Origin of the sequence: Pantoea phytobeneficialis, assembly GCF_009728735.1 — a bacterium.
Classification (GTDB): domain Bacteria; phylum Pseudomonadota; class Gammaproteobacteria; order Enterobacterales; family Enterobacteriaceae; genus Pantoea; species Pantoea phytobeneficialis.
The window spans coordinates 2,290,636-2,348,306 of the sequence record NZ_CP024636.1 but is presented as its reverse complement, the minus strand read 5'-3'; the positions used below and the strand labels follow the sequence as shown (position 1 = coordinate 2,348,306).

At 53.8% G+C, this 57,671-nt stretch carries 52 protein-coding genes, 1 pseudogene and 1 other annotated feature (2 of these 54 only partly in view); of the genes and pseudogenes, 23 read left to right on the top strand and 30 right to left on the bottom strand.

The window, feature by feature from the left end:
* The 3 genes in view from CTZ24_RS10915 to CTZ24_RS10905 are tightly spaced (at most 51 nt apart) and all read right to left on the bottom strand, a layout consistent with a single transcriptional unit that may run on beyond the window.
* A protein-coding gene (locus CTZ24_RS10915) for a septation protein A (RefSeq protein WP_208723526.1) crosses the window boundary here: on the bottom strand, positions 1-249 show its start. Its footprint begins 291 nt before the window's first position; only the first 249 of its 540 coding nucleotides appear in the window; its start codon is at positions 247-249; its stop codon lies off the left edge, out of view.
* 51 nt (positions 250-300) lie between these two features.
* On the bottom strand, positions 301-1,035 hold the full coding sequence (locus CTZ24_RS10910) for a YciC family protein (RefSeq protein ID WP_021183074.1): 735 nt from the start codon (positions 1,033-1,035) through the stop codon (positions 301-303).
* 27 nt (positions 1,036-1,062) lie between these two features.
* On the bottom strand, positions 1,063-1,479 hold the full coding sequence (locus tag CTZ24_RS10905; RefSeq protein ID WP_208723525.1) for a YkgJ family cysteine cluster protein: 417 nt from the start codon (positions 1,477-1,479) through the stop codon (positions 1,063-1,065).
* A gap of 248 nt (positions 1,480-1,727) precedes the next feature.
* Here CTZ24_RS10905 and ompW point away from each other — a divergent pair, with 248 nt between their 5' ends.
* A complete protein-coding gene (ompW, locus tag CTZ24_RS10900) occupies positions 1,728-2,360 on the top strand; it encodes an outer membrane protein OmpW (RefSeq protein WP_208723524.1) in 633 nt (210 codons plus the stop codon).
* Between the two features lie 54 nt (positions 2,361-2,414).
* Here ompW and CTZ24_RS10895 read toward each other — a convergent pair whose 3' ends face one another.
* From CTZ24_RS10895 to CTZ24_RS10885, 3 genes are all read right to left on the bottom strand, one after another.
* Positions 2,415-2,765 (bottom strand): hypothetical protein, encoded by a 351-nt coding sequence (locus CTZ24_RS10895; RefSeq protein ID WP_152521865.1) that lies wholly within the window; start codon positions 2,763-2,765, stop codon positions 2,415-2,417.
* Positions 2,766-2,856: 91 nt separating this feature from the next.
* Positions 2,857-4,527: a lytic polysaccharide monooxygenase gene (locus CTZ24_RS10890; protein ID WP_208723523.1), complete on the bottom strand. Its 1,671-nt coding sequence runs from the start codon at positions 4,525-4,527 to the stop codon at positions 2,857-2,859.
* 205 nt (positions 4,528-4,732) lie between these two features.
* Positions 4,733-5,047, bottom strand: coding sequence for a BON domain-containing protein (locus CTZ24_RS10885; protein WP_208723522.1), 315 nt, complete (start codon positions 5,045-5,047; stop codon positions 4,733-4,735).
* A 201-nt stretch (positions 5,048-5,248) separates the two neighbouring features.
* Here CTZ24_RS10885 and CTZ24_RS10880 point away from each other — a divergent pair, with 201 nt between their 5' ends.
* Positions 5,249-5,689 carry a hypothetical protein gene (locus tag CTZ24_RS10880; protein WP_208723521.1) on the top strand — a complete coding sequence of 147 codons (441 nt, stop codon included), beginning with the start codon at positions 5,249-5,251 and terminating at the stop codon, positions 5,687-5,689.
* Positions 5,690-5,731: 42 nt separating this feature from the next.
* On the opposite strand, the gene trpA is transcribed toward CTZ24_RS10880, so the two are convergent.
* The 5 genes and pseudogenes from trpA to CTZ24_RS10850 form a co-directional block, all read right to left on the bottom strand.
* Positions 5,732-6,535, bottom strand: coding sequence for a tryptophan synthase subunit alpha (trpA, locus tag CTZ24_RS10875; RefSeq protein ID WP_021183081.1), 804 nt, complete (start codon positions 6,533-6,535; stop codon positions 5,732-5,734).
* Positions 6,535-7,725 carry a tryptophan synthase subunit beta gene (gene trpB / locus CTZ24_RS10870; protein WP_208723520.1) on the bottom strand — a complete coding sequence of 397 codons (1,191 nt, stop codon included), beginning with the start codon at positions 7,723-7,725 and terminating at the stop codon, positions 6,535-6,537. The genes trpA and trpB overlap by 1 nt, the downstream gene beginning before the upstream one ends.
* Before the next feature lie 45 nt (positions 7,726-7,770).
* Positions 7,771-9,138 carry a bifunctional indole-3-glycerol-phosphate synthase TrpC/phosphoribosylanthranilate isomerase TrpF gene (gene trpCF / locus CTZ24_RS10865; RefSeq protein WP_208723519.1) on the bottom strand — a complete coding sequence of 456 codons (1,368 nt, stop codon included), beginning with the start codon at positions 9,136-9,138 and terminating at the stop codon, positions 7,771-7,773.
* Between the two features lies 1 nt (position 9,139).
* Positions 9,140-10,733, bottom strand: a pseudogene (gene trpD, locus CTZ24_RS26705) (bifunctional anthranilate synthase glutamate amidotransferase component TrpG/anthranilate phosphoribosyltransferase TrpD).
* On the bottom strand, positions 10,733-12,295 hold the full coding sequence (locus tag CTZ24_RS10850) for an anthranilate synthase component 1 (protein WP_208723518.1): 1,563 nt from the start codon (positions 12,293-12,295) through the stop codon (positions 10,733-10,735). The pseudogene trpD and the gene CTZ24_RS10850 overlap by 1 nt, the downstream one beginning before the upstream one ends.
* 23 nt (positions 12,296-12,318) lie before the next feature.
* Positions 12,319-12,423: a sequence feature (Trp leader region), on the bottom strand.
* A gap of 155 nt (positions 12,424-12,578) precedes the next feature.
* Here CTZ24_RS10850 and rnm point away from each other — a divergent pair.
* Both rnm and CTZ24_RS10840 read left to right on the top strand, forming a co-directional pair.
* On the top strand, positions 12,579-13,463 hold the full coding sequence (gene rnm, locus CTZ24_RS10845) for an RNase RNM (RefSeq protein WP_302474890.1): 885 nt from the start codon (positions 12,579-12,581) through the stop codon (positions 13,461-13,463).
* A gap of 12 nt (positions 13,464-13,475) precedes the next feature.
* Positions 13,476-14,096, top strand: a complete 621-nt coding sequence (locus CTZ24_RS10840; RefSeq protein WP_021183086.1) for an L-threonylcarbamoyladenylate synthase — start codon at positions 13,476-13,478, stop codon at positions 14,094-14,096.
* On the opposite strand, the gene CTZ24_RS10835 is transcribed toward CTZ24_RS10840, so the two are convergent.
* The gene (locus CTZ24_RS10835; RefSeq protein WP_208723516.1) at positions 14,097-14,753 is read right to left on the bottom strand and encodes a serine protease; all 657 of its coding nucleotides are present in this window, start codon (positions 14,751-14,753) and stop codon (positions 14,097-14,099) included. It lies immediately after the preceding gene.
* Positions 14,754-15,562: 809 nt separating this feature from the next.
* Between CTZ24_RS10835 and rluB the strand changes: the two genes are divergently transcribed.
* Complete coding sequence (gene rluB, locus CTZ24_RS10830; RefSeq protein ID WP_021183089.1) at positions 15,563-16,435, top strand: 23S rRNA pseudouridine(2605) synthase RluB; 873 nt, start codon at positions 15,563-15,565, stop codon at positions 16,433-16,435.
* A gap of 31 nt (positions 16,436-16,466) precedes the next feature.
* On the opposite strand, the gene cobO is transcribed toward rluB, so the two are convergent.
* Positions 16,467-17,057, bottom strand: a complete 591-nt coding sequence (gene cobO / locus CTZ24_RS10825) for a cob(I)yrinic acid a,c-diamide adenosyltransferase (protein WP_208723515.1) — start codon at positions 17,055-17,057, stop codon at positions 16,467-16,469.
* The gene (locus CTZ24_RS10820; RefSeq protein WP_208723514.1) at positions 17,054-17,818 is read right to left on the bottom strand and encodes a YciK family oxidoreductase; all 765 of its coding nucleotides are present in this window, start codon (positions 17,816-17,818) and stop codon (positions 17,054-17,056) included. The genes cobO and CTZ24_RS10820 overlap by 4 nt, the downstream gene beginning before the upstream one ends.
* A gap of 176 nt (positions 17,819-17,994) precedes the next feature.
* Between CTZ24_RS10820 and sohB the strand changes: the two genes are divergently transcribed.
* Positions 17,995-19,041: a protease SohB gene (gene sohB, locus CTZ24_RS10815; RefSeq protein WP_208723513.1), complete on the top strand. Its 1,047-nt coding sequence runs from the start codon at positions 17,995-17,997 to the stop codon at positions 19,039-19,041.
* Between the two features lie 59 nt (positions 19,042-19,100).
* On the opposite strand, the gene CTZ24_RS10810 is transcribed toward sohB, so the two are convergent.
* On the bottom strand, positions 19,101-19,349 hold the full coding sequence (locus CTZ24_RS10810; RefSeq protein ID WP_021183093.1) for a DUF2498 family protein: 249 nt from the start codon (positions 19,347-19,349) through the stop codon (positions 19,101-19,103).
* Positions 19,350-19,719: 370 nt separating this feature from the next.
* Between CTZ24_RS10810 and topA the strand changes: the two genes are divergently transcribed.
* The 5 genes from topA (at position 19,720) to acnA (ending at position 27,447) form a co-directional block, all read left to right on the top strand.
* Entirely contained in the window at positions 19,720-22,320 is a 2,601-nt protein-coding gene (topA, locus tag CTZ24_RS10805; protein WP_021183094.1) for a type I DNA topoisomerase, read from the top strand.
* Between the two features lie 189 nt (positions 22,321-22,509).
* Entirely contained in the window at positions 22,510-23,484 is a 975-nt protein-coding gene (gene cysB, locus CTZ24_RS10800) for an HTH-type transcriptional regulator CysB (RefSeq protein ID WP_021183095.1), read from the top strand.
* A 495-nt stretch (positions 23,485-23,979) separates the two neighbouring features.
* Entirely contained in the window at positions 23,980-24,138 is a 159-nt protein-coding gene (locus CTZ24_RS10795; protein WP_013509244.1) for a YmiA family putative membrane protein, read from the top strand.
* Positions 24,139-24,141: 3 nt separating this feature from the next.
* Positions 24,142-24,321 carry a YciX family protein gene (locus CTZ24_RS26980; protein WP_021183096.1) on the top strand — a complete coding sequence of 60 codons (180 nt, stop codon included), beginning with the start codon at positions 24,142-24,144 and terminating at the stop codon, positions 24,319-24,321.
* Positions 24,322-24,765: 444 nt separating this feature from the next.
* Complete coding sequence (gene acnA, locus CTZ24_RS10790; protein ID WP_208723512.1) at positions 24,766-27,447, top strand: aconitate hydratase AcnA; 2,682 nt, start codon at positions 24,766-24,768, stop codon at positions 27,445-27,447.
* A 32-nt stretch (positions 27,448-27,479) separates the two neighbouring features.
* Here acnA and ribA read toward each other — a convergent pair whose 3' ends face one another.
* On the bottom strand, positions 27,480-28,073 hold the full coding sequence (gene ribA, locus CTZ24_RS10785; RefSeq protein ID WP_021183098.1) for a GTP cyclohydrolase II: 594 nt from the start codon (positions 28,071-28,073) through the stop codon (positions 27,480-27,482).
* Between the two features lie 226 nt (positions 28,074-28,299).
* Between ribA and pgpB the strand changes: the two genes are divergently transcribed.
* The 5 genes from pgpB (at position 28,300) to yciH (ending at position 31,904) form a co-directional block, all read left to right on the top strand.
* Positions 28,300-29,064, top strand: a complete 765-nt coding sequence (gene pgpB, locus CTZ24_RS10780) for a phosphatidylglycerophosphatase B (protein ID WP_208723511.1) — start codon at positions 28,300-28,302, stop codon at positions 29,062-29,064.
* A gap of 127 nt (positions 29,065-29,191) precedes the next feature.
* On the top strand, positions 29,192-29,497 hold the full coding sequence (locus tag CTZ24_RS10775) for a LapA family protein (RefSeq protein WP_208723510.1): 306 nt from the start codon (positions 29,192-29,194) through the stop codon (positions 29,495-29,497).
* A 6-nt stretch (positions 29,498-29,503) separates the two neighbouring features.
* Positions 29,504-30,673 (top strand): lipopolysaccharide assembly protein LapB, encoded by a 1,170-nt coding sequence (gene lapB, locus CTZ24_RS10770; protein ID WP_021183101.1) that lies wholly within the window; start codon positions 29,504-29,506, stop codon positions 30,671-30,673.
* Positions 30,674-30,873: 200 nt separating this feature from the next.
* A complete protein-coding gene (gene pyrF, locus CTZ24_RS10765) occupies positions 30,874-31,581 on the top strand; it encodes an orotidine-5'-phosphate decarboxylase (protein WP_021183102.1) in 708 nt (235 codons plus the stop codon).
* Complete coding sequence (yciH, locus tag CTZ24_RS10760) at positions 31,581-31,904, top strand: stress response translation initiation inhibitor YciH (protein WP_021183103.1); 324 nt, start codon at positions 31,581-31,583, stop codon at positions 31,902-31,904. The genes pyrF and yciH overlap by 1 nt, the downstream gene beginning before the upstream one ends.
* 73 nt (positions 31,905-31,977) lie before the next feature.
* Here yciH and osmB read toward each other — a convergent pair whose 3' ends face one another.
* A complete protein-coding gene (osmB, locus tag CTZ24_RS10755) occupies positions 31,978-32,193 on the bottom strand; it encodes an osmotically-inducible lipoprotein OsmB (RefSeq protein WP_013509236.1) in 216 nt (71 codons plus the stop codon).
* Positions 32,194-32,542: 349 nt separating this feature from the next.
* Between osmB and araD the strand changes: the two genes are divergently transcribed.
* The 3 genes from araD to CTZ24_RS10740 all read left to right on the top strand — a co-directional run bounded on the left by araD (position 32,543) and on the right by CTZ24_RS10740 (position 35,476).
* Positions 32,543-33,241 (top strand): L-ribulose-5-phosphate 4-epimerase, encoded by a 699-nt coding sequence (araD, locus tag CTZ24_RS10750; RefSeq protein ID WP_208723509.1) that lies wholly within the window; start codon positions 32,543-32,545, stop codon positions 33,239-33,241.
* 244 nt (positions 33,242-33,485) lie between these two features.
* The gene (gene kdgT / locus CTZ24_RS10745) at positions 33,486-34,469 is read left to right on the top strand and encodes a 2-keto-3-deoxygluconate transporter (protein WP_208723508.1); all 984 of its coding nucleotides are present in this window, start codon (positions 33,486-33,488) and stop codon (positions 34,467-34,469) included.
* A gap of 140 nt (positions 34,470-34,609) precedes the next feature.
* Positions 34,610-35,476 (top strand): crotonase/enoyl-CoA hydratase family protein, encoded by an 867-nt coding sequence (locus CTZ24_RS10740; protein ID WP_208723507.1) that lies wholly within the window; start codon positions 34,610-34,612, stop codon positions 35,474-35,476.
* A gap of 15 nt (positions 35,477-35,491) precedes the next feature.
* Here the strand turns inward: CTZ24_RS10740 and pdeR are convergent, their stop codons facing one another.
* From pdeR to CTZ24_RS10715, 5 genes are all read right to left on the bottom strand, one after another.
* Entirely contained in the window at positions 35,492-37,477 is a 1,986-nt protein-coding gene (gene pdeR / locus CTZ24_RS10735; RefSeq protein ID WP_021183108.1) for a cyclic di-GMP phosphodiesterase, read from the bottom strand.
* A 156-nt stretch (positions 37,478-37,633) separates the two neighbouring features.
* Positions 37,634-37,918: a YbdD/YjiX family protein gene (locus CTZ24_RS10730; RefSeq protein WP_021183109.1), complete on the bottom strand. Its 285-nt coding sequence runs from the start codon at positions 37,916-37,918 to the stop codon at positions 37,634-37,636.
* A complete protein-coding gene (locus CTZ24_RS10725; protein WP_208723506.1) occupies positions 37,911-39,977 on the bottom strand; it encodes a carbon starvation CstA family protein in 2,067 nt (688 codons plus the stop codon). The genes CTZ24_RS10730 and CTZ24_RS10725 overlap by 8 nt, the downstream gene beginning before the upstream one ends.
* Positions 39,978-40,196: 219 nt before the next feature.
* Complete coding sequence (locus CTZ24_RS10720) at positions 40,197-42,131, bottom strand: exoribonuclease II (protein ID WP_208723505.1); 1,935 nt, start codon at positions 42,129-42,131, stop codon at positions 40,197-40,199.
* 125 nt (positions 42,132-42,256) lie between these two features.
* A complete protein-coding gene (locus CTZ24_RS10715; RefSeq protein WP_208723504.1) occupies positions 42,257-44,563 on the bottom strand; it encodes an FdhF/YdeP family oxidoreductase in 2,307 nt (768 codons plus the stop codon).
* Positions 44,564-44,811: 248 nt separating this feature from the next.
* Here CTZ24_RS10715 and CTZ24_RS10710 point away from each other — a divergent pair, with 248 nt between their 5' ends.
* The 3 genes from CTZ24_RS10710 to CTZ24_RS10700 all read left to right on the top strand — a co-directional run bounded on the left by CTZ24_RS10710 (position 44,812) and on the right by CTZ24_RS10700 (position 48,104).
* Positions 44,812-46,401: a PTS transporter subunit EIIC gene (locus CTZ24_RS10710; RefSeq protein ID WP_208723503.1), complete on the top strand. Its 1,590-nt coding sequence runs from the start codon at positions 44,812-44,814 to the stop codon at positions 46,399-46,401.
* A gap of 70 nt (positions 46,402-46,471) precedes the next feature.
* Positions 46,472-47,191 (top strand): YoaK family protein, encoded by a 720-nt coding sequence (locus CTZ24_RS10705; RefSeq protein WP_036625134.1) that lies wholly within the window; start codon positions 46,472-46,474, stop codon positions 47,189-47,191.
* A 16-nt stretch (positions 47,192-47,207) separates the two neighbouring features.
* On the top strand, positions 47,208-48,104 hold the full coding sequence (locus CTZ24_RS10700; protein ID WP_208723502.1) for a LysR family transcriptional regulator: 897 nt from the start codon (positions 47,208-47,210) through the stop codon (positions 48,102-48,104).
* Here the strand turns inward: CTZ24_RS10700 and CTZ24_RS10695 are convergent.
* From CTZ24_RS10695 to pspF, 8 genes are all read right to left on the bottom strand, one after another.
* A complete protein-coding gene (locus CTZ24_RS10695) occupies positions 48,101-49,213 on the bottom strand; it encodes a CMD domain-containing protein (RefSeq protein WP_208723501.1) in 1,113 nt (370 codons plus the stop codon). The two genes, CTZ24_RS10700 and CTZ24_RS10695, sit on opposite strands and share 4 nt — an antisense overlap.
* A 219-nt stretch (positions 49,214-49,432) precedes the next feature.
* Positions 49,433-50,221 (bottom strand): enoyl-ACP reductase FabI, encoded by a 789-nt coding sequence (fabI, locus tag CTZ24_RS10690; RefSeq protein WP_021183118.1) that lies wholly within the window; start codon positions 50,219-50,221, stop codon positions 49,433-49,435.
* A gap of 141 nt (positions 50,222-50,362) precedes the next feature.
* On the bottom strand, positions 50,363-51,166 hold the full coding sequence (sapF, locus tag CTZ24_RS10685) for a putrescine export ABC transporter ATP-binding protein SapF (RefSeq protein WP_021183119.1): 804 nt from the start codon (positions 51,164-51,166) through the stop codon (positions 50,363-50,365).
* A 2-nt stretch (positions 51,167-51,168) separates the two neighbouring features.
* Positions 51,169-52,164 (bottom strand): putrescine export ABC transporter ATP-binding protein SapD, encoded by a 996-nt coding sequence (gene sapD / locus CTZ24_RS10680; RefSeq protein WP_021183120.1) that lies wholly within the window; start codon positions 52,162-52,164, stop codon positions 51,169-51,171.
* Positions 52,164-53,054: a putrescine export ABC transporter permease SapC gene (gene sapC, locus CTZ24_RS10675; RefSeq protein ID WP_021183121.1), complete on the bottom strand. Its 891-nt coding sequence runs from the start codon at positions 53,052-53,054 to the stop codon at positions 52,164-52,166. The genes sapD and sapC overlap by 1 nt, the downstream gene beginning before the upstream one ends.
* The gene (sapB, locus tag CTZ24_RS10670) at positions 53,041-54,006 is read right to left on the bottom strand and encodes a putrescine export ABC transporter permease SapB (protein ID WP_021183122.1); all 966 of its coding nucleotides are present in this window, start codon (positions 54,004-54,006) and stop codon (positions 53,041-53,043) included. The genes sapC and sapB overlap by 14 nt, the downstream gene beginning before the upstream one ends.
* A gap of 2 nt (positions 54,007-54,008) precedes the next feature.
* Positions 54,009-55,631 carry an ABC transporter substrate-binding protein SapA gene (sapA, locus tag CTZ24_RS10665; protein WP_208723500.1) on the bottom strand — a complete coding sequence of 541 codons (1,623 nt, stop codon included), beginning with the start codon at positions 55,629-55,631 and terminating at the stop codon, positions 54,009-54,011.
* A gap of 664 nt (positions 55,632-56,295) precedes the next feature.
* Positions 56,296-57,291 (bottom strand): phage shock protein operon transcriptional activator, encoded by a 996-nt coding sequence (pspF, locus tag CTZ24_RS10660; protein WP_208723499.1) that lies wholly within the window; start codon positions 57,289-57,291, stop codon positions 56,296-56,298.
* Positions 57,292-57,454: 163 nt separating this feature from the next.
* On the opposite strand from pspF, the gene pspA reads away from it, so the two are divergent.
* Positions 57,455-57,671: the beginning of a phage shock protein PspA gene (gene pspA, locus CTZ24_RS10655; RefSeq protein WP_021183125.1), read on the top strand. The gene runs 449 nt beyond the window's last position; 217 of the gene's 666 nt are visible here — the first part of the coding sequence; the start codon lies at positions 57,455-57,457; its stop codon lies off the right edge, out of view.

The following is a 57,671-nucleotide window of genomic DNA, read 5'->3' as shown; positions in this document are numbered from 1 at the left end:
AGAGTAAATCACCGTCACTTTCCATTTGATAAATTCATCGTTATGGAACACCAGCGTCAGCGTGCCAAACACGGCAACCAGTACGAAGGTGATGATGGTCATTTTTTCCAGTTTGCGGTACAGCACCCAACTGGCGATTAGCGCGATACCCGTGGCAACCACCAGCGCGCCCGAAGCGACAAAAATGTCGTAAAGCTTGTAGAAAACGAAGAACACGACCAAAGGGAGAAAATCGAGTAACTGCTTCATAGAATATCCAGTCAGGGGCGTTAATTCAGGCGCTCAACGAGCGCCATAAGGTTAACGTAACAGCATATACAGCCGGTACAGGTAGATAATCAGGATGGCGGAAACCATGTTCCCCAACGCGTTCAAAACCACAGACGCGACATTGGCGGGCAGTACCGTCAGCGAGGAGAAAAAGAACATCAGCGCAATTTTCGCCAGCAGCCAGACAATAATGGCCGGCGCGATCAGTTTCATATTTTTCCATGCCATGCGCATACTGGCGCGCATCGCACTCATCACACCCATCTTCTCATTGACCAGCATCACCGGTGCCAGCGATAGCAGGATCGCCAGCATCACCCCTGGCACCATCAGCACCATAAAGCCGAGTTGCACCAGCAGGGTGATTAAAAAGGTTTGCAGCAGCAATTTGGGCAGCGTTGGTGCTGAAGCACCGATGGCACGCAGCGCGCTCACACGCTGACCGCTTGATACCATCGGGATCAGGCACAGCATACCGCCTAATAACAAGGTATTTCCCACCAGCGCCGCGAAGGTGCCTGCCGCTGAGGCGCGCAGCAAAATACGCTGCTGTTCCGGCGACATATTCTGTACCAGTTCAAACAGCGAAGAAGCGCTGTCATCGCTCTGACTCAACAGCGACAACTGGTCAGCACCAGGCGTCAGGGCGTGGCCGATAATCACGGTTATAAATGAGGTAAGCAACGCCATCAGCACAATGGTAATCAGCTGATGGCGCAGAAAATTTCCTGTGTCACGGTATAACGAGCTTGCCGTGATAGACATGTACACTCCTTGGAGAAACCGGGTTAATTAACCCGGCGATTGTACATGTTCTGCGGGCAGGCTGGCACCCGGATTAGGACATCTTTCTGTCATCTCAGGTAAAGAAGGGTGAAAAAGAGCAGGTAAACCATAGCGCGCTCTGGCCCGATCGCAGGCTTCGTTCAGCACGCCATGTTCACCCGACATCTCAAATTCACGGCAAGGGGAAGGACGGTGTTGATAAATGCCGCAAGAGACGCAGCCGCCGATCTCGCCCTGCAATGCCACACAACGCGGTTCGCGTACGTTAGTGCCGCGCATATTCCGCATCAACAGGCTGAGGGGTTCGGTTAATTCAACGGGAACAAGGCCGCCCGCATCGTCAGCTTCGGCCCAATAGAAAGAAACACGGAAATGGGCGCAGCAGGCGCCACAGGTCATACAAGGGTTAAGTGAATCGCTCATTTGATCGCCCGCTTCTCCTAAGCATCGAACCAAAATCAACGGAAGAGAAATAGCAAAGTAGTCACGCTGTGAAATTTTCGCAAGGGGATTTTTATTACGCTGTGTAAGGCCAAAATTGATCTGAATCAATTCATTGTTTTATAAGTGATTTATTTGAATTGATTCACATGCATTTTGCCTGAAAAAGCGTTAGATCTTTGCCACCAACGCTGATCAATAACATCAACAATTCTGGCAAAGGAGTGAATATGAGACTGGCAAAATGCGCGCTGCTGGTGGCACTGGCGATCCCACAATTGGCACTGGCCCATGAGGCGGGTGACTTCTTTATGCGTGCGGGTAGCGCGACAGTACGTCCGACCGAAGGCTCTGACAATGTGCTGGGTATGGGCGGTTTTAACGTGAGTAATGATACGCAACTGGGTCTGACTTTTACCTATATGGCCACCGATAACATCGGTGTCGAGTTGTTGGCTGCGACGCCATTCCGTCATAAGGTTGGTCTGGGACCAACGGGTAATCTGGCAACAGTACGCCAGTTGCCACCCACCTTGATGGCGCAATATTATTTCTTCGACAGTAAAAGCCAATTCCGTCCCTATGTGGGTGTGGGTATAAACTACACCACATTTTATGATGCCAAATTCAACCAGACCGGTCGTGATGCGGGTCTGACCGACCTTAGCGTGAAAGATTCCTGGGGAGCGGCGGGTCAGGTGGGCGTAGATTATCAAATCAACCGCGACTGGATGCTGAATGCTTCACTGTGGTACATGGATATCGATACCACCGTAAAATTTAAAGCGAATGGACAACAACAGAATATTGATACCCGTATCGATCCCTGGGTGTTCTTCTTTGGTGTCGGTTATCGTTTCTGATTGGCGATGGGATGACAGTTCCAGGTCGCCATATATGGCGACCTGGTCTGAATATCAGTGGGTAAGCGGCAACGTTTGCGATGCTTCCTGCTGTCCATCGGCTGTCATTGGCGTAAACATCACCTCTTTTTGCAGCGGCAGATGGTGTGGACAGGCACCGTAGACGATGACGGTTTGTCCCGGAAGTACTGTGGTTTCATTCAACGCCACAAGCGCATCATCCGGAAGCAGTTTGATATCTTTGTCGAGTTGGATCGGCACTTTACCGTTATTCGTCACCGTCAGTCTTTGCTCTTTTATTCCCCATACCAGTGGCAGAGGGGCAGATTGTACTGCCTGAGAAAACAGCGAGCATAGCAGCAGTGCTGAAGGCACAAGGCAAAGAACCTTAATTGTCCTTGTCATATACGACTTCCTGAGCATTCGCCTCCTGACGAAACCGGAGGCGATGAGATAATCAACACGCCTTGATAATTACAAGGCGTGTGACAGGTGATTAACGGCGAACTTTAACCGTCTGGGTGGCAGTTGAAGAAAGGCCCGTGTTGGGGTCGGTAATTTTTACCTGAACGTCAACATCGAAATCTTCCATTACTACTGAGGCCGGATAATCGAGAGTCGCAATCTGACCATGGCGATGTTTGAACACAATCTTATTCGCGTTGTTCAGCACCGACCACTCAAACTTAGCGGTATCGAGTGAAGCATTACCCGGTAAGGTTGAATTGGCCGCACTCAGGGTTGCACGCAGGTTTCCTGTTGAAATGGTGTCGTTACCCTGAATTTCCAGATTGGCGATCGGTTTGGTTTCTGTCGCTTTTACCGTCACAGTGATATCACTGCTATCGGTTTTATCACCTTTTTTCACTGTCAGGCGGTAGGTAACCTTACCGCTTGTGCCAGGTTTGATCAGCGCACGGGCTTTCGCTGTGCTGACGCTCTGCACCCATGCTCCATTGTCCAGGGTTTGCATTGCGCCGATATCGTGACCCGAGACAATCGTCCACTTATAGGTATCCGCATTCTTACTGGCAGAGCCATCCAGTGGATAATTACGGGATTCTTTATTGCTCTCAACGGTAAAGTTGGTCCCTGCCACCGCAACCGGTGCATTCGTTGCTTTTTCAACAGTCATAACAACTGACTGCATATTATCTTGTAAGAAGATACCATTATTACGAAGATCGGTTGGGTCAAATGAAATACTGCCGCTGGTGCTTTGCTTACCGATCAGAACAAAATTGGAATGGTTGGTGTTAATTTCAGTTGCCAGCTCAGCAATCCATTTATCATTAACGTTAGCGGCAGTGATCTCTTTTTTAATATCAACCAGGTTGGTACCTTTAGTGCCACCCATCAAACGGAAGTGAACATATTCACCGGCTACCGGTTTGTGCTCGTGGGCAAATTTACTGTATTCAAACCAATCGGTAGTTTGACCGCCATCCTCACCACCCGGATTCTCGGGTTCAGTCGGTAATTCACCACTTCCTGGCTGATCGATTATCACATCACTACAGTTGTAAAAGCCTTCACCAGCGGGGTCATTACGCTGCCAGCGTGAAAAAATCACGGCACGGCCGGTACGGTCTGCCGGAATGGTGATATTAAAATCCTCGTAGCTGGAGTAAGCGCCCGGAACGTCTCCTGGTCTTTTTTGAGTTGCTTTGGAAGAAACAACGGTATCCAGTAACTCCACATCGTCCCAGCCCAGGGCTTTCTCTGCCGGATTGTACCCTTTTTTACTGATATAGAATTCAATCCATGAAGGGTCATGAGGTTGCGTATAGCCATAACGCATTTTGACCTTACCGTTGCTGTCTGGCTTGATCAGCGTGGTGTGCCATTCGGCGCGCGGTGAACTGAATCCTCTCCCTTTATCGGTACCTGAGCAAATGAGGGTGCTGGGGATCTCTTTTCTGGCTTGTTCTGCGCTGTGATTACCACCAACAAAACCTGTCAACTCTTGCCAGGTATAAATCGACTGACCACCATCATTGCTTTCTGCGGAGGCTTTTTTGCAGACATCAAGATTCTGGTTTTGATTGCAATAATACTGACGTGCTGGTGGCTCAACTAAGCCACCATGACCAAATACACTGGGTACGGAGCCAGCACAGATGCTACCAATTACTAAAGATAGCAACGTCCGATGTTTAAGTTTCATCAGGGAATATCCTTTTGATTATTCATTTGCTGTGTGATTAACAAGAAACGGTGGTTATCACCTTTTTTCGTGTGAATTATAAAAACGACACAGACGGGATAAAATAATCAAAGGATGAGAAAGAAGACGGGTTGATTTAGAAATGTCCTGATAATATTAAGATGTAGTGCAATAAAATCGGGCGACCAGATAGTCGCCCGATAACTTATTTGATTTGCATATTATTTACGACAGATTTAACACCGGCGACGGTGCGTGTCACCGCCACGGCACGGTTCGCCATTTGCGGTGAACTGACGAATCCACTCAACTGTACGCGCCCTTTGAAAGTTTCCACATTGATCTCCGTGGATTTCAGCGAGTCATCTTTCAACAACTCTGTTTTCACCTTGGTGGTAATCACCGTGTCATCGATGTAACCCCCGGTTCCTTCCTGCGTTGACGTAGGTGCACATGCGCTGAGTGCCAGCGCCATCACCGCAGCCATCAGCAATCCTGCAACGACTTTGAACAAATTCATCGGTTATCTCCTTGTCATACATGATGTTTCACCGCGATGTGACGGTGCGATTAAAGTGTGGTGTGGCGGTTGGGAATGGTCAAATGACCGGGTGGAAAAAACACGGAATATGGCGTTTTTTGCCACTTATTGATCCCATTGCTTTATTTGGCAATCGGTTACGCTGTGAACACCTCAGCCGCTGCCTTCAGGGATCAAACAATGAAAAAAACCCTTATCCTGATCATCGCCACCGTTGGCTACCTTTCCTGGTTACAACTTTTTGCCAGCCAGACATTGCCGGTGCCACACGCGCAGGCGGAATCCCGGCTGATTAATCCGCACCTGGGCACCATCTGTAAGGCGACCGCCGCCATTAGCTTCGGGCGTAATTTCCGCATCATGCAACTGGACAACGTCGACGAACAGGGCGTTGCCTGGGTGCATTATCTGCGTCCATCGGATCATTCGCGCTGGGCGATTCGTTGTCGTTTACAGGAGGATCGGGTGATTTGGATGGCGGATAATCCCGACAGTGATGCACGTTGGCGCATCGGTCCGGACGATGAGAAGATCACCTGGCGTATCAGCGAAGACAATCTCACTCTCAGGCTGGTTTATCCGGATGGCTCTGGTGATGAGCAAACCTTTCAACTGGAGTAGGGAGAACGCCTTATCCGCCGTGCGGCAGATAAGGCGGGGCGATTAACGGGTTGCGGCCTTCAGATTGCTGACAAAGGCTTGCAGTTCGCTCAGCAACGTCTCTGGTTGATGTTGATTACGTTCAATAATCTTCACAATAGCAGAACCAGAAATGGCACCGGCAGCACCGGCGCTGACGGCTTCTTTCACCTGACCCGGTTCAGAGATACCAAAGCCCTGCAACGGCGGAGCAGCATGGTATTCACGCAATTTGTCGATCAGGTGCTGCAACGGCACATGGGCACGGTTTTCAGAACCGGTCACTCCGGCGCGTGACAGCAGGTAAGTATAACCACGGCCATGCGAAGCAATTTCACGCAGCAGATCATCATCGGCGTTCGGCGGGCAGATAAAGATCGGTGCCACATTGTGGCGCATTGCCGCCTGACGGAACGGGGCGGATTCTTCCACCGGCACATCGGCCACCAGGACGGAATCGACACCAACGGCTGCGCACTGGGCGTAGAAGTTATCGATCCCTTTGCTGAACACCAGGTTGGCGTACATCAACAGGCCAATTGGCAGCTCAGGGTATTTCTGGCGTACGGCTGCCAAAATTTCAAAGCATTGTGCGGTGGTGGTTCCGGCGGCAAAAGCGCGCAAAGTGGCGTTCTGGATGGTCGGACCATCGGCCAGCGGATCGGAGAACGGAATGCCTAATTCCAGCGCATCGGCACCACCCGCGACCAGCGCATCAATAATCTTCAGCGACATCTCTGGCGACGGATCGCCCAGCGTGACGAAAGGAACGAACGCACCTTCTTTGTTCGCCGACAGACGTTTAAACAGCTGATTGTAACGTTCCATCAGATCTCTCCCTTCGCTTTCAAAATATCGTGAACGGTAAAAATGTCTTTATCGCCGCGGCCAGACAGGTTAACCACCAGCAACTGCTCTTTTTCCGGGTTTTCACGGATCATCTTCAACGCATGGGCGAGGGCGTGTGAAGACTCCAGTGCCGGGATAATCCCCTCGGCACGGGAGAGTTGCTTAAAGGCGTCCAGTGCTTCGTCGTCGGTGATCGACACATATTCAGCACGACCAATGCTGTTGAGATGGGCGTGTTGTGGTCCCACCGACGGGAAATCAAGACCCGCCGAGATAGAGTACGACTCCTCAATCTGGCCTTCTTCGGTCTGCATCATCGGCGCTTTCATGCCGAAGTAGATGCCTACTCGGCCATGCTTGAGCGGTGCGCCATGCTCACCGGTTTCGATACCGTGACCTGCCGGTTCAACGCCGATCAGACCAACGCTGGTTTCATCGATAAAGTCAGCGAACATGCCGATGGCATTCGAGCCACCGCCGACACATGCCAGAACTGCATCCGGTAAGCGACCTTCTTTTTCCAGAATCTGCGCTTTGGTCTCTTCGCCAATCATACGCTGGAACTCGCGCACAATGGTCGGGAAGGGGTGTGGACCTGCCGCGGTGCCGAGCATGTAGTGTGCGGTTTCATAGCTGCCGGACCAGTCACGCAACGCCTCGTTACAGGCATCTTTCAGCGTGGCGGAGCCGCTGTGCACCGGGATCACCTCTGCACCCATCAGGCGCATACGGAACACATTAGGTGACTGGCGCTCCACGTCTTTCGCGCCCATATAAATGCGGCACTTCATACCCAACAGCGCACAGGCCAGGGCAGAGGCGACGCCGTGCTGACCCGCACCGGTTTCCGCGATGATTTCATTTTTGCCCATGCGCTTTGCCAGCAATGCTTGACCAAGCACCTGGTTAGTTTTGTGCGCGCCGCCGTGCAGCAAATCTTCACGCTTCAGATACAGGCGGGTTTTGGTGCCTTTGGTCAGGTTGCGGCACAGCGTCAGCGCCGTGGGGCGACCGGCATAGTTTTTCAGCAGGTCAGTAAATTCGGCCTGAAAATCCGGATCGCGCTGGGCTTCGACAAATGCCGCTTCCAGCTGACGCAGAGCGGGCATCAGGATTTGCGGCACATATTGCCCGCCAAACTCGCCAAAATAGGGATTCAGTAACGTCATCTTCTCATCTTCCTTATCCAGCCCGCTCCCGGCGGGCAAGAGAAATTAATAGGCGCGTAAGGTGCGGAACACTGCGGCAATTTTGCTGGCATCTTTAATGCCCGGCGACGATTCCACACCAGAATTGAAGTCCAGACCGGCGCAACCCAGTTGTGCCGCTTCGACACAGTTGTCGGCGCTTAATCCGCCCGCCAGCAGCACATTGCTGAGATCCTGTCCCTGCAACAGTGACCAGTCAAAACGCTGGCCGGTACCGCCCTGACCATTATCCAATACATAGCGGTCAACATGCGGCCAGTCGCGCGCAGGGAGCGTATCTTTGATACTCAGCGCTTTCCAGATCTGTACGGTTTCCGGCAATGCCTGACGCAGTTCGGCAACAAATGCCGGGTTTTCATCGCCATGCAACTGGACGGCGAACAGGTTGAGCGCAGTGACTTGCGTGACAATGTCACTTATGCCCTGATTGCGAAACACGCCAACGTATTTCAACGGTGCAGCGGCGATCACCGCCTGCGCCTGTTGCGTACTCACCTGACGTGGCGAGCCTGCGGCAAAAATCACCCCACCATAAATGGCACCGGCCTCATGGGCGCTGCGCGCGTCTTCCGCACGGGTCAGGCCACACACCTTGTTGTCACCCAACAATACGCGACGCACGCCTGCGTTGAGGTCATCTTCTTCCATCAGCGCCGAACCAATCAGGAAACCATTGGCAAAATGGCTGAGTTCACGGATCTGTGCATAGTTATGAATGCCGGACTCACTAATCACTGTTACGCCGTGGCTGAGGCGTGGGGCAAGCTGGCGTGTACGATTCAGGTCAATCGACAGGTCGCGCAGGTCGCGGTTATTGATGCCTACCACTTTGGCTTCCAGCGCGATGGCGCGTTCCAGCTCTTCTTCGTTGCTAACCTCGGTCAGCACACCCATTTTCAGGCTGTGGGCCACCGCGGCCAGTTGGCGGTACTGCTCGTCATCCAACACCGACAGCATCAACAGAATGGCATCGGCCTGGTAATGACGCGCCAGGTAGATCTGATAAGGGTCGATGATAAAATCTTTGCACAGCACCGGTTGCGTGATCGCCGCACTGACGATGGGCAGAAACTCGAAGTTGCCCTGGAAGTATTTTTCATCGGTCAATACGGAAACGGCGGAGGCATAGTTCCGATAAATACCGGCGATGGTCGCGGGATCAAAGTCCTCGCGAATCAGTCCCTTCGACGGTGACGCCTTTTTGCATTCCAGAATAAAGGCAGTTCGTGTACCGCGCAGCGCATCGTAAAAATGGCGTTCGGCCGGTTGCAGGCTGTTCTGGAAAGTGGTCAGCGGCTGCTGCGCTTTACGCGCCTCGACCCAGACGGCTTTATCCAGCACAATTTTTTCTAACACGGTTCCCTTAATGCTCATCTCATCCTCTCGCTGCCAGTGCGACAACGCGTTCATAGGCCTGACCGCTGCGAATGGCGGTGATGGCGCGTTGTGCGTTGTCACGCAAATCTTCATTACCAAATACTTTCAGCAACATCGCCACGTTCACCGCAACGGCTTCCTCGTGCGCTTGCTGGCCTTTACCCTGGAGTAAACGCGTCAGAATGTCACGGTTTTCTTCCGGTGTACCGCCCGCCAGCGCTTCTTTGTCGTGGAAGCGGAAACCAAAGTCATCTGGCGTCAGCTGATAGCCGGTAATTTCGCCGTCACGCAACTCCGCCACCTGGGTTGGGCTATGCAACGCCACTTCGTCCATTCCGCCACCGTGCACCACGGCGGCGCGCTGGTAGCCGAGCACTTTCAACGTCTGGGCAATCGGCAGCACCAGCTCCGGGCTGTACACGCCGATCACCGCCAGCGGTGGACGCGCCGGGTTAATCAACGGACCGAGTACGTTGAACAGGGTGCGGGTTTTCAGTTGCTGACGTACCGGCATCGCGTGACGGAAACCGCTGTGATATTGCGGCGCGAACAGGAAACAGACGTTCAGATCATCCAGCGCCTGGCGCGCTTGCTCTGGCGGCATGTCCAGATTGATGCCAAACGCCGCCAGCAGGTCGGACGAACCGGATTTGCTCGATACGCTGCGGTTGCCATGCTTGGCGACTTTCAGGCCACAGGTCGCCGCAACAAAGGCGCTGGCGGTGGAGATATTAATGCTGTTGCTGCCATCACCACCGGTGCCAACGATATCGGCAAAGGTGTAATCCGGGCGCGGGAAGGGTTTGGCATCTTCCAGCAGCGCTGACGCAGCACCGGCGATCTCTTCCGGGCGCTCGCCACGCACTTTCATGGCAATCAGCGCAGCCGCCAGTTGGGTCGGTTCCAGTTGGCCGGTAATAATGGCGCTAAACAGCTGATGGCTTTCTGCCTGAGTCAGCGTCTGGGCCTGATAAAGTTTTTCCAGAATAGCTTGCATCATTATCTCCCTATTACTTCGCCAGCGCCCAGGCCAGCGTCTGCTCTAACAAACGTGCGCCTTGGGTGGTCAGAATAGATTCAGGATGGAACTGGAAGCCGCATACGCGATCGGCATCGTGACGTACCGCCATCACCATGCCGTTGTAGCTGGCGTTCACCGTCAGCTCGGCTGGGGTATTGCTCCCCACCAGTGAGTGATAGCGCGCGACGGGCAGGGGATTGCTCAGACCGGCAAACATGCCAATCCCGTCATGGGTAATGGAGGACGCTTTACCATGCAGAATTTCACCGGCCTGACCTACCTGGCCGCCATAGGCTTCAACAATCGCCTGATGGCCGAGGCAGATACCGATAATCGGCAGGCGGCCACGCAGGGTGCGCAACAGTTCCGGCATACAACCGGCATCTTTCGGCGCGCCCGGTCCGGGAGACAGCATCAGCACCGGGTTTTCCATCTGCTGTAAGCGTTCAACCAACAGCTCCGCTGGCAGGTTATTACGGTAGATCACCACGTTGTGGCCGAAGGTCCGCAGCTGATCAACGAGGTTGTAAGTAAAGGAGTCGATATTATCGAGCAGCAGGATATCGGCCATCAGAAAATCTCCTTGCAGTGATGGGCGGTGGCAATCGCGCGCAGCACCGCGCGGGCTTTATTACGGCTTTCATCGGCTTCCGCCTGAGGCTGAGAATCCAACACGATACCGGCACCGGCTTGCACCGTGGCGACGCCATCTTCCACCCAGGCAGAACGAATGACGATACAAGTGTCGAGGTCGCCGTGCGCAGTGAAGTAACCGACCGCACCGCCATAGCTGCCGCGACGGGTGCCTTCGGCGTTGGCAATCAGTTGCATGGCACGCACTTTAGGCGCGCCGCTCAGGGTGCCCATGTTCATCACCGCACGATAGGCATGCAGCACATCCAGGTCATGACGTAACGTACCCACCACGCGGGAAACCAGATGCATCACATAGGTGTAGCGGTCAACGCTGGTCAGATCGGCGACATAGCGGCTGCCCGGCACACAGATGCGTGCCAGATCGTTACGCGCCAGATCGACCAGCATCAGATGTTCGGCCAGCTCTTTATGGTCGGTACGCATTTCAAGCTCGATACGGCTGTCCAGATCGCGATCCAGCGAGCCATCGGCATGACGGCCACGCGGGCGTGTACCGGCGATTGGGTAGATTTCAATCTGACGACTGGTGGCATCGTATTTCAGCGAGCTTTCCGGCGAGGCACCGAACAGCGCGAAATCCTGGTCCTGCATAAAGAACATATACGGGCTGGGGTTGCTGTTTTTCAGCGTGTCATAGGCCGCCAGCGGTGACGGGCAAGGCAACGAGAAACGACGCGATGGCACCACCTGGAAGATCTCACCAATGCGAATGGCTTCCTGCATCTGGCTCACCACGTTGCAATAGACCTCATCGCTTTGGTTGGTGCTGAGGGCCATATGTTCTACGGTTTGCACCGGCAAGGCGGGTGCGGGCTGTGTCATCTGTCCACGCAACTGTTCGACACGACTTTGCAGACGCTGGAACTCGCTGGTGGAAGGGCAGAACAGGCTGGCCTGTAGGCGAGCACTGCGCGTCTGATGGTCAATCACCAGCAAGGTTTCTGCCAGATAGAAGCAGTAATCCGGGCAGCGCTGATCATTGCGAAGCTCAGGTAATTCTTCGAAACCGGCCACCAGGTCATAGGCGAATAATCCACCGAGGAACATCGCCTCACGCTCTTCCTCCGGGCTTTGCACCAGTTGCGGAATCAGACGTAACGCGTCAAACACCGACAACGCTTTCAGGCGCGAATCTTCATCCTGTAAATCCTGGGGTTGCGGGAAGTGCAGCTCACGGCCATCGGGACGTACAGCAATCTGCACCGCCTGCGGTAATGCTTCATCCAGCAGCGCCAGCAATGAGCGGCCATTCTCAGACAGTGCCTGAACAGTGACCACATTGCCGGTAGCGCTGATACGCAGGGCGCTATCCACGATTAACAGGCTTTTCAGGTTACGTTTGCTGTCGATATCGGCGGATTCAAGCAGCAGGGTTGCCGGACGTGCGCCGCATAATTGATGAAACACTGCGGCCGGATCTTCGCGATAGGGCGCGGTGCCGGTAATCAACTTCAATGTAGGTTTCGCATTTGGCATGATGAATTCTCTGAATTTAGCTCAAAAAAAAGCCCGCTCGGTGGCGGGCTCAGGTATCTGCACAGCGTTTACGCAAGTTGTGCACGACGACGTCGCCCGTGTTCGGGAACATCGCGCCACCAACCATTTGAATGCGTGTGAACAACAGCCATGATTAAATACCCGTTACGTGTGAACTTGTGTACTAGTTAACTGGTTCGGCTGAAAAAAGTCAATACCCTTTTTCAGTTAAGGGCAAAATCGGTATCATGCCTGCCGGTTTATGCAGTTGCTGGAGCTATCCTTGTCGGACATTCCCCGTTTTCCCCTTTACGATTTACACAGCCATACGCTGGCTTCTGACGGCGTGCTGACCCCTGCGGCGCTGGTGCAGCGTGCAGTGGAGATGCGTGTCGGCGTGCTCGCCATTACCGATCACGATACCGTTGCCGGGGTGGCGGAAGCGCAACAAACGGTAGCGCAGCAGAACTTGCCGCTTAAAGTGGTCGCCGGGCTGGAAGCCTCAACGTTATGGGAAAATCATGAAATCCATATTGTCGGATTGCATGTCGACTGCCAGCATCTGGCACTGACCCAATTCCTGGCGCAGCAACATCACTGCCGTGAGCAACGGGCGCTGCTGATCGCCGAACGGCTGGAGCGCGCACGAATTCCTGGTGCGCTGGACGGAGCGCAGCGTCTGGCACAGGGTGGGGTGATCACGCGCGGCCATTTTGCCCGCTATCTGGTTGAAATCGGGAAAGCGGATAACCTTGCCCAGGTGTTTAAGAACTACCTGGCGCGTGGGAAAACCGGTTATGTGCCTCCGCAATGGTGTACAATTAAACAAGCCATTGATGCAATTCATGATTCTGGTGGCTTTGCCGTGCTGGCACACCCCGGACGTTACGGTCTTTCCGGCAAATGGCTGAGACGACTGATCGCCCATTTCACGGATGCAGGTGGCGATGCAATGGAAGTGGCGCAATGCCAGCAGGCACCAAACGAACGTAGCCAGCTGGCAACGTATGCCCGCGAACATCAGCTGGCAGCGTCGCAGGGATCTGATTTTCACCAACCCTGTCCGTGGATCGAACTGGGTCGCAAGCTGTGGTTACCAGGCGGTGTGGAACCGATCTGGGAACGCTTTCCCGTGCTTGCGCCTGAGCTGAACCCCAGCGACAGGTGATATGAGGTTTTTATGAGTCAATTGTTCCATATTCATCCGGAAAATCCGCAACCGCGTCTGGTCAACCAGGCGGTTGACTATCTCAACAAAGGTGGGGTGATTGTCTATCCGACCGATTCCGGTTACGCGCTGGGCTGCCGTCTCGAAGAGAAAAATGCCATGGAGCGTATTTGCCGCATTCGTCAGCTGGATGGGCATCACAACTTTACCCTGATGTGCCGTGATTTATCGGAGCTTTCGACCTATTCACAGGTGGACAACTCGGCGTTTCGCATCATTAAAAACAACACGCCGGGAAGCTACACCTTTATTCTGAAAGCGACCAAAGAGGTGCCGCGTCGCCTGATGAACGACAAACGTAAGACCATTGGTCTGCGTGTGCCGTCGAACCCGGTGGCTCTGGCACTGCTGGAAGCGCTCAACGAACCGATGATGTCGACCTCGCTGATGCTGCCAGGCAACGATTTCACCGAATCCGATCCGGAAGAGATTCAGCACAGCATCGGCAAGCTGGTGGATCTGATCATCGATGGCGGCACGCTGGGACAGCAGCCGACCACGGTTATCGATCTCACCAGCGATGCTCCGGTCATCGTGCGTGAAGGGGTGGGCGATATTCGCCCGTTCCAGTAATTATGTGTGGTCAGGCGCGCTGTCGGGTGTCTGACCAATATTTCTCTCCAGCCAGCTCCTGAATTCACCGTACGGAATATACAGCGACACATCTTTCAACACTGCCTGACCGCTACGAATATTATCAATCCGGTGGCTATAGCCGACAATAACGCCGGCCATCGTCTGGTCTGCATTATAAACCGCGCCGCCCGACATTCCCTGTACAACACCGGCATTGGTTGCCATTGCGACACAAGGTTTTTTATTCCAGCGATTGTTAATTGCAGTGCGCGCTAAATTAACGCCACTTGATTCCACTGGCATGGCAGAAACAAAACTGTAACCGTACATCTTAATCGGTTCGCCAATGTTGCTTTTGCGGAATTTAACCAGGGTACTGGGATCGTTCTTGTGATAAATAATTGCCACATCACAATACGGATGATAAGCCTTCACACGCTGGACGGCAGTGGTTGCAACGTGCGCGGCGGTCAGGCTGTATTCTGGCGTTAAGGGAATGGTTGTGCCAAGGACACCTAAACCCAGTACAGTCGGGATGCCGGTCACGCTCATATCAACGTGTTGCAGCGCCGCACGGCTGTACTCAGTATGGCCCACGGAACAACCGCTCAGTGCCAGCGCGGCGAGCGCAGGCCAAAGCAGTGACGTTCTCATAATAGTCATCTTTATTCAGGCATGCCGGCAAAATCCCTGGTGAAGATTTTTGGCATGCAAGTTTAATTCGTACCTGAATGAATTAACGCAACAGCTCCCGCGCGCGCCGGTTTATAATATCAATGAAATTTCACAGTGCTCGTTAATGATTTGTTGGTAAATCGATAATAAAAAGTAAGGCTTAATTTTTTTATTTTTACGATGCACTGGATTTCAGGCTCAAATTTTACACAATTTTTAATTCAGAACAATTCAGAAATTTAACCTTTATCAAATAAATCGGAAAATATAGATATAATCCAATCCACGATATTATTTGGCTGAGGATTTACATTTAATGCGCTTACGAAACTTACTTAACCTTTTTGAGTGGAGTTTTATCCTGTTTTTGCCTTAAGGCTTGGTCTTTGAAATGGCACTTTATCATAAGTACAGATAGCTCTGCTGCGATATGAGCCTTGAGTCTGGCTAATGTATCAGTTTGTTTAAGTGAGGTCGGTTTAAGCCAGGAAAGTCTTAAGCTAAAAAGACAAAAATTCAGAGGGTTGAGTCAAAGTCGCTGCGTAGCGCAGAATGTGATTTATTAGTCTGGCGAATGGATGGGATTTTTGACCCCAGGGTGATGGAAATCTGCGCGACCATTGTTATCGGCAGAAAAGTAAAAGGTTTTAACGCTGCTATGCTTAGTGTAAAATCGCGGGCCGCCTGAAGGTCTGGCGGTTAATCCGAATTCCGATATGGGAACTGGTAATCCCTGTATCTGTACCTTCTTACCACGACGCCTGGGAAGGCGACAACGAGGCTGCTCAATGAGCGAGAAATTACAGAAAGTGTTAGCGCGCGCCGGTCATGGCTCGCGCCGTGAAATCGAAACCATGATTTCAGCCGGACGCGTCAGCGTTGACGGCAAACTGGCGACGCTGGGCGATCGCATCGAAAGCGACAAATCCCTGAAAATCCGCATCGATGGGCATCTGGTGTCCATCGCTGAATCCACCACCGAAGTATGCCGGGTGTTAGCCTACTACAAACCTGAAGGCGAACTCTGTACGCGTAACGATCCGGAAGGTCGTCCGACGGTGTTTGATCGTCTGCCGCGCCTGCGCGGTTCCCGCTGGATTGCCGTTGGCCGTCTGGACGTGAACACCTGTGGCTTGCTGCTGTTCACCACCGACGGGGAACTGGCGAACCGCCTGATGCATCCCAGCCGTGAAGTCGAGCGTGAATATGCCGTGCGCGTGTTCGGTGAAGTGGGCGACGATAAAATTCGTCAACTGAGCAAGGGCGTGCAACTGGAAGACGGTCCTGCTGCGTTCAAAACCCTGCGTTTTGCAGGTGGTGAAGGGATCAACCAGTGGTACAACGTCACGCTGACCGAAGGACGTAACCGTGAAGTTCGTCGTTTATGGGAAGCGGTAGGCGTGCAGGTGAGCCGCCTGATGCGTGTGCGTTATGGTGATATCCAACTGCCGAAGGGGCTGCCGCGCGGTGGCTGGATGGAGCTGGAATTACCGGCGGTGAACTATCTGCGTACCCTGGTGGGGATGCCGGAAGAGACGGTGACCAAAGTTGCGGTGGAGAAAGATCGCCGTCGTACCAAAGCCAACCAGATCCGCCGTGCGGTGAAGCGGCACAGCCAGGTGAGCAACTCACCACGCCGTAGCAGCAAACGCGGCGCCTGAGAATAAAAAGGACGCCAGCCCGGCGTCTTTTTTACCAGTCAATACCCTGCTGGGCCTGAATCCCGGCATCAAAGGCGTGTTTCACCGGACGCATTTCCGTCACGGTATCCGCCAGCTCGGTTAAGCTGCGATGGCAGCCGCGGCCGGTAATGATCACGCTCTGTCCCGCGGGCCGTTGCTGCAATGCGGCGACCAGTTCATCCAGATCCAGATAATCCATGCTAACCATGTAAGTGATCTCATCCAGAATCACTAAATCCAGTTGCGGATCCGCCAGCATACGTTTTGCATGTTGCCACACCTGCTGGCAAGCGGCGGTATCGGTCGCCCGGTTCTGGGTTTCCCAGGTAAAGCCGGTCGCCATCACCTGGAATTCCACTCCGTGCTGTTCCAGCAGATTACGCTCGCCGTTGGGCCATTCACCTTTAATGAACTGAATAGCAGCAACTTTTTTACCGTGACCACAAGCGCGCAGGGCTGTGCCAAACGCGGCGGTGGTCTTGCCTTTGCCATTGCCGGTAAACACCATCAGAATGCCGCGCACCTCATTCGCCGCTTTGATGCGTGCATCAACCTGTTCTTTCAAACGCTGCTGACGTTGTTGATGTCGTTGTTCACTCATGCGCTGGCCGGTCCGGGTTTGCGTCCTGGCTGAGCATCAAAACTGATGCCAGTCTTGCGGCGGCTGTCATCACCCATTAAATAAAGATACAACGGCATCAAATCCGCCGGGGTTTTCAGCAGGCTGGCATCTTCCTGCGGGAAGGCACTGGCGCGCATTTTGGTGCGGGTGCCGCCGGGATTGATGCAGTTCACCCGTAAATGGCGGTTTTTGTATTCATCTGCCAGCACCTGCATCATCCCCTCGGTGGCGAATTTCGATACCGCATACGCCCCCCAACCGGAGCGACCAACGCGACCGACGCTCGAGGTGGTAAAGATCAGCGATCCGGCATCGGATTTCAGCAGCAATGGCAGCAGGGCCTGAGTGAGGTAGAAGGTAGCATCAAGGTTAATCTGCATCACCTGACGCCAGATATGCGGCTCCAGCTCTGCCAGGGGGACAATCTCACCGAGGATGCCCGCGTTGTGCAGCACCCCGTCGAGGCGCGGCACTTGCTGTGCCAGTTGTTGCGCCAGTTGCTGGCAGCTCTCAGGCGTGGCATGGGCAAAATCCAGCAGCAGGGTGGATGCCGGTTTTTTTTGCAGCTGATTAATCGCCAGTTCAGTTTGCTGCAAGGTGTGCGGGTTGCGCCCCAGCAGGATCACCTGCGCGCCATAGCGCGCATAGGTTAACGCGGCTTCACGGCCAATACCGTCTGAAGCGCCGGTTACCAGGATAATACGGTTTTCAAGCAGATCGCTTTTCGGTTGATAATGCACAGCGATGTCCTTTGCACAGGTCAGAAGGTTTTTTGGCTTTATGCCTTAATTTGCGGTCTGGCGCAATCGCTCAACCGCGCTTTCTGTGCCACCCGCGGGCAATTCAGGCGACGAATGCCACTAAAGCGGGTAAACTCGGGCTTTGTTTGTAATTCACTGTTTAATAAGGCGGCAGAATGGATTTACTCTCCAGTTATGGATTATTTCTGGCCAAGGCCGTCACCTTAGTGGTGACGATCGCAGCTATTGTTCTGATTGTGCTCAATGCGGCGATGCGGAAACGTCACAGCGGTGGTCAGCTGCGCTTAACCCATCTGGATGAAGACTACCGCCAGATGAAAGAAGATTTGCAGTTGGCGAAGATGAAACCGCAAGCGCAAAAAGTTTGGTTGAAGCAACATAAAAAAGAAGAGAAACAAAAAGCCAAACTCGCCAAACGACAGGCGAAAACAGGCGTGACGGAGACCGAAAAGCCGACGCTTTACGTGCTGGAATTTAAAGGCAGCATGGACGCCGGAGAAGTCAGTTCGTTGCGTGAAGAGATCTCCGCTGTGCTGGCGGTGGCAACGCCTGGCGATGAGGTGCTGCTGAAGCTGGAAAGCCCGGGCGGTGTGGTGCACGGCTACGGCCTGGCGGCTTCGCAGCTGCAACGTCTGCGCGATGCTGGCCTGACGCTGACAGCAGCGGTAGATAAGGTAGCGGCCAGCGGCGGTTATATGATGGCGTGCGTGGCCGATCGTATCGTTGCCGCACCTTTCTCAATCATCGGCTCAATCGGGGTAGTGGCGCAGATCCCTAATTTTAATCGCCTGCTAAAGCGAAACGATATTGATGTTGAACTGCATACCGCCGGGCAATATAAGCGCACCCTGACTTTGTTCGGTGAAAATACCGATGAAGGGCGTGACAAGTTTCGTGAAGACCTGAATGAAACTCATCTGCTGTTCAAAAATTTTGTCCATCAGATGCGCCCAGGGCTGGATGTGGAAAAAGTCGCTACGGGTGAACATTGGTACGGGCGCCAGGCGCTGGAACTGGGGCTGGTGGATGAGATTGGCACCAGCGATGCGCTGATTATCAATCAGATGGAACGCTTCACCGTGCTGGGTGTGCATTATGCGCGCAAACGTAAAATGATCGATCGTATGACCCATAGCGCCAGTCTTGCCGCAGAACGACTGATTCTGAAAATGTGGCAGCGTGGTAATAAGCCGCTGCTGTAAAGCACATACGTAGCGGCACGATTTATCGCGCTGCTACGTATCACAGCTGATAAGCCGTTTTATTCAAGGTGATACTGGGACGAGAAGGTGATAGCCAGGTATTTAAACACGTTAAATACCGCGGTGGTTTTGGCGGTCGGTAACTCGTCGTTATCGAGAAACAACGGGCCGCGAAACACCAGCACATCGCGTTGCTGGATGACATCAGTCGCTTCCATACCGGCAAAATAATCATCGTGTTCTTTGATCAGTTGATTGGCCTTTTCCAGTAACGCCTGGCGCGAAATGGATTCCGTAAATGCTGACATTATTCACTCCTTTTTTGACAGCCTCTTTTCTCCTTCTATATTACTTGCCAGTGAGCATAAGGTGCAAACCCGCGCGGGAGTGTTAAGTTGGCGCAAAATTAACCAGGATGCTAATTAAGTTGCGTAACGGATTTTATCAGGTAGAGTGTGGGCGATTCAGATTTCAGGGAGATCACACTGGGATGTGTGATATTGTCAGATGGAAAACTCGCTCCTAATCATAAAGTTGCATAAGTCGATGCAATCTGACCTGAGATTGTCCCGGTTGCCTTGAAAAGTGAAACAGTGGCAGCAATATTGAACCCATTGGGTTTTAGGGTCTTCAATCCTCTCCCGTTTATCAGGACGTTTCAATTAGGTAAAGGTACATATGGGTAAAGCACTCGTCATCGTTGAGTCCCCGGCAAAGGCCAAAACAATCAATAAATACCTCGGTAATGACTACGTGGTGAAATCCAGCGTCGGTCATATCCGTGATTTGCCGACCAGTGGTTCAACTGCCCGTAAAACTGCCGATGGGGAAAAAGCGAAACCGGCTGGCAAAAAGGTCAAAAAAGACGAAAAAGCCGCGCTGGTCAACCGTATGGGCGTGGATCCCTGGCATGGCTGGCAGGCAGATTATCAAATTCTGCCAGGCAAAGAGAAAGTGGTCTCTGAGCTAAAAAGCCTGGCTGCCGATGCTGACCATATCTATCTCGCAACCGACCTTGACCGCGAAGGGGAAGCCATTGCCTGGCACCTGCGGGAAGTGATCGGTGGTGATGACAAGCGTTTCAGCCGCGTGGTGTTTAACGAAATCACCAAAAATGCGATTCGTCAGGCGTTTGAGAAGCCTGGCGAACTGAATATCGAACGTGTTAATGCCCAACAGGCGCGCCGTTTTATGGACCGCGTGGTGGGTTATATGGTTTCTCCGCTGCTGTGGAAAAAAATCGCCCGAGGCCTCTCTGCCGGACGTGTGCAGTCGGTGGCAGTGCGCCTGGTGGTTGAGCGCGAACGTGAAATCAAAGCCTTCGTTCCGGAAGAATACTGGGAAGTTGATGCTGACCTGGTGACGCCGAAAGGTGATGCACTGGCTATGCAGGTGACTCATCAGGGTGACAAGGCGTTCCGTCCGGTTAACCGCGAGCAAACCTATGCCGCGGTGGCGTTGCTGCAAAAAGCGCGTTACGACGTACTGGACCGTGAAGACAAACCGACCAGCAGCAAACCTTCTGCGCCCTTTATCACTTCCACGTTGCAACAGGCGGCCAGCACGCGTCTCGGCTTCGGGGTGAAGAAAACCATGATGATGGCACAGCGTCTGTATGAAGCGGGCCACATTACTTATATGCGTACTGACTCCACCAACCTGAGTCAGGATGCCATTGCTATGGCACGCGGTTATATCGATAAAAACTTCGGTGCCAAATATCTGCCGGATGCGCCAAATACCTACGCCAGCAAAGATAACTCGCAGGAAGCGCACGAAGCGATTCGTCCTTCTGATGTGGCTGTGGCAGCAGACCAACTTAAAGATATGGAAACAGATGCGCAGAAACTGTATCAGCTGATTTGGCGTCAGTTTGTCGCCTGTCAGATGGTACCGGCGCAGTATGATTCCACCACCCTGACCGTTGGCGCAGGTGATTTCAAACTGAAAGCCAAAGGACGCACACTGCGTTTTGACGGCTGGACGCGCGTGATGCCCGCGCTGCGTAAAAATGATGAAGATTTGACGCTGCCACCGGTAAACGTGGGTGATGTGCTGGATCTCAAAGAAGTGCTGCCAAGCCAGCATTTCACCAAACCGCCAGCCCGTTTCAGCGAAGCTTCGCTGGTACGTGAACTGGAAAAACGCGGTATTGGTCGTCCTTCGACCTACGCTTCGATTATCTCGACCATCCAGGATCGTGGTTATGTGCGGGTAGAAAACCGCCGTTTCTATGCCGAGAAGATGGGTGAGATTGTGACCGATCGTCTGGAAGAAAACTTCCGCGAGCTGATGAACTACGATTTCACAGCCCATATGGAAGACAGCCTCGACCAGGTCGCGAATAATCAGGCTGAATGGAAGGGCGTGCTGGATTCGTTCTTTAGCGATTTTAGCCAGCAGCTGGACCAGGCGGAAAAAGAACCGGAAGAGGGCGGCATGCAGCCGAACCAGATGGTGCTGACATCTATCGATTGTCCAACCTGTGGACGTAAGATGGGGATTCGTACTGCCAGCACCGGCGTGTTCCTTGGCTGTTCAGGTTATGCCTTGCCGCCGAAAGAGCGTTGCAAGCAAACCATCAACCTGATCCCGGAAAATGAAGTACTCAACGTGCTGGAAGGTGACGACGCCGAAACCAACGCGTTGCGCGCCCGTCGTCGTTGCCAGAAATGCGGCACCGCGATGGACAGCTATCTGATTGATAATCAGCGCAAGTTGCACGTCTGCGGTAATAACCCGGAATGTGACGGCTACGAGATCGAGCAAGGTGAGTTCCGTATCAAAGGGTACGACGGCCCGATTGTTGAGTGTGAAAAATGTGGCTCGGAAATGCACCTGAAAATGGGGCGTTTTGGTAAGTACATGGCCTGTACCAACGACGAGTGTAAAAATACCCGTAAAATCCTGCGTAATGGTGAAGTGGCACCGCCGAAGGAAGATCCGGTCCCGTTGCCAGAACTGCCGTGTGAGAAGTCAGACGCTTATTTTGTGTTGCGTGACGGTGCTGCTGGCGTGTTCCTCGCAGCCAACACCTTCCCGAAATCACGCGAAACCCGTGCACCACTGGTGGAAGAGTTGCAGCGTTTCGCCGATCGCCTGCCTGAGAAACTGAAGTACCTGGCGGAAGCGCCGGCAGCCGATCCGGAAGGCAACAAAACCATGGTGCGTTTTAGCCGTAAAACGAAACAACAGTATGTTGCTTCGGAGAAAGAGGGCAAAGCGACCGGTTGGTCTGCCTTCTATATCGATGGCAGTTGGCAGGAAGCGAAGAAGTAATCCCCCCAAGGCCAGCGTCAGCTGGCCTTTTCACCATCCTTATAGCTAATCGTTCTACATTCTTTCTTTAACTGATATAGTGGTTATAGATTTTACGTTTCGCTGACACGCTTTCCCTGAATACCTCGCTCAAGGCGAAAATACGCTCGCCGGGATTGCTCCTCTGTCGCCTACCGGGAAGATATAACTATGAAATTGCAGCAGTTGCGCTACATCGTTGAAGTGGTCAATCACAACCTCAATGTTTCTTCGACGGCAGAAGGCTTATATACGTCGCAGCCGGGCATCAGTAAGCAGGTCAGAATGCTGGAAGATGAGCTGGGGGTGCAGATTTTTGCCCGTAGCGGTAAGCACCTGACGCAGGTGACACCAGCCGGTGAGGAAATCATCCGCATTGCCCGTGAAGTGTTATCAAAAGTGGATGCCATCAAATCGGTGGCGGGTGAGCATACCTGGCCTGATAAAGGCTCTTTATACGTCGCCACCACCCATACCCAGGCACGTTATGCGCTTCCCGGTGTAATCAAAGGCTTTATTGAACGCTATCCTCGTGTTTCCCTGCATATGCACCAAGGCTCACCGACGCAAATTGCGGAAGCAGTTTCAAAAGGTAATGCTGACTTTGCCATCGCCACCGAAGCGCTGCATCTTTACGATGACCTGATTATGCTGCCTTGCTATCACTGGAATCGTGCGATTGTCGTGACGCCAGACCATCCGCTGGCAGGCAAAGCGCAGGTGACGATAGAGGAACTGGCGGAGTTTCCGTTGGTGACATATACCTTCGGCTTTACCGGGCGTTCTGAACTGGATACGGCGTTTAATCGTGCGGGGCTGACGCCGCGTATTGTGTTTACTGCAACCGATGCTGACGTCATTAAGACCTATGTCCGTCTGGGGCTGGGGGTTGGGGTGATTGCCAGCATGGCGGTAGATCCGGTTTCTGACCCTGATCTGGTACGCATTGAAGCATCAGAGATCTTTACCAATAGCACGACAAAAATTGGCTTCAGACGTAGCACTTTCCTGCGAAGCTATATGTATGATTTTATTCAACGTTTCGCACCGCATTTGACCCGCGATGTGGTGGATACTGCGGTGGCATTGCGCTCCAACGAAGATATCGAAGCGATGTTCCGTGATATCAAGTTACCCTTCAAATAGCCTGTAAACTCATTATGTTAACAGGGTGCCCATTGGGCACCCTTTGTTTTTTTTGCCGTTGCTTAGCGCCATTGGTAGCTCAAAAATTAGATTAATTTTATGTAAATGAAACATCGGTCACATGTTTTTTCATTGTTAGTTGTTAAATGCGAATTAGTACACATTTTTTACTTTACCGCTTTGCGTGATCCCAGGAATATTCCCATACTCCAGTTAAGAGTTGATGGCGAAGGGCTTTTTAGCTGCCTCGCTAATTTAAACTTGAATTTAGAATGGATCTAATTTTGATTTAACCCAAATTTACAAAGTTAGTTTTTAATTAATAGTTTGCTTAGTTATTAAATTTATCTCATCATTTTTCGGTGTTTTGATAAATAGCATTAATCGTTGTGCTCAATAAAAATAACTGGATTTTTGGACTTAAGGCGTTTAGGATTCGTCCTAAATCTTAATCGATGTTAACAATCGTTTTATTGAGAGTGATTATCAAAAACTATGGCTACGAGATTAACTGTACAACCGGACTTCCGGGCTAAAAGCACCAAGGTTGAGCGTTCAGGGAACATCCGTCGCAAAGCCTGGTTGACTGTCTTCGCTGCTTCAGCCTTGTTCTGGGTAGTGGTGGCATTAATGATTTGGCGTATGTGGGGTTAAGCCATGTGGGCAAATACACTCAGTCGTAAATCTCCGGTTTCTGCACGTCAGCCCAACACGCCTGCGTGTAAAGCGAAAGACGTTGCCAGCACAGAACAAGATGTAGCGATACCGGCATCCTGGGAACTGAGTGAAAAGCAGCGCGGTTTTATTGAATCATTCATGGATCCGAAGTCCAAATAACGCAGTCTGCGTTCAGTTCTTTATATAGACGAATAGTCCTTCTCTTTACCGGGTTATCCGGTGGGCAATTTGAACGCCCTTCCTATAACACTCAGCATATAAAAAATGGTGTCATCAGCTAAGGCTGAAGACCGTAGCCCTTTTTTACCCGGAATCCGGGAGGGAGTGACTTAATGAACTCAATGAATAGTACAATTACCCTGTCATGGTTCAGCGTATATGCCTTTTCATTCGCTGTTTGGGCTGCTGCCGTGTGGACGATGATGTAATTTAATAACTCAAATTATTTCTTTTTTTAAATGCCCTGGCCAATATCCAGGGCATTTTTGTTTTTGGATCAATGTGTCAATTCGTGTTGTTATCAAAACGTTAACGAAAATGTGGTCTATCTTTAAGCTAAACCTTGCGGTTACTGAGGTTAAGAGAAACCCATGAGGAGGAGCTATGTCGTTAACGTTGCGCGAGCAGAGCCGGGAGACGCTCGAAGTTGGTAACCATACTTATCACTACTACAGCCTGCAAAAAGCATCCCATCACCTTGGAACCCTTGAACGCCTGCCTAAATCCATGAAAGTCCTGCTGGAGAATCTGCTGCGCTGGCAGGATGGCGATTCTGTGACGGCGGAAGATATTCAGGCGCTGGCCGCATGGCAAAACGATGCGCACGCCGACCGTGAAATTGCCTATCGTCCGGCGCGCGTGCTGATGCAGGATTTTACCGGCGTTCCCGCGGTGGTTGACCTGGCGGCAATGCGCGAGGCGGTGAAACGCCTTGGCGGCGATGTCGCCAGAGTAAATCCGCTCTCTCCGGTTGACCTGGTGATTGACCATTCTGTCACCGTTGACCATTTTGGTGACGATGAGGCATTTGAAGAGAACGTGCGGTTGGAGATGGAGCGCAACCATGAACGTTATGTCTTTCTGCGCTGGGGGCAAAAAGCTTTCAATCGTTTTCGCGTGGTGCCGCCAGGCACCGGCATTTGTCACCAGGTAAATCTGGAATATCTCGGCCAGGCGGTCTGGCATGAAAGCCAGGGTGGCAACGAGGTAGCGTATCCCGATACCCTGGTTGGCACCGATTCCCACACTACGATGATCAATGCGCTCGGTGTATTGGGGTGGGGGGTTGGCGGTATTGAAGCTGAGGCGGCAATGCTCGGCCAGCCGGTATCGATGCTGATTCCCGACGTGGTCGGTTTTAAACTGACCGGCAAACTGCGGCCAGGGATCACGGCGACCGACCTGGTATTGACCGTCACGCAGATGCTGCGTAAGCACGGCGTTGTAGGCAAGTTCGTTGAATTCTATGGCGATGGTCTGGCGGATCTGCCGTTGGCTGATCGTGCAACTATCGCCAATATGTCTCCCGAATATGGTGCCACCTGCGGCTTTTTCCCGATAGATGACATTACTCTTAGCTACATGACGCTGACAGGACGTGACAGCGAGCAGATTAAATTGGTTGAAGCCTATGCCAAAGCACAAGGTATGTGGCGTAATCCAGGTGATGAACCGATCTTCACCAGCACGCTGGCGCTGGATATGAACGAGGTTGAATCCAGCCTCGCCGGTCCGAAACGTCCACAGGACCGCGTCTCTCTGGCGGATGTCCCTGCGGCCTTCGCGGCGAGTAATGAACTGGAGGTGAACCAGGCACAGAAACCGCATAAAAGTGTCAGCTATCGTGACAGTGAGACGGGGGATAGCCATCAACTGGATGATGGGGCGGTAGTGATCGCGGCGATTACCTCCTGCACCAACACCTCGAATCCCAGTGTGCTGATGGCTGCGGGACTGTTGGCGAAAAAAGCGGTGGAAAAGGGATTGATGCGTAAGCCGTGGGTCAAAGCGTCACTGGCCCCCGGCTCTAAAGTGGTGTCCGATTATTTGGCCGTGGCGCAACTTACGCCCTATCTGGATGAGCTGGGTTTTAATCTGGTGGGTTATGGATGCACCACATGCATTGGTAACTCCGGGCCATTACCAGACAGCATTGAGAGCGCCATTAAAGAGGGTGACCTGACTGTCGGCGCGGTGCTCTCGGGTAACCGAAATTTTGAAGGTCGTATCCATCCCCTGGTGAAAACCAACTGGCTGGCGTCGCCACCGCTGGTGGTGGCCTATGCGCTGGCGGGCAACATGAAACTCAATCTGCAAAACGATCCCATCGGTCAGGATCAGCGCGGGAAGGATGTTTATCTGAAAGAAATCTGGCCGTCGCCGGAAGAAATTGCCGAGTATGTGCAAAAAGTCACCAGCGATATGTTCCACAAAGAGTATGCCGAAGTGTTTGATGGCACCCCGGAATGGCAGCAGATTAAAGTCAGTGAAGCGGCCACCTATGACTGGGATGAAGATTCAACCTATATCCGACTTTCTCCGTTCTTTGACGATATGGAAAAAACACCGAAACCGGTGCAGGACATCAAAGGAGCACGCATTCTGGCGATGCTGGGAGACTCCGTCACCACCGACCATATCTCCCCGGCGGGAAGTATCAAGGCAGAAAGCCCGGCAGGGCGTTATCTGCTGGCGCACGGTGTGGAACGTACGGACTTCAACTCATATGGATCAAGACGCGGCAACCATGAGGTGATGATGCGCGGTACCTTTGCCAATATCCGTATTCGCAATGAGATGGTGCCGGGCGTGGAGGGGGGTTACACCAAACATTTCCCCACTAATGAGCATTTGGCGATCTACGATGCAGCCATGAAGTATCAGTCCGAGGGGGTTCCGCTCGCGGTGATTGCCGGGAAAGAATATGGATCGGGATCCAGTCGTGACTGGGCAGCCAAGGGGCCACGATTGCAGGGGGTACGTGTGGTGATTGCCGAGTCATTTGAACGTATCCACCGTTCCAATCTGATTGGTATGGGGATTCTGCCGCTGGAGTTCCCACAGGGCGTTACGCGTAAAACGCTCAACTTAACCGGAGAGGAACACATTGATGTGGCGAACCTGAATCAGCTCAAGCCTGGCGGTACAGTTAAGGTGACGCTGACGCGCATGGATGGTGCTACAGAGACGCTGGAGACACGTTGTCGCATCGATACCGGCAATGAACTGACCTATTACCAGAATGACGGCATTCTGCACTACGTGATCCGTAATATGCTGAACTAAGAAAAAAGCCGGGATAATTTCCCGGCTTTGTTTTATTGCTTCGGCAGCAAATGGCCCATTTTTTCAGCTTTGGTATCGAGATAATGCGCGTTCTTCGGGTTACGCCCGACAATCAGCGGGACGCGCTCAACGATGTTGATGCCAGCTTCGCTGAGAATTTCCACTTTACGTGGGTTATTGGTCAGTAAACGCACTTCGTTGACACCCAGCAGTTTGAACATATCTGCACACAGGGTGAAATCACGCTCATCGGCGGCAAAACCTAACTGATGGTTGGCTTCTACCGTATCGTAGCCTTTGTCCTGCAAGGCGTAGGCGCGAATTTTGTTTAGCAGGCCGATATTACGACCTTCCTGACGATGATAAAGCAGGATACCACGTCCTTCTTCAGCGATAGCGGTCAGCGCGGCTTCCAGCTGAAATCCGCAATCGCAACGCAGGCTGAACAGTGCGTCACCGGTCAGGCATTCGGAGTGGACGCGTGCCAGCACCGGATTGTGGTCGCTAACATCACCGTAGACCAGCGCGACATGGTCGTGACCGGTTGCCAGTTCTTCAAAACCAACCATGAGGAAATCTCCCCAGGGCGTGGGCAGTTTGGCTTCTGCTACCCGTTTAAGCTGCATGTGACTCTCCAGAACCTTCAGAGGATGCGCTATCATCATGATAACGCACGGGCCTGATTGGCCCGAAAACTGACAATATTGTGCCACAACCTGGGTGCAGGCAGTTAATCAGTCAGAGTTATTGTAGTGATAAAGCACAATTATCCAAGCTGCAACGGTTATGTTATTCTTTTTTCAGCTAAAGTTATGCCTGACATAGTGTTTTGCGCGGTTTTAAGGACGATGGATGTTAAAGATTATACAACGCACCACCCTTGGCACGCTTCTGTTGCTGATTATGCCGCTGAGCGTCTGGCTTTCTGGCTGGCAGTGGCAACCAGGAGAAAATGGTGCGCTGTTAAAGCTATTATTCTGGATGACTGAAACGGTCACCAGCCCGTGGGGAATCCTCACCAGCCTGATCCTCAGTGCCTGGGTACTCTGGTGCCTGCGTTTCCGGCTCAAGCCTGCCATCCTGCTGCTTGTCATCATGAATGGCGCGATTCTGGTCGGTCAGTACACCAAATCCTTCATCAAAGATCAGGTCCAGGAACCTCGACCTTATGTGGTGTGGCTGGAAAAAAGTCATGGCGTCAATGAAAGCGCATTCTATGAATTGAAGCGTAAACAGCGCGGCAAGTTGGTAGAGCAACTGGTGGCGGATGATACGCAACTACCAGGATGGTTAAAAAAGCATTGGGCTTTTGAAACCGGCTTCGCTTTTCCTTCCGGCCATACGATGTTTGCAGCCAGTTGGGCGTTGCTGGTTATAGGTCTGCTCTGGCCCCGTCGCCATACCCTGACAATTGTGGTGTTATTTTTCTGGGCCACGTTGGTGATGGGAAGCCGCCTGATGCTAGGGATGCATTGGCCACGCGATTTGGTGATGGCGACACTGATCTCCTGGTTGCTGGTCACGGTGGCGACCTGGTTAGCACAACGTTTTTGCGGGCCGTTGACGGTGCCGCCAGCAGAGGCAAAAGAGATTGCACAGCGTGAAGACGGATTGTAATTTTTGCATCCGGCCCCATATTATTGATTGCACTTGCCTAAATCAGGCGGTTTGATGCGCTGATAAGCAGCATCGGCGCGGTTTTTTTGGCATACTCCTACTGGATAACCTCACGACAGGATGCATTGTGAAATATTTGCTGATTTTTCTCGTGGTATTGGTCATTTTCATCATCTCCGTGACGCTCGGGGCACATAACGACCAAATCATCACTTTTAACTATCTGCTGGCGCAGGGCGAATTTCGTATTTCCACATTGCTGGCTGTTCTGTTTGGTGCGGGATTCTTGCTGGGATGGGCGATCTGTGGCCTGTTCTGGTTGCGTTTACGGGTATCGCTGGCACACGCGCAGCGTAAACTGAAACGTATGCAGGCACAGAATGAACAATCGACGGCGGTGACAACGTCGCCTTCTGCCGGTCGTCGGGATTAAGCTTAGATGCTTGAATTGCTGTTTCTGCTTCTTCCTGTGGCTGCGGCGTATGGTTGGTATATGGGCCGACGCAGTGCGCAACAGGATAAGCAACAGGAAGCCAATCGCCTGTCGCGTGAATACGTTGCGGGGGTTAACTTCCTGCTGTCCAATCAGCAGGACAAAGCCGTTGATCTCTTCCTCGACATGTTGAAAGAAGACAGCGGCACGGTCGAAGCCCATCTCACCCTGGGTAACCTGTTCCGTTCACGCGGCGAAGTTGACCGCGCCATCCGCATTCACCAATCCCTGATGGAAAGTGCATCGCTCAGTTATGACCAGCGTCTGCTGGCGGTGCAACAACTTGGCCGCGATTATATGGCGGCTGGTTTGTATGACCGCGCAGAAGATATGTTTAGCCAGCTGGTGGATGAGACGGATTTTCGTATCGGTGCGTTGCAGCAACTGCTGCTGATCCACCAGGCAACCAGTGACTGGCAGCAGGCCATTGAAGTGGCGGAAAAACTGGTCAAGCTGGGAAAGGACAAGCAGAAAGGCGAAATTGCCCATTTCTACTGCGAACTCGCTTTGCAGGCACTCAGCAGTGACGATCTTGAACGGGCCATGACGCTGCTGAAAAAAGGTGAGGCGGCGGATCGTCAAAGTGCGCGCGTGTCGATAATGACCGGCCGCATTTTTATGGAGCAGGGCGAATACGCAAAAGCGGTCGAACGTTTACAACGGGTGCTGGAACAGGATAAAGAGTTGGTCAGTGAAGCCTTGCCAATGCTCGAAACGTGTTATCAGCGCCTGGATCAGCCCGAACAATGGGCGCAATTCCTGCAACGTTGCGTGGATGAGAATACCGGAGCGGTCGCTGAACTCTATCTCGCCGATATCCTTGAACAACAACAAGGCCCGGAAGCGGCGCAACTCTATATTAATCGCCAGTTGCAACGTCATCCGACGATGCGGGTTTTCCATCGTTTAATGGATTTTCACCTGCATGAAGCTGAAGATGGTCGGGCAAAAGAGAGTCTGATGGTGTTACGCGATATGGTGGGGGAGCAAATCCGCACCAAGCCGCGCTATCGCTGCCAGAAATGTGGTTTCACTGCGCATGCGTTGTACTGGCATTGTCCTTCCTGCCGCACCTGGTCTTCGGTGAAACCGATTCGTGGACTTGACGGCCAATAACGGCCGTCTTTTCTAAAAAAAGTCATTTTATAGTTACAACATACTAGAAATCTAAACTATTTATTCATTCCAGCATCGTGCAGGGTTCGGTCAAACAGGTTACAAATCCTGGCACCGTGATTGTCGTCATCAGGTCGCGCAGGTAGAATGCTTGCCGTTTGTCTAACGCGCCTGCGGGTGCCTGTAACTGAGGAAACGTTATGCCTGTTACCACTTCACCTATTCTGGTGGCACTCGACTATCATAATCTCGACAGCGCACTGCAATTTGTTGATCGCATCGACCCGAGCCAATGCCGCCTGAAAGTGGGCAAAGAGATGTTCACGTTGTTTGGGCCAACGCTGGTGAAAACGTTGCAGGATCGTGGTTTCGAAATCTTCCTCGATCTGAAATTCCACGATATCCCGAACACCACGGCGCATGCGGTTGCGGCGGCAGCAGACCTTGGCGTATGGATGGTTAACGTTCACGCCAGTGGTGGGGCACGCATGATGAACGCAGCGCGTGAGGCGCTGGTGTCGTACGGTAAAGATGCGCCGTTGCTGATTGCGGTCACCGTACTCACCAGCATGGATGAAGAGGATCTGAAAGGGCTTGGTATTACCTTGTCTCCTGCGGCACAGGCCGAACGTCTGGCATGCCTGACGCGTGACTGTGGCCTTGACGGCGTGGTGTGCTCCGCACAGGAAGCGGCACATTTCAAACAGGTGATTGGCAAAGACTTTAAGCTGGTGACACCAGGAATTCGTCCGGCAGGCAGTGACGCGGGTGATCAGCGTCGTATCATGACGCCACAGCAGGCGCAGCAGGCAGGGGTGGATTATATGGTAATTGGGCGTCCGATCACCCAATCTGCCGATCCTGCCGCCACCCTGCAACAGATTCTGCAAAGTTTACAGGAGGGCTAATGGCTCAGGACAATCCGCTGGTTTACTCCACCGAAACCGGCCGCATTACGCCAACCGAAGAGAAAGCTGTACGCCCGAAAGGCGATGGCATCGTACGTATTCAACGTCAGACCAGTGGTCGTAAAGGTAAAGGTGTTTGCCTGATCACCGGTGTCGATCTCGATGATGACGCGCTGACCAAACTGGCCGCCGAACTGAAGAAAAAATGCGGTTGCGGTGGGGCGGTGAAAGACGGCGTGATTGAGATTCAGGGCGATAAGCGCGACCTGTTGAAATCGCTGCTTGAAGCTAAAGGCATGAAGGTCAAACTGGCTGGCGGTTGAAATGACCAGGCCACTCGGTGAGTGGCCTGTTTATGTAGATGCGCTGCGTAAGCCTTTTGTTATGTAGTCGGAATTAATGAACCTGATGGCCGATAATGCCACCAACAGCAGCACCACCAATGGTGCCCAATGCGCTTCCGTTAGTCAGAATAGAACCGCCAATTGCACCCGCACCCGCACCAATCGCGGTATTGCGGTCACGCTTGGACCAGTTTGAACAACCGCTCAGGGCAATAACCAGGGTGGTAGCCAGCACGGCGGCGGTCAGACGTTTCATTGTTGTTGTCATAAACTTCTCCTTGATTGTACATACAGGGACAACCTTTTAAGTATAGGTGTTGTTTCCTGCAATCGTTTCACCCTGTGGTTTCATAACGGTTCTCATCCCTGAGCCTGCAATCCGCAGCCCGCATGCAAAAACAGCGTGATAGCCGCATCACCGGGCAATAAAATCGTCCCGTGGTTGGCTGGAGACAGTCTAATCATTACGGGATTTTTCCGAAGATGGAAAACTCCGAATTCACGCCACATTTTTACGCCCTCAGCCACTTTCAGCAGCTTTTACAGCGATTCCTTCCATAACGCTTTTGCGCCAGGCTTTGCACAATTTCTCCATCACATCTAACGGGAGAAAAAACATGCTGGAAGCGCTGAAACAACAGGTGCTGGAAGCCAATCTGGATCTGCCACGTTATAACCTGGTGACCTTTACCTGGGGCAATGTCAGTGCCCTCGATCGTGAAAGCGGTCTGCTGGTGATCAAACCTTCCGGGGTGAAGTACGTTGATATGAAACGTGACGATATGGTGGTGGTGGAGCTGGAAAGCGGGAAAGTGGTCGAGGGTAAGATGCGCCCCTCATCTGACACTGCCACCCATCGCGCGCTGTACCTCGCCTGGCCGGATATTGGCGGCATAGTCCATACCCATTCACGTCATGCTGCCATCTGGGCGCAGGCAGGGCGGGATATTCTCGCCTGGGGCACCACTCATGCGGATGATTTTTACGGCACCATTCCTTGCACACGGGCTATGCAGCGTGAAGAAATCGAGCAGGAATATGAGTGGAATACCGGACAGGTGATTATCGAAACCTTCGCTAAGCGCGAAATATCGCCCACCGCGATTCCGGCGGTGCTGGTGAATTCGCATGGCCCTTTTGCCTGGGGGAAAGATGCGGATGCGGCAGTGCACAGCGCGGTGGTGCTGGAGGAGGTCGCATATATGGCGTTGCATACCGAGCAACTACACCAGGCACTCCCACCGATTTCGCAAACGTTGCTTGATCTGCATTACCTGCGCAAACACGGCAAAAACGCCTGGTATGGGCAGAAGTGATAAACAGGCGCGCTTGATCGCGCAGCTCTTTCAGGCGCCATCTGGCGCCTTTTTTGTTGCCTTCAACCAACTGGTATGGCGACGCTGATCAAAAAATAAAATGATAATCCAATAAAAATAAAACAACGTTTCATAAATATATTTGCGATCACTTTTTTGCCTGTGGTGAGCCGGTATCTTGCCCGTAATGCCTGACGGCAACAAATAACGCACCTCCCTCTGGCTTAGTACAGGTGATACTCAAATGCATATTAAACGTGCAATCGATAAAATTCCTGGCGGTATGATGTTGATCCCGCTGTTTCTCGGCGCGCTTTGCCATACCTTTTCCCCTGGCGCAGGCAAATATTTTGGTTCCTTTACCAATGGATTAATGACCGGCACCGTGCCAATTCTGGCGGTGTGGTTCTTCTGTATGGGGGCATCGATCAAACTCAGTGCCACCGGTACCGTGCTGCGTAAATCCGGCACCCTGGTATTAACGAAAATCGCCGTTGCCTGGGTGGTTGCTGCGATTGCCTCGCGCGTCATGCCTGAAAATGGCGTTGAAGTGGGCATGTTCGCCGGTCTTTCCACCCTGGCGCTGGTGGCGGCGATGGATATGACCAATGGTGGCCTGTACGCGTCAATCATGCAGCAATATGGTTCGAAAGAGGAGGCGGGCGCGTTTGTGCTGATGTCGCTCGAATCAGGACCACTGATGACTATGGTTATTCTGGGCACCGCAGGTATCGCCTCATTTGAACCTCACGTCTTCGTGGGTGCAGTTCTGCCATTCCTGGTTGGCTTCGCCCTGGGCAACCTTGACCCTGAATTACGTGAGTTTTTCGGTAAGGCGGTGCACACCCTGATTCCGTTCTTTGCCTTTGCCCTCGGCAACACCATTGATTTAGCGGTAATTGCCCAAACCGGTTTGCTCGGTATTTTGCTTGGCGTTACGGTCATCATCATCACCGGCATTCCGTTAATCCTGGCGGATCGCTTGATTGGTGGCGGCGATGGTACGGCGGGTATTGCTGCCTCCAGCACCGCTGGTGCAGCGGTAGCGACACCGGTGTTGATTGCCGAAATGCTGCCGCAGTTTAAACCGGTTGCGCCTGCCGCCACCGCTTTAGTGGCCACATCAGTAATTGTCACTTCAGTATTGGTGCCGATCATTACGGCGCTTTATTCACGCCGCGTTAAGCGTTTTCATGCTGCGGTGGGCCAACGCGCCGCTATTAAGTAAGCCCGCTAATCTTTCCCCGACCCCTGTGTCGGGGAAATCTCTGGAATTTGCTTTATAAATCAATCTCTCATTTGGTCTGGCCTCACTCTGGATTACGCTGATATTGCGTTTAACGCATCACATAACTAGAGGATGAGACTATGACAGTGATTAACCAACCGACATGCCGACTGTTCACCGAAGTCGGACAAACCACTCAACTGGCTGCCTATTATGAAGAAGGGCGTCACACCATGTGGATGATGCTGCGGGCGCAACCTCGACCCAGTTTCAACCACGAGTTAATCGAAGAGATCATGAACCTGAGCTACGCGGCGCAGCGTTCCGGTTTACCGATTGATTTCTGGGTGACGGGATCGTTAGTTCCTCAGATGTTTAACGCCGGGGGCGATTTACGCTTCTTTGTTGAATGCATTCGCAACAACCGGCGCGAAGCTCTGCGTGCCTACGCCCGTGCCTGCGTGGATTGCATCCATTCAGCCGCCCGAGGCTTTGATACTGGCGCGGTGACGCTGGCAATGATCGAGGGTAGTGCTCTCGGCGGAGGATTTGAAGCCGCCCTGGCGCACCACTTTATTCTGGCGCAAAACAGCGCACGCATGGGGTTCCCGGAAATTGCGTTTAACCTGTTCCCCGGCATGGGCGGATACTCGTTAGTGGCGCGCCGCGCGGGGATGAAGCTGGCTGAAGAGTTAATTTGTGAAGGGGAGTCACACAGCGCGGAGTGGTATGAAACCCGTGGTCTGGTCGACAAAGTGTTCCAGCCTGGTGACAGCTATCGCACTACACGCACCTTCATCGACACTTTACGTCCCAAACTGAATGGCATACGGGCGATGCTTAAAGCACGTCAGCGCGTGTTGCAACTCTCAAGGGCGGAACTGATGGATATAACGGAAGATTGGGTGGATTATGCCTTCACGCTGGAACCGAAAGACATTGCTTATATGGAACGTCTGGTGCAACTGCAAAACCGTCATAGCGCATCCTTGCGCAAAGCCGGATAATCTCGCAGTTCAGCGTTAAACGCGGGCAGGATGCTTAGCCAGCCAATGCCCGAGCTGGTCTGCGGGCATTGGTTTTGCGTAAAAATAACCCTGACGCCCATCGACGCCGTTAGCCATCACAAATTTTTCTTCGGCTTTGGTTTCAATACCCTCGGCAATCACCTGCAACTCCAGGGCTTTGGCCACAGCCATAATGGCACGCACCAGGGACTGTGCCACCGGTTGCTTATTGATATTACGAATAAAACTCTGGTCCAGCTTGATGGCGTCAATCGGTACTCGCGCCAACTGTGACAGGGAAGAGTAACCGGTCCCGAAATCGTCAAGATGCACCTGTGCCCCCAGCTCCTGAAACTGTTTCATTAGTTTCAGTGCATCGGCTTCGTTTTCGATCAGGCAGCTTTCAGTCAGTTCGATATCAATCGGGCAATCCTTGATGCCACTCTCAATCAGGGCCTGCTTCAGATCGCTATAGATACTCTGATCAATCAATTGCTTGGCTGAAACATTCACGGCCACCCGCAACCAGATCCCTTCTTTGCGCCACGCAATCACCTGCTGCAACACATTCAGCATCACCCAGCGCCCCAGCGGCACAATCAGCCCGGATTCTTCCGCATAAGCAATAAAATCACCTGGTGGCACCAGGCCACGCTCCGGCGAATTCCAGCGTACCAGCGCTTCGGCACTGCGCACCTCGCCATCACGGTCGATTTTCGGTTGGTAATACACCACCAGGTGATCCTGGTCCAGGGCTTTACGCAGATTGGTATCCAGCCACAGATACTCAAACACGCGTTGATTCATTTCGCTGGCAAACACGCAAAACTTACCGCGACCATTTTCTTTGGCGTGATACATGGCGGTATCGGCATTGCGGATCAGGCTTTCACGGTCTTCGCCATGCAAGGGGGCAAGGGCGATACCAAGCGAGCAGCCGCTGTAAACCTCAATCAGTCCGATGCGAAAAGGCTGACGCAGCCGTTCGAGGATCCGCGAAGCCATCGCTTCCAGCGCCGCCTGGCTGGTATTTTCTGCCAGTACCACAAACTCGTCACCGCCGAGGCGTGCCAGGGTTTGATCTTTGCCGAGGCAGCTAAGGATCGCCAGCGAAACCGCCTGAAGTAACTGGTCACCGAACATGTGCCCGTAGGCGTCATTCACCTTCTTGAAATTGTCTAAGTCGAGATACACCACGCCGGTTTGCGTGCCTTTCGCCGTCTCAAGTGCCAGACTAATTTGCTGATGGATGGCATTGCGATTGGGTAACCCGGTCACCGTATCGGTGTTGGCCAGCACGCGCAGACGCTCCTGGGCCCGGCGCTCCTCGGTAATATCCGTTCCTGAACAGATGAGGAAAATTTCATTTTTTCCGCTGCCGCTGTGAACGAACTTATTACGAAACAGAAACAGTCGCTGACCTTTCTTGGTTTTGATCCAGCGTTCCACTTCGTAAGAGTTGCCGTCGCGAAAAAATCCGGCGATGTTGCGGCGGGAGGCCTGGGCTTCCTGTTTGGTCATGAATAGCTGGAACACATTACGGCCAATCACTTCGTGTTCTTTCAGGCCAGTGTATTCTTCACTTAACCGATTAAAACGTTGAATGTTACCTCGTTGGTCGAGGATAACGATCACCGAGTTGGCCTCGGAAACCACTTGCTCAGCAAACGACAGGCCCAGCGTCAAATCGCGTGCGACAGAAGAGGTGTCTCCCCAGGCTGATGCGGTGCCTGCCCACGTCGCCTGGTTCACTTTACGACCGACAAAATGCATCGGCACCGGTACGCCATGCAGCGACAGCGTCAGGTTGATGCTGGAGGTAATCACGGTCATGGCGCGCAACAAACTCGCCTGTGCCGGGGTTAGCGGAACGGCCAGATTGGTATGGGCATTTTCCTCTTCGGCAAAATGTAAAGCATCGCTGTCCGCAGTCAGACGCCAATGAGGGCTGGTGGTGCCAAACAAGGTGTATAGCAACGTTTGCCCTTGTTCATCGGTCATGGAAACTTCCTCCAGGGAGTTCTCAGCAGGCGGTATCTCATTATTTTAGCAACAGTATTCATCCTCTTGCGTAAGCACAAGATGCAATCCAAATATATTTTTGTTTAGATAAATGAATGGCACGAAAAAGCCCCAAAAATTTGGGGCTAAACAGGATTAACACGGGCACTTACCCAATTTTCCTGGCTGGCTGGGAAAGCGGGCGTCGAGGCAGTAACGATAAAATTCGCGTTCACTCATCGGGGGCTGTTCGGGATGATGCAGACGCATATGCTGTAGATAATTTTGATAATCGTGTACGCCGACCATTAAGCGAAAGCTCTGCTGCAAGCCACGCCAGATTTTTTGCCAGCGGGTGCGCGGCGGCTCGCCCAGCGGCAGACACTGATTTATCTGCCAGCGCCCGGCCGGTTTACGCCAGGCTAAAATCGCCTCAGACATTACGCACCTCCTTACGCAGCGACACCGGTGCCTCATGCACGGTCGGCACGTCACTGCGCAGGGCACGGCGAATGACAAAGAAGGCCGCGATCAACATGGTGACGGCCACCAGCATGAAGAAACCGCACAGCAGGGCGTTAATCTGGTTGCTGAACACGATGGTTTGCATATCAGCGACGGTTTTCGCGGGTGCGATAATCACGCCCTCATCCAGACCTTTGCGGAACTTATTCGCCTGGGCAAGGAAACCAATCGACGGTTTTTCATGGAAAATCTTTTGCCATCCGGCGGTCATTGAGGTGATAAACAACCAGGCAGTTGGCAGAATCGTCACCCACGCGTAACGTTGTTTCTTCATCTTAAACAGCACCACGGTGCCGAGAATCAGCGCCATCGACGCCAGCATCTGGTTACCAATACCGAACAATGGCCACAAGGTGTTGATGCCGCCCAGGGGATCGACCACGCCCTGATAGACAAAGAAACCCCAACCCGCAACAGCCACGGTGGTTCCCGCCATATTGCCGAGCCATGAACGGTTATTGGCAAGTGAAGGCACCACGGTGCCGACCAAATCCTGCACCATAAAACGGCAGGCACGCGTACCGGCGTCCACGGCGGTAAGGATAAACAAGGCTTCGAACAGAATGGCGAAGTGATACCAGAACGCCATCATGGCGCGGCTGTTGAACACCTCAGTAATGATATGTGCCATTCCTACGGCGAAGGTTGGCGCACCACCCGCACGGGACAGGATGGTCTTCTCACCCACTTCAGAAGCGATGGTGGTCAGCATTTCCGGTGTGACGACAAAACCCCAGCTATTAATCACCTGCGACGCGTTTTCCACGGTGGAGCCAATCAGCGCCGTCGGGGCGTTCATGGCAAAGTAGACGCCCGGATCCAGCACCGACGCGCAAATCAGCGCCATGATGGCGACAAAGGATTCCATCAGCATCGCGCCATAGCCAATAAAACGAATATGGCTTTCACGTTCCACCAGTTTCGGCGTGGTGCCGCTGGAGACTAACGCATGGAAACCAGAAATCGCGCCACAGGCGATGGTGATAAACAGGAACGGGAACAGCGCCCCGGAAAACACCGGGCCGGTACCATCGATAAACTTAGTTACCGCAGGCATCTTCAATTCTGGCATGGCAAACAAAATGCCGATCGCCAGACCAATAATCACGCCAATTTTCAGGAAGGTAGAGAGATAGTCACGCGGTGCCAGCAGTAGCCATACCGGCAGCGATGAGGCAACAAAACCATAAATCACCAGCACCCAGGTGAGTTCCGTGCCTTTCAGGGTGAAGAACGGTCCCCAGAAGGGATGTTGTGCGATATCACCGCCAAAAATAATCGCCGCCATCATCAGTACAAAACCAATAATCGACACCTCAGCGATTTTTCCCGGGCGCAGAAAGCGCATATACACGCCCATAAACAGCGCAATCGGGATAGTCGCGGCGATGGTGAACAACCCCCAGGGGCTGTTCGCCAGCGCTTTGACCACCACCAACGCCAGGGCCGAAAGAATAATGATCATCACCCCGAGTGCGCCAAGCATGGTGATCACCCCGGCAAAACTGCCGAGTTCCTGGCGCGCCATTTCACCCAGCGAACGCCCATCGCGGCGGGTGGAGATAAACAGCACGAGGAAATCCTGTACTGCGCCAGCCAGCATCACACCGACCAGAATCCAGATGGTGCCTGGCAGGAAACCCATTTGTGCCGCGAGGATCGGGCCGACCAGTGGGCCAGCACCGGCAATGGCGGCAAAGTGGTGGCCGAACAGCACCCACTTGTTGGTAGGCACGTAATCCAGACCATCGTTAAAGCGCTCCGCTGGCGTACGGCGGCGATCGTCCAGTTCGAAAATACGGCGGGCAATAAACAGGCTGTAAAAGCGATAAGCGATGCTGTAGCACGCCACGGCGGCAATCACCAACCAGACGGCATTGACGTGTTCACCACGGCTTAGTGCCAGCATGGCGAACGACGCCGCACCAATTAACGCCACCGCTAACCAGATCAATCCGGTTTTGACGTTGTTCATGAGTTAACTCCTTGTAGGGACCGGGAAAAATAAACGATCGAATACAACAAGTTAAAAATAATGTAATGGAATGTAAGCGACAGCGAATCGATGAAGAAGTGTGAAGCGAGGTGCAAATTTAACAATTACTTAAAAGGAGGAGTCCCGTAGCGGCGCGATTTATCGCGCGCTTTTTAAAACCTGCGCGATAAATCGCACCGCTACGGGTGATGTCAGAACTTAACTGGCAGGACGCGCCACTACACTACGCGTTTCCATACGCACTTCGGCGATGGTCACGTCGATCACATCGGTGACGCGATAAACGACTTCACCTTTGATCTGTACGGTGCCGTTTTCCTGGGAACACACCAGCTCATCACGCACCGCGTGGATGAACGGGGCAGGGATAAAGGCTACCGCGCCATTCTCCAGCAGACGCACACGCATACCACCACGGGAAACGTCGATGATTTCTGCGCTGAACTTGCGATCGCCACCGGCAAACGGCGCGAGGAAACGCGCGTACAACCAGTCACCGACATCGCGCTCGGCCATACGGTTCAGGCGGCGACGTTCGCTCATGGTCACGGTCACATCATCCTGCGGGCGATTGATCGCTTCACCGCGAATAATGGCTTTCAGCAGGCGATGGTTAATCATATCGCCGAACTTACGGATGGGTGAGGTCCAGGTAGCGTAAGCCTCAAGACCAAGGCCAAAGTGCGGGCCTGGCTCGGTGCTGATTTCAGCAAAGGCCTGGAAACGACGGATACGGCTGTCGAGATACTGGGTCGGCTGGGCATCCAGCTCACGGCGCAGCTGACGGAAACCTTCCAGCGTAGTGATGGCCTGCGCATCAACGGTGATACCGTGTCCGGCCAACACGCCTGCTGCCTGTTCGGCGTTGGCGAGGTCGAAACCGGTATGCACGTTATAGATACCGAAGCCCAGCTTCTGTTGCAGCACGCGGGCGGCACAGACGTTCGCGAGGATCATCGCTTCTTCTACGATACGGTTCGCGATGCGGCGAGGCTCGGCAATGATATCCAGCACTTCACCTTTTTCACCCAGGACAAAGCGGTAATCCGGACGGTCTTTGAACACCAGGGCGTGAGTTTGACGCCAGTCGCCGCGCGCCAGACACAGACGATGCAGCAGACGAATCTGTTGGGCAATGGCATCACTGGCGGGCTGCCAGCTACCGTTGTTTTCCAGCCAGTCTGATACTTCGTCATAGACCAGTTTAGCTTTGGATTCGATCCAGGCGGCAAAGAAATGGATATCGTCGGCCAGGCTACCGTCTTTCAACACGGTAACGCGGCACGCCAGCGCCGGACGGCGTACATTCGGGCGCAGCGAGCAAACGTCATCAGACAGTTCACGCGGCAGCATCGGGATGTTGAAGCCCGGCAGATAGTTAGTGAAGGCGCGTTTCGCGGCCAGTTTGTCCAGCGCGCTGCCTTCCGGCACATAAGCGGTAGGATCGGCAATGGCGATAGTCAGCAGCAGGTTGCCTTCGGCAGTCTCTTCTGCGTACAGCGCATCGTCCATATCTTCGGTGCTGGCGCTGTCGATGGTGACGAAATCGAGCGCGGTCAGGTCTTCACGCGTCAGATACTCATCAATCATCTCACCAAAACCGACTTCCGGCGCTTCACGCTCCAGGTTGTGGCGCGACAGCGTGACCCACCACGGTGCCAGATGGTCATCCGCAGTGGTAATAAATTCGGTCAGTTCGGCATAAAAGCCACGATCGCCTTTCAGAGGATGGCGACGCATTTCAGCCACGGCCCAGTCACCGGCCTGGAAATCGTGGGTCACGCCACGGGCAGCACGGCACTGAATAGCATCTTTCAGCAGCGGATGATCTGGCACGATAGACAGGCGATCATCTTTCTTCTGTACGCGGCCGACAAAACGCGTCAGGAATGGCTCAACCAGGCTTTCCGGCTCGGCACTTTCGCGATCTTTATCGGTGTGGATCACAGCAACGATGCGGTCGCCGTGCATCACTTTCTTCATTTGCGGCGGTGGAATGAAGTAGCTTTTCTGAGCATCAACCTCCAGAAAGCCAAAACCTTTTTCCGTGCCTTTCACCACGCCTTCGGCGCGCGGCGTCTGCGCGTGGAGCTTCTCTTTCAGCTGCGCGAGCAGCGGGTTATCCTGGAACATAATTTATTTAGTTTCGTGGCCTAAGAGCGGCTGACAGTTTTACGCGAATCATGCCCGCGCGGCAAGGCCAAAACAGGGTAAAAAGCCGCTTAACGCGGCTTTTTTACCTTCTGATAACCTTCAGATCAGGCAATACGTTGGGTGGGTACGGCGGCAGTTAATGCCAGTTTGACTGGCACCGATTTTGAGGTCGGTGTGCCGCTGCCGTCACCGTAGCTGGAAAGCGGGACAAGTGGGTTGGTTTCCGGGTAATACGCCGCCAGGTTGCCACGCGGAATATTGTAGGGCACCAATTTAAAACCGCTGACGCGACGGGTCAAACCGTCGTTCCACAGGGTTTCGATATCCACCAGTTGGCCTTCAGTGAAGCCCAGTGCCTGCATATCATCCGGGTGAATAAACACCACTTCACGCTGACCGTAGACGCCACGATAACGGTCATCGAGGCCGTAAATGGTGGTGTTGTACTGGTCATGTGAACGCAGGGTTTGCAGCGTAAACGGCACTTCCACGTCGCCCAACTGCGGGAACAACGAGCTGGGCAGGGCGGCATTGCTGAACTCCGCCTTCTGCGACGGGGTGTTGAAACGCAATTCTGCGGCGGCGTTACCGAGGTAGAACCCCCCCGGGATGTCACATTTGGTGTTGAAGTCGGCAAAGCCAGGGATGGTGGCGGCAATATGATCGCGGATCAGATTGTAATCCCCGGCCAGCGCCAGCCAGTCCACTTTATCGCTGCCGAGAGTGGCATGAGCGATACCGGCGACAATCGCGGTTTCAGAACGTTGGGTATCCGCCAGCGGAATGCCTACGCCCTCAGAAGCGTGCACCATGCTGAAGGAGTCTTCCACGGTGATAAACTGGTTACCGGTTGCCTGACGATCGCGCTCGGTGCGGCCCAGCGTCGGCAGAATCAAGCCCTCATGGCCCGGCACCAGATGGCTGCGGTTGAGCTTGGTGCTGATATGTACCGTCAGACCACAACGTTGCAGCGCTTCTTCCGTCAGCGGCGAGTCCGGTGCGGCTGCTGCCAGGTTACCACCCAGCGCGATCAACACCTTCACTTCATCACGCAGCATGGCGTTCAGCGCCTCAACGGTGTTGTGGCCGTGCTCACGCGGTGGTTCAAAATCAAAATGCTGACCTAACGCATCGAGGAAGGGTTTACTCGGCTTCTCGTCAATGCCCATGGTACGGTTGCCCTGCACGTTACTGTGGCCACGAACCGGACACAGGCCCGCCCCTTTTTTGCCGAGCTGACCAAACAGCAGTTGCAGGTTAACAATTTCACGCACCGTATCCACCGAATGCTTGTGCTGGGTGATGCCCATCGCCCAGGTACAGATCACCCGGTCAGCACTTTGGTAAATGGCGGCGGCTTCGCGGATCTGCGCTTCGCTCAGACCGGACTGACGCACAATATCTTCCCAGCGAGTGTTATCCACCGCTGCCAGGTAAGCTTCCACGCCCTGCGTGGCGGCGTTGATAAAGGTTTCGTCAAACAGACCTTTTTCCCCGGCGGCAATCAGCGCGCGATGGGTTTCCAGCAGCGTTTTCACCATGCCGCGTATCGCAGCCATATCACCGCCGAGATTCGGCTGGTAATAGGCGGAGCTGATGGTGCCCGCCATCGAGGTCACCACTTCCAGCGGTTTTTGTGGATCGGCAAAACGCTCCAGACCACGCTCACGCAGGGTATTAAAGGTGACGATGCGTGCGCCGTGGTCGGCGGCATGACGCAGGCTGTGCAGCATACGCGGGTGGTTAGTCCCCGGATTCTGACCAAAGACGAAAATCGCATCTGCATGATCAAAATCGTCGAGACGAATGGTGCCTTTACCCACGCCGATACTACGTTTCAGGCCGGAGCCACTGGCTTCGTGGCACATGTTGGAGCAGTCGGGGAAGTTGTTGGTACCCATCAGGCGACCAAACAATTGATACAGCCAGGACGCCTCGTTACTGGCGCGACCGGAGGTATACAGCTCCATCTGGTCGGGATTGTCCATCGCCTGTAAATGGCTGGCAACCAGCGCGAAAGCGTCGTCCCAGCTGATTGGCTCATAATGGTCGGTTTCGCGGTTGTAACGTAACGGGTGGGTCAGACGGCCCTGATATTCGAGGAAATAATCACTTTGTTGATACAGCGTGCTGACGCTGTGCTGGGCAAAGAACGCCGGCTCAACCACACGGCGGGTTGCTTCCCAGGTGACCGCTTTGGCACCGTTCTCACAGAAACTAAAAGTACTTTTGTTGTCATCGCCCCACGCGCAGCCGGGGCAATCAAAGCCGCGCGCCTTATTCATGCGCAACAGGTTACGCATGTTTTTCAGGGCAGCTTTACTGTCAAGGACAAAACGGGTGGTCGCTTCCAAAGAGCCCCATCCACCAGCAGCAGCGCGGTAGGGCTGAATTTTACGTTTAAATTTCATAGTAGATGCAGGCTTATTGTTTAGGAGTTGTTATCAGGATATGACGACTGTTGGCAAGAAGTTTGCGACTGACAGCAAAAGTTGTCTAATTGATTGACTTAATGGTGCGATAGGTGGCGTTTATCGCGTGAAACGGACAGAAGCGTGAGCCAGTTCAAACTTTGGCGGATCGCCAACGCGGTGCGGTTACGTGCGATGTCGATAACTGGCTAATAATTGTACTTTCAATTATTGCAAGGAACTGAACCATGAAGCCTTTGGCCAGCCAAATTCACGCTTTCGGTAAAGCCTTGATGATGCCCATCTCGGTGATTGCCGCTGCCGGGATCTTCCTCGGACTTGCCGCCGCCATGCAGAATCCGGCGATCACCGGTGACGCCTTCGTACAGATGCAGGTGCCGCAGTTGATCATTGGTTTTATCCGTAAAGTGGCGGGCGCGTTATTCGCCAACCTCCCGGTGTTCTTTGCTGTTGCCAGTGCGATTGGACTGGCAACAGCAGAGAAGCCCACCGCCGCCTTTGCCGCCGTGATTGGCTATATCGCCATGAATGTCGGTATCAGCACCACGCTGGCGGCCAAAGGGCTGACAGCCGCCACCACCACGCCGCAGGCGCTACAACAGGCGGGGATGGATCAGACCACCGCGATGATGACCTCAGCGGAATATATCGAGATGCTGGGCATTTTCACCTACAACATGAGCGTGCTGGGAGGGGTGATTGCGGGGCTTACCACCGTGGCGCTGCACAATCGCTTCTATACTCAGCAACTCCCCACCGCCATTAGCTTTTTTGGCGGGCGACGCTTTGTACCGATTGTCACCATCGTGGTGTTGCCGTTGATCGGGGTGTTGCTGGCGTTGATTTGGCCGACCATCGGTGCCGCCATTGCATGGGTGGGGCAGATGATTGGGAAAAGCGGCCAGTACGGTGCGTTTTTACTGGGTGCCTGCGAACGGTTACTGATCCCGACCGGATTGCACCATATCCTCAATGAAACCGTCCGTTTCACCCCGATTGGCGGCATGGCGACGGTAGACGGGCAAACCATTGTCGGTGCGCTAAACATTTTCAACACCTCGCTGACTAATCCCGGCGCGATCCCGGATGCTACCGTGCGTACCGCGACGCAGTTTCTGGCCCAGGGCAAAATTCCGGTGATGATGTTCGGTTTGCCTGCGGCGGCGTTGGCGATCTACCACACCGCCCGCCCGGAGCATAAGCAGCGCGTCAAAGCGCTGATGCTGGCCGGTGCGCTGACCTCCTTTACCACCGGCATTACCGAACCGCTGGAATTCTGCTTTATCTTCGTCTCGCCGGTGCTGTATATCCTGCACGCGCTGCTGATGGGGTTGTCGTTTATGCTGATGTCGATGCTGCACCTGATGATCGGAAACGTGCAGGGTGGTGCCATCGATTTGGTGGTGTTCGGCATTCTCGGCGGCAGCAAAACCCAGTGGTGGTGGACGCTGGTGTTGGGGGTGATTTACGTACCGATTTACTACTACGGATTCCGCTTTGTCATCACCCGTATGGGGGTGGAAACACCGGGACGTGAATCTGACGATGAACACAAACCTGTACAGGTGGCAGCCGATGAACGTACCCGGGTCATCATCAGCGGGTTGGGTGGTGAAGCCAATATCGAGGACGTCGATTGCTGCTTTACCCGGTTGCGCGTACGTGTCAAACAGATGAATGAAGTGGTGGACCAGACACTGATGACCACCGGTGCCAATGGCGTCAATCGAGTCAGCGAGCATGACGTGCAGGTGATTTACGGTCCCCAGGTGGAAAAGATTGCCAACGAGGTGAAAAGTGCGTTGGGTGTCGCCTGACCGGAAAGCGCTTGAGAATATTCAGCGCTGGCAGGATGATAGCCAAATTGATGGTAGTCAGGGATATACCATGCTGTTAAGCACTGAAAGTTCCAGAACTTACAATACCGACCGCCGCCTCGCTTGTACCCTGGCGGCGGTGGCCGGGGCACTGAACACCGCGGCGTTTGAAACCGTGGGTTTTTTCTCCGCCAATATGACCGGCAACGTCTCGCTGTTGTCGGATCACCTGGCAAAAGTTGATCTCCACATCGGCCTGTTTTTCCTGGTGATTATCCTGCTGTTTATCGCCGGTTCCTCCGTCTCGACCCTGATTATCAATGCCGGGCGGCGGCGTGAAATTCGTGGCATCTATGCCATTAATATCTTTATTGAGGGCATTGCCTTGCTGGTGCTCGGCGTGCTGGAGAGTTGGTTTCCCAATAACGATTCTGGCGTGCAACTGATCTTCAGCCTGAGTTTTTTGTTGGGATTGCAGAATGCGGTGGTGACGCGGATTTCCAACGCGCGCGTCAGAACCACCCACGTTTCCGGCACCTCTACCGACATCGGTATCGAGTTGGCGATGCTGCTGGATGTGCTGCGGCGCAAAGAATCCCCCAAGGATGCCCCGTTGTACATTGAACGGCTGAAGCTGCATCTGTTCACGGTGTTGGCGTTCCTCGGTGGCGGGGTAGTGGGTATCGTGCTGTTAAAAGCCATTAGCTTTAAATTGTTATTAATGATTGGCCTGATGTTGACGATGATGTCACTGACCGCCTTGCATCGCGCCCGCCAGGTGGCACGATAATCCTTGTGAAAAAACTATGGACATCAAACAGTTAATCTATCTTTGCAATCTTGAGCGCGAGCGCCATTTTGGCCGCGCGGCGGAGGCGAGCTTTGTCAGCCAGCCCACGCTGTCGATGCGCCTGAAAAACCTCGAGCGCGAGCTGGGGTTATCGCTGATCAATCGCAGCAACAATTTTGATGGCTTCACCCCGGAAGGGGAACGGGTGCTGGCGTGGGCGCGCGAGATAGTTTCCGTCTATCAGGGACTGAAGCTGGAAGTGGAATCGCTAAAACACGGCGTGAATGGCACCCTGCGTCTCGGCGTGATGCCGCAGTGCAGCGTGGCGTTACCTGCGTTGTTGAAGGCGGTGGAAGCCCGCTATCCGCAGCTTGACTACCGGGTGTCAGCCATGAGCGCCGATCAACTGCTGGATGCGCTCAACAGCCATACCGTTGATGGCGGGATTGGTTTTTTTGAACTCAATGCCCTGCGCGAGCTGCATTTCCAGACGGCGCTGCTGAAGGACAGTGGTGTGGAGGCGGTGTTCAACCCGGAATTTTTTCCGGCGTTGCTGGAACATCAGACGCTGGATCTGCCACTGCTTGCCAGTCAGCCTTTATGTCTCGCGGAGCCAACTCGCTATTTCCGACGTTATCTCGACAGCCAGTTGCGAGCGCGGGAGTTGCTGCCACGGGTGATCGTCGAAAGCGCGTCAATTATGCAGCTATTGCAAAGCGCACAGGTTGGATTGGGGGTGATGGTGTCACCGTGCGGGCATCTGTTGCCGGAAATGCTGCAAAACCTGCAACGCCGCCCGATTGCGATCGCCCCAATGGGACGGCAGGCGGCATTGGTGATTGCTGAGCCGGGCAGGGCGACGCCGCTGGCTCAGCACTTCTTCGATGAGGCACGCGGGCATTTGCCCGATTAACGCGTCTCGCCCAACGCCATCGACAGGCGGTCCTGCCAGTTTGCCAGTGCCACCGCCTGAAGCAGGGTAAATATTCGCTCTGCGCTCCAGCCCGCGTTCAACAGCGGTTGCAGATGGGCAGCACTGAACCTTTCAGGTAAACGGGTCAGCTGGGCGCTCACCGTCACCAGTGGATTGTCACCGGCAACCTCCCTGAGCAGCGTCTGTCGTGCGCTACCCGCGAAGCGGTCGAACTGGCGCTGGCAGCCGAGGATGCGTGCGCTCACCGCCTGCACCAACGCTTCATCTTGCGCAAAATGATCGTTGAGTCGCTGCTGTAAAGTTGCCCAGCCATACAGCGCCTGGGCGTCATGCACCAGCAGCCAAACCGCATCTTCCAGACCATCCATCCCCTGACAAAAGGTGATGGCTGCCAGTTGTTCTGCGCTGGCGTAACGCAGTTCTACCGGTTTTAACGCATGCTGCCAGACCGGGGACGGTTGAAACAGCGCCGCATCGGCATCGGGTGGCGGTGATACGCCAGGGATCCAACGCACCGGCAGGCCCATGATCGCCTGCAAGGCGGCCACCACGCGCGCCTGATAGCTGACAAACCCCACTAACTGATTCAGGGTGACAATATCTGGTTCGGTCAGTCCAACGGCGTCCAGTGCGCTGATGCTGTTGGCGGTAATCAATGCCGGTTGCATCGCCAGTTGGCGTGCATATTGGGTGATTTGCGTCAGCCGGTTATTGCTTTCACGCGATGAATCAGGGCCGGGCAGCGGATTCAAACGTGCCGCATAATGATTGCACAACCGTTGCACCCCGGCGACCTGCGCCACGGTCAGCGCGGTGCTGAGGCGATCGTACAACGTCAGCGTATGGGTCAGGCTGGGGGTTAATGAATCGGGAAACAGGATTTGGCTCAGATCGCGCGCTGCCAGCAGCGCTGGCTGAAAACGCAGCAACAGCGGCTGTAACGCACTGGCTTCTTGCTGCAAACCCAGCAGAAAACGATCGTCGAGATAAGCCGCCTCGGGCACCAGCGGCGCGGCGGCGCTATGCTGCGGGCGGGTCTGGCTTTCGTAAAACCACTGGTCATGGCCTGGAGAACGCCGTTGTTCCATGGTCATTCCTTTTGCAAAAAACGGACTCGGTGTCGGTCGCCACAATCTGAAAATTCTGGGCGCACCAAAGGGCTAGCTTATCGTCGCCGAAGGGCGGTCCGGGGCAAAAGAATGATCGGTGATAATTAATAGCAAGAATGTATAAGGGGGGTGTGTAGCGGCGCGATTTATCGCGCGGATTGAAAAAGAAAAGGGCGAGCCAGGCTCGCCCTCAGGAACTTATTTCAGTTCCAGCTCGTTCATCGCGGCAATGCTGAAGCCGCCATCAACGTGTACCACTTCACCCGTGATACCACCGGCCAGGTCGGAGCACAGGAAAGCCGCAGAGTTACCCACGTCTTCGATAGTCACGGTACGACGAATCGGGGTAACCGCTTCGCAGTGTGCCAGCATCTTACGGAAGTCTTTGATGCCTGAAGCAGCCAGAGTACGGATCGGGCCAGCAGACACGGCGTTAACACGCACGCCTTCCGGACCCATCGCGTTCGCCATGTAACGAACGTTGGCTTCCAGAGACGCTTTCGCCAGACCCATCACGTTGTAGTTCGGGATAGCGCGCTCTGCACCCAGGTAAGACAGGGTCAGCAGTGCTGAATTCGGGTTCAGCATCGCACGGCACTCTTTGGCCATCGCGACGAAGCTGTAGGCGCTGATGTCGTGAGCGATTTTGAAGCCTTCACGAGTAACGGCGTTGACATAGTCACCATCCAGCTGGTCGCCTGGGGCGAAACCGATGGAGTGAACGAAACCGTCAAATTTCGGCCAGGTTTTTGCCAGTTCGGTGAACAGCGCAGTGATGCTCTCGTCTTCTGCCACATCGCACGGCAGAACAATGTCTGAACCCAATTCTTTAGCAAACTCTTCCACACGACCTTTCAGTTTGTCGTTCTGGTAGGTGAAAGCCAGTTCTGCGCCCTGTTTGTGCATCGCCTGCGCAATACCGTAGGCGATGGAAAGTTTACTGGCAACGCCAGTAATCAGAATGCGCTTACCGGAAAGAAAACCCATAGCTGTAATCCTTATGGTCATTGTTGTTGGCGGTCGCAATGATTAAAAAGTGTGCGACCGACGTTAATCGACGTGCGGATTCTAGCACGTCTCTGTCAAATGCGGTAAATCGCACCGCGTTTTCCGCGATGCAGCGAACAATCAACGTTCACGCCGCCAGGCTTCGGCGGTGAGTGCTTCACCAAAATGGCTGGCAATTAACCGTTTGGTCAGCTCGTGCAGCGGGGAGGCCAGCACATCGGCGGTGCCGCCACGTTCCACCACCTCGCCCTGATGCATCACCAGCACCTGGTCGCTGATGTGCTTCATCATGCCGATATGCTGCGTGACATATATATAGGAGATGCCGTGCTTCTCCTGAAGTTCCAGCATTAAATTGACCAACTGCGAGCGCATGGTCATATCCAGCGACGCCAGTGCTTCATCGGCGATAATCACCTTTGGTTGCAGGATCAGCGCACGCGCCAGTGCCAGGCGTTGCTTTTGCCCGGGGGCCAGCATATGCGGGTAATACCCGGCATGATCGCGCAGCAAACCGACCTGGCGCAGCGTGGCGATAATGCGCTTCTCGCGCTCTTCATCGTCCAGCTCGGTGTTCAACCGTAAGGGGAAGTCCAGGATCTGACTGACGCGCTGGCGTGGATTGAGTGAGGTCGACGGGTCCTGAAAAATCATGCGGATGCGCTGGCTACGATAACCGTAGTCACCATACTCCAGCGGATGATCGTCAATCAGGATCTGTCCTTCAGTCGGCGCGACCATGCCACTTAACATCTTCGCCAGCGTGGATTTGCCGGAGCCGTTCTCACCAATAATCGCCAGCGTCTGTTTATCGCGCAGGGTAAAACTAACATCTTTCACCGCTTCCACATGCTGACGGCGGAATAACCCGGTGCGATAACGGAAGGTTTTGCTCAGGTTGCGCACTTCAAGCAGCGTTTCCATGCTTACTGGCCCTCCATATTCAGCGGGAAGTGGCAGGCGTAGAGATGCGCTTTGTTTCCGTTGAGACGCGGTGTCTCAATGCATTTGCGTTGTGCATAGGGACAGCGCGGCCCGAGACGGCAGCCAATTGGCAGATGCTCCAGCGAGGGAATCGCCCCGGTCAGGGTATTGAGACGGCTTTTATGCGGCAGTGCACTACCGAAATCGGGCATCGCGCGGATCAGCGCCTGGGTGTAGGGATGGTGGGGCGTTCCCATCAGGTCTTCACTTTGCGCGGTTTCTACCGTCTGGCCACAATACATCACGTTAATGCGATCGGCCCACTGGCTCATGGTGCGTAAGTCATGGCTGATCAGCAAAATGGTGGTGTTGTTGTTCTGGTTAAGGCGGCTTAACAGGCGGAAGATCTGGGCCTGGGTGGTGGGCTCCATCGCGTTAGTCGGCTCGTCGGCGATCAACAGACGTGGCTGATTCGCCAGCGCGATGGCGATCATCACCTTCTGACACTCCCCCTCGGTCAGCTCATAGGGGAAACTGCGCATAATGTCTTTATGATCCTTGATGCCGACGCGGTGCAACAGCTCAATGGCGCGCGCTTTGCGCCAGAACCACAGCCGTTGATACCAGTGACCTTTAAAGGTCCAACGTGGGATGGCCTGCATCAACTGGCGACCAATACTTTCTGAGGGATCAAGACAGGATTGCGGCTCCTGGAAAATCATCGACACGTTATGGCCGACGATGCGACGGCGCTCGCGCGGCGAAAGGCGCAGTAAATCGATATCATCGAAACGCATACGGTCGGCGGTGACGCGCCAGTTGTCTTTGGTGACGCCACAGATGGCTTTCGCTACCAGGCTTTTGCCGGAGCCGGATTCGCCCACCAGACCGCGCACTTCGCCTTCGGTCAGGGTGAGGTTGATGCGGTCGACGGCTTTTACCGGCCCTTCGGCAGTCATAAATTCGATGGTCAGATTGCGGATATCAAGTAACGGCATTATTCAGCTCCCGCTTCTACGGCGCGACGGATGCCATCGCCCAGCAGGTTAACAATCAACACACTCACCATCAGCGCTGCGCCGGGCAGCATCACGGTCCAGGGCGCAACGTAAATCAGTTCCAGCGAGTCACCCAGCATCGCGCCCCATTCGGGCGAAGGCAGCTGTGCGCCAAGATCGAGAAAGCCGAGGGCCGCGATATCAAGGATCGCCATCGACAGGGCGCGGGTAAATTCCCCAACCAGCAGCGGCAGCACATTCGGCAGCACCGCGTTCCACAAAATATTCAGATTGCGCGCACCATCAAGGCGCAACGCCACCACATACTCTTTTTCCATCTCGTCATGCACGGCGGTGTAGATTTCGCGCACCAGTCGCGGGATCAGCGCCAGCCATACCGCCAGCATTGCATGTTCGAGGCGCGGGCCAAGAAACGCCACCACGATGATCGCCAGCAGCAGCGACGGAATTGACAGCAGGGTATCCAGTACGTGATTCATCACCGCTGAACGCAAACCGTGGGTAATGCCCGCCAGCACGCCGAGTAACAGGGCGCAGAAGCTGGCCAGCAATGTCACCAGAATGGCGGATCCCACTGTGGGCGCGACACCGCTCAGCAGACGGCTCAATACATCGCGGCCCAGATCGTCAGTGCCGAGAAAGAACGACACATCGCCATAGCGGGACCACGACGGCGGTAGCAACTGGTAGCCCAGGAACTGCTGGTCAATGCCATAAGGGGCCAGCAAACCGCCAAACAGGCACAAAAACAGCAACGCGCCGAAGCCGTATAGACCAATCATCGCGCTGGTGTCGTGGTAAAAACGCTGCCAGCTAAGGCGGAAGGTGCCGGGCTGCCGTTTTTCGGCGTAGATATTATCGTAGGGCATACCATTCCTTATGTTTCAATGGATTAAGTGCGGCACCGACAATGTCAGATAACACATTAACCACAATCACCAGGCTACCCACCACCATCACGCCAGCTGAAATCGCTGCATAATCCTGCTGGCGAATGGCGTTGATCAACCAACGGCCCAGCCCCGGCCAGTTGAATACCACTTCAGTAATCATCGCCAGCGTCAACATGGTGGAGAACTGCAAACCCAGACGTGGGATCACTGGCGGCAACGCATTATGCAGCACATGACGACGGATAATGGTAAAGCGTGACAAACCCCGCGTGGCCGCTGCTTTGACATAGTTCTTATCCATCACTTCGCTGGTACTGCCGCGCAGCAGGCGAATCACTTCGGTAGTGGGTGCCACCGCCAGTACGATCACCGGCAAAATCATATGGGTCAGCGCGCTCATCAACATTTCATGACGCCACGGTGAATGGCTTATCCAGGCGTCAATCAGCGCAAAACCGGTGACGTTCTGCACCGGGTAGAGCAAATCAAAACGCCCTGATACCGGCAGCCAGCCGAGGGTTAATGAGAAGAACAGGGTAAACAGCAGCGCCAGCCAGAACACCGGCATAGAGAAGCCAAGCAGTGCCAGCGCGCTGATGGCCTTGTCCTGCCACTTATTACGCATCACCCCGGCGCAGATCCCTAGCGGAATACCGACCAGCAGGGCCAACATAAACGCCAGAATGCACAGTTCAAGGGTGGCAGGAAAAACCTCGCGCAACTGGAGATCAATCAATTGGCCGTTGGTGCTGGAAACACCAAAATCGAGCTGCAACAACCCCTTAAACCAGAACCACCAGGCATCAAACAGCGACGCACCTTCCAACGGGGCATTCGGGGTGAAGTAACTGAGACTGAAGCTGACCAGCGACAGCAAAAACAGCGTAATGATCAGTAGCAGCAGACGACGCAAGATATAGATGATCATGATTATTCCTCGCTGCGTTCGTCACGATAAACGCCTGCGAACGAGGCGTTGCCAAATGGACTCAGTACCAGACCTTTAATATCGTGGCGATACGCCTGCAATCGCAGCGATGACGCCAGTGGCAACACCGGCAACTCTCGCGCCAGGATCTGCTGTGCTTCGTCATAACTCTCAATGCGAGCTGACAACTGTTGTGACAGCAGGGCGCGTTGCAACACTTCATCAAATGCTGGCGAGCACCAGTGTGCGTAGTTGGTTTGCGAACGAATCGCCGCACAGCTCAACAGCGGGCGGAAGAAGCTATCGGGATCGTTGCTGTCGGTGGCCCAGCCGGTCAGGGTAATATCATGGTTCATCGCCATCAGTTGCGCTTCCTGAAAACGCCCCTCTACCGGCACGATGGTGACGCGTACCCCCACCTGTGACAAATCGGCCTGTAACAATTCAGCAGTTTTTAGCGGGCTGGGATTCCACGCCTGCGATGCTGTCGGCGCCACCAGCCGCAGATGGAGATTCTCCACCCCCAACGCTTTCAATTGTTCCCGCGCTTTGGCCGGATTGTATTCGGTCACCCGCGCATCATTATCATACGCCCAGGACGCGCGCGGCAGAATCGAGGCCGCCGTTTCCGCGGTGCCGTAATAAATCGACTCCATCAGACGTTCATTATTGATTGCCAGCGCCAGCGCGTGGCGGACTTCGGGGCGATCCAGCGGCGGTTTACGGGTATTAAATGCCAGATAGGCGATATTCATCCCCGGACGTAACGTCATGCGCAGGCGGGGATCGTCACGCAGAATGCTGAGCTGACTGGCAGCAGGATAGGCCAGCACATCACACTCGCCGGTCAGCAATTTTGATAAGCGACCGGTCCCGCCGACACCGAGGTCGATGACCACCTGTTGTAAACGCGGCACGCCTTTCCAGTAATGGGGATTGCGCGCCAGGCGCAGGTATTGCCCGGTACGGTATTCGCTAAGCTGGAACGGGCCGGTGCCGACCGGTTCCCGATCCAGTCGCTCCTGCTGGCCTTTAGCAGTCAGCTTGTCAGCGTACTCTTTGGAGAGCACCGGTGCGTAATGGGTGGCGATATGCCACAGGAATGATGCATCCGGGCTGTTCAGGCGAATTTCGACGGTATCGTTGTCGAGTTTTTTCACGCTCTGCACCGAGTCAGCAAATTGCAGGCTATCGAAATAGGGATAGCTGCCACCGTTGACGTTATGCCAGGGGTGCTGGCGATCGAACATGCGGGCAAAGCTGAACACCACATCGTCGGCATTCATATTGCGGGTAGGGGTGAACCAATTGGTGTGCTGGAAGGGCACATCTTTGCGCAGATGGAAACGGTAAGTCGCGCCGTTATCCCGCACCTCCCAGCTCTGCGCGAGGTCAGGCACCAGGCGATAGGTGTAAGGATCGACATCCAGCAGACGGTCGTAAAGCTGCGCGGCGAGGGTATCGACCACCAGACCGCTACTCGCCATTTGCGGATTGAAGGTATTTACCGTGCCGTTAACGCAATAAACAAAGCCGCTTTGACGGATGTCGTTCGCAGGTGCAGCCCAGACAGACGCACTCAATACGCTGAGACCGAGCAGCAGCGTGGGGATTAATTTTGGCATAGAACTCAACGATTCTGAGGCAATAGCGAGAGTGTATCGCAAACGCCGGGTACTCCCCAAATTAAGGCGAATTGTGCTGTCTTTTTCGCCATCCCGACGGCGGGGTAATCACACCGTTAGTGTGGAAATGAGAAAAATTCTCAATTAGGGCTTTACAGATGATAATAAGAATGATTATTATTCTTCTGCGCTTCGACGGTGGCTCTACCGAAGAAGAGCACGACATTGCTCACATTGCTTCCAGTATTAAGTTGCCCGCTTCTGCGGGCTTTTTTTTTCTTCATATTTTGCACTGTAGCGGCGTTGGCTGCGATTGCTCACCCCGGTCACATACTCAGGTATGCTCCCGGGGATTCGCGCCCTTGCCGCCTTGCTACAGCACAAAATATTTCGAAAAGCCTGTTTACAACAACGTAGCGGCGTTGGCTGCGATTGCTCACCCCGGTCACATACTCAGGTATGCTCCCGGGGATTCGCGCCCTTGCCGCCTTGCTACAGCACAAAATATTTCGAAAAGCCTGTTTACAACAACGTAGCGGCGTTGGCTGCGATTGCTCACCCCGGTCATATACTCAGGTATGCTCCCGTAGCGGCGCGATTTATCGCGCGCCTTTCCAAAACAGCGCGCTAAATCGCGCTGCTACGAGTCGGACATGCGCGGGAGTTAACCTTCGTCCCGCACCTGAATCCCGTGTTTTTTCATCATTGCCCGTAGCTGGTGATAGGTCACCCCCAGCAAGTCGGCCGCACGGCGTTGATTATATTTCGCCTCTGCGAGGCTGCGATCAACCAGTTGGCGCTCCTGCTGATTTTGCCATTGACGCAAATCGAGTGGCAGGGCAGGCACGCCACTTTCTCCACTGACCACATCGGGCGCAGGCGTATTTCGTGGCGCAAACGGATTGATAATGATGTTATCCAGTTGAGTGTCGACGCTGTGATGGCGATAAACCGAACGTTCCACCACGTTTTTCAGCTCTCGCACGTTTCCCGGCCAGCCGTAATTTAATAGCGTCTGCTGCGCCTGTTCGGTGAAACCGGGAAACAGCGGCAAGCCCAGTTCACGGCACATCTGAATCGCAAAGTGCTCCGCCATCACCAGAATATCGCTGCGCCTTTCGCGTAGCGGCGGTAGCTGCACCACATCAAACGCCAGTCGATCCAGCAGGTCGGCGCGAAATTTTCCCGCCGCCGCCAGCGCAGGAAGATCCTCATTGGTGGCACACACCAGACGTACGTTTACCTGCAACGACTGGTTGCCACCCACGCGTTCCAGTTGGCCATATTCAATCACCCGCAGCAGTTTTTCCTGTACCAGCATCGGTGCTGTCGCCAGCTCATCCAGAAATAATGTGCCACCATCGGCACGTTCAAAGCGGCCAAGATGGCGCTTTTGTGCGCCGGTGAATGCCCCTGCCTCATGGCCGAACAATTCAGAGTCGAGCAGGTTTTCATTTAATGCGGCACAGTTCAGGGAGACAAACGGGCCTTGCCAACGGTCGGAGAGAAAATGCAGGCGGCTGGCAATAAGTTCCTTGCCGGTGCCGCGTTCACCAATCACCAGCACCGGTTTTTCCAGTGGGGCAAGGCGGGAAACCTGTTCCAGCACTTCAAGAAAGTTGTTAGATTCGCCCAGCAGGTTATCGTTGCCATTCGCCATGATGAATTTCACTATCAGTTAATCAATTTCACTACCTTAAGGGAAAAAGTGGGGAGTGTAAAATAATCAATTGCAGTTAATTCAATAAGATAAAAACTGGCACGGCTTTTGTATTAGTGATGAGCGCCTGGCGCCAACCTATGACACTTAGAGGAACATCATTATGGGTATTTTTTCTCGTTTTGCCGACATCGTGAACGCTAACATCAATTCGCTGCTGGAGCGCGCCGAAGATCCGCAGAAACTGGTACGCCTGATGATTCAGGAAATGGAAGACACGCTGGTGGAAGTGCGTTCCACCTCAGCCCGGGCGCTGGCAGAGAAGAAACAACTGCTGCGCCGCATTGAGCAGGCAGATATTCAGCAGGCCGAATGGCAGG

What these genes read in the sequence shown, in the direction of transcription:
- CTZ24_RS10910 (WP_021183074.1), bottom strand. Translation starts at nt 1,035, where the DNA reads ATGTCTATCACGGCAAGCTCGTTATACCGTGACACAGGAAATTTTCTG.
- CTZ24_RS10905 (WP_208723525.1), bottom strand. Translation starts at nt 1,479, where the DNA reads ATGAGCGATTCACTTAACCCTTGTATGACCTGTGGCGCCTGCTGCGCC.
- ompW (WP_208723524.1), top strand. Translation starts at nt 1,728, where the DNA reads ATGAGACTGGCAAAATGCGCGCTGCTGGTGGCACTGGCGATCCCACAA.
- CTZ24_RS10895 (WP_152521865.1), bottom strand. Translation starts at nt 2,765, where the DNA reads ATGACAAGGACAATTAAGGTTCTTTGCCTTGTGCCTTCAGCACTGCTG.
- CTZ24_RS10890 (WP_208723523.1), bottom strand. Translation starts at nt 4,527, where the DNA reads ATGAAACTTAAACATCGGACGTTGCTATCTTTAGTAATTGGTAGCATC.
- CTZ24_RS10885 (WP_208723522.1), bottom strand. Translation starts at nt 5,047, where the DNA reads ATGAATTTGTTCAAAGTCGTTGCAGGATTGCTGATGGCTGCGGTGATG.
- CTZ24_RS10880 (WP_208723521.1), top strand. Translation starts at nt 5,249, where the DNA reads ATGAAAAAAACCCTTATCCTGATCATCGCCACCGTTGGCTACCTTTCC.
- trpA (WP_021183081.1), bottom strand. Translation starts at nt 6,535, where the DNA reads ATGGAACGTTACAATCAGCTGTTTAAACGTCTGTCGGCGAACAAAGAA.
- trpB (WP_208723520.1), bottom strand. Translation starts at nt 7,725, where the DNA reads ATGACGTTACTGAATCCCTATTTTGGCGAGTTTGGCGGGCAATATGTG.
- trpCF (WP_208723519.1), bottom strand. Translation starts at nt 9,138, where the DNA reads ATGAGCATTAAGGGAACCGTGTTAGAAAAAATTGTGCTGGATAAAGCC.
- CTZ24_RS10850 (WP_208723518.1), bottom strand. Translation starts at nt 12,295, where the DNA reads ATGCCAAATGCGAAACCTACATTGAAGTTGATTACCGGCACCGCGCCC.
- CTZ24_RS10840 (WP_021183086.1), top strand. Translation starts at nt 13,476, where the DNA reads ATGAGTCAATTGTTCCATATTCATCCGGAAAATCCGCAACCGCGTCTG.
- CTZ24_RS10835 (WP_208723516.1), bottom strand. Translation starts at nt 14,753, where the DNA reads ATGAGAACGTCACTGCTTTGGCCTGCGCTCGCCGCGCTGGCACTGAGC.
- rluB (WP_021183089.1), top strand. Translation starts at nt 15,563, where the DNA reads ATGAGCGAGAAATTACAGAAAGTGTTAGCGCGCGCCGGTCATGGCTCG.
- cobO (WP_208723515.1), bottom strand. Translation starts at nt 17,057, where the DNA reads ATGAGTGAACAACGACATCAACAACGTCAGCAGCGTTTGAAAGAACAG.
- sohB (WP_208723513.1), top strand. Translation starts at nt 17,995, where the DNA reads ATGGATTTACTCTCCAGTTATGGATTATTTCTGGCCAAGGCCGTCACC.
- CTZ24_RS10810 (WP_021183093.1), bottom strand. Translation starts at nt 19,349, where the DNA reads ATGTCAGCATTTACGGAATCCATTTCGCGCCAGGCGTTACTGGAAAAG.
- topA (WP_021183094.1), top strand. Translation starts at nt 19,720, where the DNA reads ATGGGTAAAGCACTCGTCATCGTTGAGTCCCCGGCAAAGGCCAAAACA.
- cysB (WP_021183095.1), top strand. Translation starts at nt 22,510, where the DNA reads ATGAAATTGCAGCAGTTGCGCTACATCGTTGAAGTGGTCAATCACAAC.
- CTZ24_RS10795 (WP_013509244.1), top strand. Translation starts at nt 23,980, where the DNA reads ATGGCTACGAGATTAACTGTACAACCGGACTTCCGGGCTAAAAGCACC.
- CTZ24_RS26980 (WP_021183096.1), top strand. Translation starts at nt 24,142, where the DNA reads ATGTGGGCAAATACACTCAGTCGTAAATCTCCGGTTTCTGCACGTCAG.
- acnA (WP_208723512.1), top strand. Translation starts at nt 24,766, where the DNA reads ATGTCGTTAACGTTGCGCGAGCAGAGCCGGGAGACGCTCGAAGTTGGT.
- ribA (WP_021183098.1), bottom strand. Translation starts at nt 28,073, where the DNA reads ATGCAGCTTAAACGGGTAGCAGAAGCCAAACTGCCCACGCCCTGGGGA.
- pgpB (WP_208723511.1), top strand. Translation starts at nt 28,300, where the DNA reads ATGTTAAAGATTATACAACGCACCACCCTTGGCACGCTTCTGTTGCTG.
- lapB (WP_021183101.1), top strand. Translation starts at nt 29,504, where the DNA reads ATGCTTGAATTGCTGTTTCTGCTTCTTCCTGTGGCTGCGGCGTATGGT.
- pyrF (WP_021183102.1), top strand. Translation starts at nt 30,874, where the DNA reads ATGCCTGTTACCACTTCACCTATTCTGGTGGCACTCGACTATCATAAT.
- yciH (WP_021183103.1), top strand. Translation starts at nt 31,581, where the DNA reads ATGGCTCAGGACAATCCGCTGGTTTACTCCACCGAAACCGGCCGCATT.
- osmB (WP_013509236.1), bottom strand. Translation starts at nt 32,193, where the DNA reads ATGACAACAACAATGAAACGTCTGACCGCCGCCGTGCTGGCTACCACC.
- araD (WP_208723509.1), top strand. Translation starts at nt 32,543, where the DNA reads ATGCTGGAAGCGCTGAAACAACAGGTGCTGGAAGCCAATCTGGATCTG.
- kdgT (WP_208723508.1), top strand. Translation starts at nt 33,486, where the DNA reads ATGCATATTAAACGTGCAATCGATAAAATTCCTGGCGGTATGATGTTG.
- CTZ24_RS10740 (WP_208723507.1), top strand. Translation starts at nt 34,610, where the DNA reads ATGACAGTGATTAACCAACCGACATGCCGACTGTTCACCGAAGTCGGA.
- pdeR (WP_021183108.1), bottom strand. Translation starts at nt 37,477, where the DNA reads ATGACCGATGAACAAGGGCAAACGTTGCTATACACCTTGTTTGGCACC.
- CTZ24_RS10730 (WP_021183109.1), bottom strand. Translation starts at nt 37,918, where the DNA reads ATGTCTGAGGCGATTTTAGCCTGGCGTAAACCGGCCGGGCGCTGGCAG.
- CTZ24_RS10725 (WP_208723506.1), bottom strand. Translation starts at nt 39,977, where the DNA reads ATGAACAACGTCAAAACCGGATTGATCTGGTTAGCGGTGGCGTTAATT.
- CTZ24_RS10720 (WP_208723505.1), bottom strand. Translation starts at nt 42,131, where the DNA reads ATGTTCCAGGATAACCCGCTGCTCGCGCAGCTGAAAGAGAAGCTCCAC.
- CTZ24_RS10715 (WP_208723504.1), bottom strand. Translation starts at nt 44,563, where the DNA reads ATGAAATTTAAACGTAAAATTCAGCCCTACCGCGCTGCTGCTGGTGGA.
- CTZ24_RS10710 (WP_208723503.1), top strand. Translation starts at nt 44,812, where the DNA reads ATGAAGCCTTTGGCCAGCCAAATTCACGCTTTCGGTAAAGCCTTGATG.
- CTZ24_RS10705 (WP_036625134.1), top strand. Translation starts at nt 46,472, where the DNA reads ATGCTGTTAAGCACTGAAAGTTCCAGAACTTACAATACCGACCGCCGC.
- CTZ24_RS10700 (WP_208723502.1), top strand. Translation starts at nt 47,208, where the DNA reads ATGGACATCAAACAGTTAATCTATCTTTGCAATCTTGAGCGCGAGCGC.
- CTZ24_RS10695 (WP_208723501.1), bottom strand. Translation starts at nt 49,213, where the DNA reads ATGGAACAACGGCGTTCTCCAGGCCATGACCAGTGGTTTTACGAAAGC.
- fabI (WP_021183118.1), bottom strand. Translation starts at nt 50,221, where the DNA reads ATGGGTTTTCTTTCCGGTAAGCGCATTCTGATTACTGGCGTTGCCAGT.
- sapF (WP_021183119.1), bottom strand. Translation starts at nt 51,166, where the DNA reads ATGGAAACGCTGCTTGAAGTGCGCAACCTGAGCAAAACCTTCCGTTAT.
- sapD (WP_021183120.1), bottom strand. Translation starts at nt 52,164, where the DNA reads ATGCCGTTACTTGATATCCGCAATCTGACCATCGAATTTATGACTGCC.
- sapC (WP_021183121.1), bottom strand. Translation starts at nt 53,054, where the DNA reads ATGCCCTACGATAATATCTACGCCGAAAAACGGCAGCCCGGCACCTTC.
- sapB (WP_021183122.1), bottom strand. Translation starts at nt 54,006, where the DNA reads ATGATCATCTATATCTTGCGTCGTCTGCTGCTACTGATCATTACGCTG.
- sapA (WP_208723500.1), bottom strand. Translation starts at nt 55,631, where the DNA reads ATGCCAAAATTAATCCCCACGCTGCTGCTCGGTCTCAGCGTATTGAGT.
- pspF (WP_208723499.1), bottom strand. Translation starts at nt 57,291, where the DNA reads ATGGCGAATGGCAACGATAACCTGCTGGGCGAATCTAACAACTTTCTT.